Genomic DNA, 40,452 nt, shown 5'->3' on the forward strand with positions numbered 1-40,452 from the left:
TGTCGATGCTCCGGGTAGTATCTCTATTTACCGGCTCTGACGCACCCTACGAGGTGAAGGCTGACGATCGCCTCCCCGTAACCAGATAATTGATAACTATTTCAGCAGAGTTGATATGATATAACAACTTGTCCTATGGTGGCAGCTTCTGGCTAACTTCGGAACTTTAATTTCATGTTTACCATCGAAAACCTGCGAGTAGCTTATCCCAGTCAGAATAAATCACCCTCTTGGGTCGTAGATGATGTTTCCCTAACCCTCAAACCGGGGGAACGTTTGGGACTTGTCGGTGAGTCTGGCTGCGGTAAGTCTACTTTGGGACGCGCTGCTATGCGCTTACTTCCAGAGTCGAGTCTTATTCAAGGTCAAGTCACATTTGGCGGACAATCGGTTTTTGACCTTAACGACAAGGAATTGCGACAGTTTCGGGGGGAGGCGATCGCCTTAGTGTTTCAAGACCCCATGACCCGCCTTGATCCGTTGATGACTATTGGGGAACATTGTATTGAAACTTTAAAGGCTCATGAACTAGAATTGTCCCGGTCTCAGGCGAAAGAAAGGGCGATCGCTACTTTGGAAGCTGTCCAAATTCAACCCCAACGCTGGTCTCAATATCCCCATGAGTTTAGTGGCGGAATGCGTCAACGGGTGGCGATCGCATTAGCCCTATTGTTAAACCCAAAGTTAATTGTAGCTGATGAACCTACCACCAGTTTAGATGTCACAGTATCAGCACAGATTTTACAGGAACTCACCCGGTTATGTCGTGAACGCGGAACCGCTATCCTATTAATTTCCCATGATTTAGCCATGGTGGGAGAGTATTGCGATCGCATTGCGGTTATGTATCAAGGTAAAATTGTCGAAGTCGGAGATAGCCGCACCGTTCTACAATACCCCCAACATCAATATACGCGATCGCTCCTAGAATCTGCTCTCCACGTTCATGGAACTTCTCAACAGCCACCAGAACCCAATACTCCCGAACAACAGACACAGACTAACCCATCACAGCCACTTCTGCAAATTGAAAATCTCCAACAGCATTATAGTTTAGAATCCGGCATTATTGAACAAATATTCACTAAAAACAAGCAATTAATCAAAGCCGTTGATGGCGTGAGTTTCGAGTTGTCTCCTGGTGAAATTTTCGGTTTAGTTGGAGAGTCCGGCTGCGGTAAAAGTACCCTCTCGCGTACCATTTTACAGTTAGTTCGCGCCACCGCTGGTACAGTCAAATTTGAGGGTCAAGATTTAACCGCTATGTCAGTGCGACAAGTGCGCTCACAGCGTCGCGATATCCAAATGATATTTCAAGATCCTAATGCTTGTTTAAATCCCATGATGACCATTGGTCGAGCTATTGCTGACCCACTGTTAATTCATAAAATGGCAAAACCACCCCAAGCCAAACGCTGGGTATTAGAAATGCTCGATCGCGTGGGTTTGACTCCCGTAGAGGAGTTTTATAACCGCTATCCTAAACAACTGTCAGGAGGACAACAGCAACGGGTAGCCATTGCTCGTGCTTTAATTACTCGCCCGAAACTGGTAATCTGTGATGAGCCTGTTAGTATGCTTGATGCTAGTGTTCAGGCTCAAGTATTACAGTTAATGTTGGAACTCAAGCGAGACTTTAATCTCACCTATTTATTTATTACCCATGATTTATGGGTCGCTAGATTTTTGTGCGATCGCATTGCCGTTATGAACGCTGGTAAAATTGTCGAAATAGGAAACACTGAGCAGATTTTTAAACATCCTCAGCATCCCTACACCCAAACCCTTCTCAGCGCCGCTCCTTTGCTCACCAAAATGGTAATTTAGTTCTAATATTAACCATCCATCTATTTGACTATCTTCTCCGCTGCGTCTAACTCTTGCGAAATTAGCTTTAACGCCGTCATAGGGTTATTCGCCTCAGTAATAGGTCGTCCAATTACTAAATAATTAGCACCCGCTTTTAAAGCCTCAGAAGGAGTAAGCGATCGCTTTTGATCCCCCTTAGATGCCCAACTCGGACGCACCCCAGGACACACCAACAGAAAATCATCCCCACAAGTCCGCCGTAGTTGTGCCACCTCCTGCGGCGAACACACCGCCCCCGCCAAACCACACTCTTGCCCTAATAATGCCATCTGTAACGCATACTCTGGCAGTTCTAGGGGAATTTTGAGGTCTAAGGCTAATTCCCTGGCGTTAAGGCTCGTTAACAGGCTAATCGCGATTAATTTAGGCACGGGTACACCCGCCTCATTAGCTCCCATTTCCGCCGCCGACTGAGCAGCTTTTAGGGCGACTTTTCCAGCCGTCGCGTGAATCGTAATTAAGTCTACACCATAGCGAGCGGCGGCGCGACAGGCTCCGGCTACCGTATTCGGTATATCATGGAATTTCAGATCTAAAAATATCCGCTTATTGCGCTGTTTGAGTTGTTTTAAAATTTGCGGACCACAACTGACAAACAGTTCTAAACCCACTTTCCAAAAGGTTACTTGTGGCAGGGTTTCAATTAATGCGATCGCATCAGCTTGACTGGAAACATCTAGGGGAACAATAACTTTATCTATCGTCATATTGGGTATATTTTGGGGTAGTAAATTAGCAAACTTTACAGTTAATATCAGTCCGATAAAATCGGCACTTTCTTGATTAGACATTATCCCGATTTCACATCAGGATAATTAACAATTAATCAATCATGGGAAAACCCATTTACACCAGCCGGATAAATTTCTTTTTGCCTACTTGTAAAACTCGTCCTTTCACCTCTTCAGCAGAAGCCACAACTAAATTATCATCCTCAATGCGATCGCCATCTATTTTCACAGCACCTCCCGCAATTTGTCGCCTCGCCTCGCTGCCACTTTTACACAGTCCACTAGCCGAAAGAATATAGAATAACTTAGCCGGAAACTCCACCTCTGACAGAGAAAATTCCGGTACAGCCTCCGCCCTAGTTGCATCTCCTTGTACCAAATTTAAAGCCGCATTTTGAGCCGCCAAAGCCGCCGCTTCTCCGTGGTATTGAGTTACTATATCTAGGGCGAGTAACTTTTGGCGATCGCGAGGATTTTCCGGCAATTCAGCCAACGGGTAATCAGTTAGCAACTCAAAATATTGCTCAATCAAACTATCAGGAACCTTCTCCAATTTTGAGTACATAGTCAAAGCATCCTCCGACAGTCCCACATAATTACCCAGAGACTTAGACATTTTCTGCACCCCATCAGTCCCAATCAAAATAGGCATTAGTAAACCGAACTGAGGTGTCTGTCCAAAATAGCGCTGTAAATCCCTTCCCACAGCCAGATTAAACTTTTGATCCGTTCCTCCCAACTCCACGTCAGCCTGAACCGCCACCGAATCATAACCCTGCATTAACGGATAGAGAAACTCATGCAAATAAATAGGATTTTCCTGCTCAAAGCGCAGCGAAAAACCCTCCTTAGCCAACATTTGTCCCACCGTCATCCGAGACAGCAAATCCAAAGTTTTAGCCAGATCCAACTTAGATAACCATTCAGAATTACGACGAATTTCCAAACGTCCAGGCGTATCAAAATCTAAAATCGGGCGCAGTTGGTCGAGATATGTTTGGGCATTTTTTTCAACTTGCTCAGGAGTTAGCTGACGACGAACCTCAGATTTCCCAGTAGGATCACCAATGCGCGCCGTAAAATCTCCAATAATTAGAACCGCCGTATGTCCCGCGTCTTGGAAAGCCCGCAACTTCCTAAAAATGATACTATGTCCCAGGTGAATATCCGACCCAGTCGGGTCGATACCTAACTTAATCCTAAGTGGGCCGCTACTGAGAGCCAACCGCCGACCCAAATTCTCCTCTGGGTTGTCAGAATTAGCCAATTCCGGGAAAATATCAGTAACCCCCCGGCGCAGTCTAGGAAAATTTTGTAAAGAAACTCCCGCAGAAGTCTCTAGGGCTGGTTGACTCACAATCATAAAAAATCGAAACCTGAGCAGATGTTAGGTTAGCATACCTCAAACCATCCTATCATTTTCCGGTTCAGTTTCAACAGAACATCGATAATCCCCTCCGCGTGGGTTCTCCTGTCAACCCTCAATTCCCAAGCATCAGGCGATCGAAGTCCTAACTCCGTCAAATAATGAATTTCCCTCTCTTCTCAACTGCAACTGCGGTTAAGCCTGTGCCACAATGATCAACAGATACCAACCCAGGAAAACTCACCTTATGACTAATTCAACTCAGTCACCATCTTCTCAAAATCTTCCCCCAAGGAAGACCGTAGCCTCCCGTTCCAAACAGCCACAATCAACCACCACTGTTTCCCCCAGTAACTCTATTAAGGATATGGTTAAGGATGCCTTTGTCAAAAAAGCCTCCGATATTCATATTCGAGTTGGACATACTACCCGATATAGGATTCAGGGGGAAATGGTAAGAATCAAAGATCAAGTCAAAGTCACCCCAGAAATATTTGAGCAGTATCTCAGTGAGATTCTTACCCCCCACCAAAGGCAACAATTTGCCGAAATGAAAGAACTAGATACAGCTATTTTTTATCCTGGTATAGTCCGGTGTCGCGTTAACTGCTTTGACTCTCTGACCGGGGGAGCCATGGTACTGCGACTAATTAACTTAAAAATTCCTAGTATTGATGAATTGAGATTACCAGAAGTTCTCAAAAACATTATTAGCTATCCCCAGGGGTTAATTTTAGTCACAGGTCCAACGGGTTCTGGTAAATCCACCACCCTCGCTGCCATGTTACGTTATCTCAATGAAACCGCTCGCAAGCACATTGTCACCATTGAAGACCCCATTGAATTTGTCCATGCTTCCCGACAATGCTTAATCTCTCAAAGGGAAGTCGGATTACATACCCTAGAATTTCATCATGCCCTCCGTGCTGTTTTGCGGGAAGACCCAGATGTGATTCTGATTGGGGAAATGCGCGATCGCACCACAGTTAATACTGCCCTCCAAGCATCCCAAACCGGTCACCTAGTCCTGGGAACCCTCCACACTCGCAACGCCATCAACTCAGTCAACCGACTCTTAAACCTCTACAACGTAGACGAACAGCCAGCCGTCAGGATTCAGATCTGTGATTCCCTAGTCGCCATAATTGCTCAATTATTAATTCCCACAGTCGATAACAAAAGGACGGCAGTTCACGATATCCTAGTTAATACCCCCGCCATGAAAGACTATCTGCTTAAAGGGGACGAGGAAAGTGCAACTCACCTCATGGAAAATGACACCTATGAAGGAATGCAACTCATTAACCAGGCTATTTTCGAGCAAGTCACCCTAGGACGCATTACCATGGAAGAAGCCGAAAAATCCTCCCCCGATTCTGCCGATTTAGATCGCCGGTTCCGTATGGCTGGCCTTGACTCCTCTGGGGTAGCCCGGGAATTCCGTCAGGGAAAAAGTTTGTTTTAACCATCAAACAGTTTAAGGTAATCTCTGGTAAAACTTCAAGATAACTATAATCTATTGTGATTGCTATATATCCAGGCAGTTTTGACCCAGTTACCTTTGGACATATTGATATAATTGAGCGAGGTTCCCATCTGTTTGAATGGGTGATTGTCGCCGTCCTACGCAACCCCAGCAAGACTCCTCTGTTTACAGTCGAACAACGCCTGATTCAAATTCGGCAATCTATCTCCCATTTGGATAATGTCGAGGTTGCCAGTTTTGAGGGTCTCACCGTAGACTATGCCAAACAGAGAAAGGCACAGGTCCTATTGCGAGGCTTGCGGGTTCTGTCCGATTTTGAGATGGAACTGCAAATGGCTCACACTAATAAAACCCTGTCTGATACAATCGAGACAGTTTTCTTGGCAACCTCCAACGAATATAGCTTTTTATCAAGCAGTGTCGTTAAGGAGATCGCCAAGTTTGGCGGTTCAGTCGATCATCTTGTTCCCAACCACGTCGCTATAGATATTAATAGATGTTACGCCAGGAATTAACCCCCAGAATTGAATCTAATCCTAACGGACTTGTCACTAACGGCGAACCGACTCCTAGCGCTTCGCCTGGTATAGATATTCAGCGGGAACTTAACCGACTCGAAGAAATGATTCTTGACAGTCCTCGCATTCCCCTGACTCGACGCACTCTTGTGGACGAGGAACAGTTGCTCGATCAACTGGATCTGATCCGCTTAAACCTTCCGAGTGCTTTTCAGGAAGCTGATATTATTGTTCGTCATAAAGATGAAATTCTCCAGGAAGCTGAAGAATATGCAGCCTCTATCCTACAGAATGCTGAACAAAGAGCTACTCAACTTTTTAATGAAACTGGTATTGTTCAACGAGCGACCGAAGAAGCCGATCGCCTTAGACAACAAGTCCAGATAGAGTGTGAAGCCTTACAGCAACAAACTCTCGCCGAAGTTGAACAAATTCGCTATCAGGCTCAACAGGAACTTGATGCTATGCGAAATCGGATCTTAACTGAGTGTAATGATATCCAAACCGGAGCCGACGAGTACGCTGATCATGTCCTAGCTAAAATTGAGCATGAACTGAGCGACATGGTAAGGATTATCCGCAATGGTCGCGAACAGTTGCAAATTAACGAGTCTCAACGTCCCCCTCTTTACTAATGAAAAACCTTAAAGAGGCAACAACTCACACGAAAATAGCCCCTAACCCCAGAGACAAGCTACACCTTACATGAGGCCTCACTTGTCTCTACACTCTTCTTTCCGCTTCCCTACTCCTCCCCTCATTCGCTGCTTTTTTTCAACAGAGACAGTTGAGAATGTGGCATAAACCATTTTACCAACATCTGAACATCAAGCCAAACTGAACCTATCTGAACATAGGCTTTCAATCGATGATTTCAGAAAAGTTTCGTCGCCAATTACGACAGGAAGCTCGACTGTGGAAAGCAGAAGGCTTGGTTGATGATGAACTTTATCAACAGTTAGCCGATCGCTATCAGTTTAATAGCCTCGAAACCGCCGCCAGTAATCGGTTTGTGATCATTCTCATCCTAGGTGGTGGTATCCTCTTGGGATTAGGCGTGATTACCTTTGTCGCAGCTAACTGGCAACAATGGCCCCGATATATGCGGGTTTTGTTGCTCCTATCAGTCCTCATGGGATTTAATGCTGGCGGGTTTTACCTGTGGCAACATCCCACATCAGAATCTAAACAACGCCTCGGACAGGGACTCCTAATGGCTGGCGCATTGTCTTTGGGAGCAAATATAGCACTGCTGGCCCAGATGTTTCATATAGGCGGTTCCCCATACGGATTATATGTCGTTTGGGGGCTAGGTGTGCTGATTATGGCTTATAGCTTAAAATTGCGCTCTCTATCGGTTTTAGCCATAATTCTGTTGGGCTTAGGATACTTTCAGGGCATCGGTATAGCCCTATCAGCCAGGAATTTATCGGCCATTGATATTTTGCTCCAATATATGCCGATCGCATCTGCTATTTTATTTCTACCCCTAGCCTATTGGTGTCAATCCCGTGTCGTTTTTTTCATGACCCTGCTGGCGATCGCTATCCCATTATTAGTCATTACCGAAAGATTGATTTCCTACGACTCCATAACCAGAATTTGGGTTGCTATCAGCTTAATTTTAATCCCCACTTGGTTATGGTCTTATCGAGATAGTCAATGGCCCCATGTCCATGGTCAGCCTTTTCAAGCGATCGCTCATAGTTTAGCCATTTTTTACTTAGGAGTTTTATGCTTCATATTTTCATTTTTCGACGTTTGGAACAACTTTGATTTCTGGACTTATCGAGATACTCCAGAAAACTCCAATATAATGCTAATTAATATCCTGGCTTTTGTCGTCATATCCCTCTGGCAATGGTTCCAGATAATTAAGCCTCATGGTAGCCAAAGATATTGGGGTGTAAATGCCTATACCACCGCCATTAGTGCCATGATTATCATCACTGGTCTAGTCACTTTTTGGCATATATCAATAGCGCAAATTTCCACCATAGCCACCTTAATTTTCAATCTACAAATGTTTCTATTGGGGGCGGTCACAGTTCGCTTAGGACTCCTCAAAGGCAATCGGAGTGCCTTTTGGTACGGTATGGTACTATTAGTCCTCCAAATTATCAGCCGAATGTTTGAATACGAAACAGAATTACTCCTGAAAGCCTTAGTTTTAGTCCTGTGTGGAATTGCTGTAATTATCGCTGGTTTATGGTTTGAAAAAAATCTATCTCGTTCAAATTTACCTAATTCCAGATCCTAATTTTACATCAAATCTCTAATAGTCAGGTAACAGTTATGGTTAACACTAACAAAATCCCATCCGCCCAACCCTCAGTTATCGTTCCGGCTTCCGTAAATAGCCGTCAACCTCGCTTACCCCTATGGCGATTTCTGGCTCCCCTATTGTGTCAGGTAGCATTGGTAACGTCAATTCCGGCTCAGGCTTTTTACACATATATTACTGGAACAACTGTAGTTTTGCAAACAGCTCCCGTTGACCCCTATGATTTCTTGCGAGGGTATTATCAAATTCTCAGTTATGAAATTTCTCAACCTAGTACCCTCCGAGACCTCCCCGGTTCCGGTATCAATTTGGAGAGGAATTATATCCTCGATGGTGATACCGTTTATGTAATCCTAGAAAAACCCCAAGAACAACCAGAAGGCGATCGCCCCCTTCCTTGGCGACCCGTAGCAGTTAGCCACCAGCGTCCTGATAATTTACCCCAAAATCAGATCGCCATTCGAGGTACAGGTGATGGCTGGGGTGTAAAATATGGTCTGGAAACCTACTATATGCCCGAAAATCAGCGCTTAGAGGTTAACGAGAACATTAACCGCGCTCAAAGTCGCGATCCGGAGTCTTTTGTGGTTGAAGTCAAAGTAGACTCCCGGGGAAATGCAATTCCCCTGCGTTTGTGGGTGAGCGATCGCAGCTATCAATTTTAACCCGGATGAATAGTGCCATCTGGTAAAATAGCTCCAGCCAAATTAGCCCCGGTTAGTTTCACCATTAAGCGATCGCTATATCCCACTTTCGCCCCCGTTAAATTAGCCCCTCGCAAATCAGCACCACTTAAATCAGCACCAATTAGGTTAGCCTCCTGAAGGTTAGCGTAACTCAGATTCGCCTGCAAAAAATTAGCCCTGAATAAATTAGCCCGATGTAAACAAGCCCCACTCAAGTTAACTTTATGTAAAAAACAATCAGTCAGATCAGCATAACTGAGATCTGCCCCACTCAAATTCCGCCCCGACAAATCTCTTTCCTTCAGGTTCGCCCCACGAAAATCAGCGTTAGTCAAATCAGAATAGGATGGACGCTGATAAGCTGGTGATGACTGATACTCCTGTTTGGGGGGACGGTGGGGGGGAGTGGCGGCGCGGTAGGTATAATATGAGTTCGTGTTGTGGCTGGTCTGGGTCTGACGTTTAGCCCCAGCATACTCAGGTCTGGGGGTCGCTTTCGGCGTTTTCGTTTTATTAGACCTCAACAGCGATCGCAACTTATCGCGCGCCTGGTTAATTTCCTTCAGTTTATCTTCGGCTAACTGTCGCAGCCGTTGGTTATCTTCTGGAATGCGATCGGGATGCCAGATAAATGCTAAATCTTTATAAGCCCTATCCACAACCTCCAGGGAAGCACCGGGTTGCAATTCAAGGACCCTATAACAGTGGTTCAACTCACTTGGTGTCATGGTCAAGGTTTACCCCCCCCTAGAAGGTCGTACCCTAGAAATGGGCGATCGCCATTTCCGGCTTAAATTATTCTAGCTCATGCGATCGCCTAACAGATATTGAGGAAAGTTGAAGGTTTTTGAGTCCCCAAACACAAATCACCCATTTATTCTGGCGATTGGGATGAAGCCTGTTTTTTTCCTTGCAGATTCCTAAACCACCGCGATCGCTTCATATTTTGAAACACCATTGTTAACCCCGTTATCAGCATCCACAGTAAACCTAAGCCATTTAATAGCACATACACCGGCTCTAAGGTTTGCCCTAAATATTCCCCTTCATGAATCACCATTAAAAAATGTACTTGGTCTCTTGATAACCCAAACCAACTTTTCCCCAATCGGTAAGCTACCCCCGTAAATACTGTGATAAATAGCGGTAGCATCACAATCGGAGCCATCGTGCTATGCAGTTTCCTAAAGTTCCCCAGATTCACAATATTGATAACCCACTCCCTATTAATAATCTATACTAAGCCCCATTCGGCATTATTTACCCACAGATACGCACCTATCAGCCTGTTCAGAAATCATCATCTGATCACCTCTCAGAGTCCCTCTCCCTCTCTGGGAAAGGGATTTAGGGTGAGGGCAATGTATTAAGCCACTGGTGAACAAGCTGTAATGTTACCACCATATTTCTCTCCCACACTCATATACACATAATGTCGATTTTGTCAATACTCTGGTTTTCCTCTCTGGCAAGGGCTGTAATAATTAACCGTTCACAGTTCCCATGAATATGTCAAACTGTTGTGGTCTAAGATTTGATCAAAAGAACTATGCCCACTCTCGGTGTAAATATTGACCACATTGCCACAATTAGACAAGCCCGCCGGACAGTGGAACCCGACCCAGTAGCAGCGGCTGCGATCGCAGAACTAGCCGGAGCCGACGGGATTACAGTACACTTGCGCGAAGATCGCCGTCATATCCAAGATAGAGATGTGCGACTGTTACGGGAAACCGTGAGAACTCACCTAAACCTGGAAATGGCTGCCACAGACGAAATGGTAGCGATCGCCCTAGATATTAAACCCGACTACATAACCCTAGTACCCGAACGCCGGGAAGAAGTCACCACCGAAGGAGGATTAGATATCCTGGGTCAACTACAGCGGATGTCAGAAGTAGTCAGCACCCTGCAAGATGCAGGAATCCCCGTAAGTTTATTTATCGATCCTAACCCCGCCCAAATCGAAGCCTCAGCCACAGTTAAAGCCCAATTCATCGAACTACATACAGGTTGTTACTGCGAAGCCAAGGGAGTCCAACAGCAAAAGGAACTCGATATTTTAGCCCAAGGATGTAAATTAGCCCTAGAAGCCGGACTGCGAGTTAATGCCGGTCACGGCTTAACTTATTGGAATGTGCAACCTGTAGCCAGGCTAGAAGGTATGGAAGAACTCAACATTGGTCATACAATAATAAGTCGGGCAGTTCTTGTCGGTTTAGATAAAGCCGTGCGGGAAATGAAACACGCTATCCTGAGTTAACCGGGAAGTTAGAACCAGCCCAGTTGTTCTGTAGTTAATTGTAGGTAACCCAAAAATGCCAACTTATCATTACGTCCTAGCTAGTAAAGACTTTGTGATCGAGGAACCTATTGAGGAAGTCCTCAAAGAACGTCGGCGCAATTATCAAGAACAGGAAAAAGAGATCGATTTTTGGTTAGTCATTGAGCCAGGATTTTTAGAAGCGCCGGAAATGGCCGAAGTGAAAGCTAAATGCCCTAAACCAGCGGCGGCGTTGGTTTCTACCAACCCTCAGTTTATTACTTGGCTGAAATTGCGACTTGAGCACGTGATTACCGGACAATTTGAAGCGCCTTCAGCTACTATCCCTGATGCGATCGCATCTCTGGCTACTGCTGGCTAAAAATCCTGATTATCGGTGTCGCTCCATATACTACTATTTCAGGCTGTACGGGCGGGTTCTCAGATAATCTGGTGAAAATACCGATTGACCAAAGAACTCGCCCCTAGGCTCAGAAAATTGCAATTCGGGTACAATAGCTGCAAAATCGATCGCAAAAGTTGTTAAAACTATGGTTAAAGTTAGGTTGAGGCGATGGTTAACTAGGATTAGTTCTGTAGGGGTGGTTCTGCTTACCATAGGTTTCAGTGCTAAACCCAGCTTTGGTCAAGCCTCCTGTGTTCCCCCTCGACCAGGTGAGTATTTGCTATTAATCATTAGCAACACCTCCGAGACACAAGCACTAGCCCGTCAAGTCCTACCTAGTAATATAGAAAGCCAGGTGTGTCGCTATCTCAATGATATTGTCACCAGAGTTGGCGGTTTTGATGACGTGCTAATTGCCGAAGACTGGGCGGCTTATTTCAAGGAAACAGCCGGTTTATCCACCCATGTAGTTAAATCTGATGTACCTAGTCAACGACCCGAACCACGTCCCCCTGTCGGTCCTTCTGGTCCTAGCAGTGATTTGGGTAGTCAACCCCTAGGCATGGGTTATGCGATCATGGTAGACTATTTCAATCAGCCAGAAATTGCGGCTAGACTTGAGGCAACTATGGGGAGAAGAATTCCCATAGTTTCCTATAATCGGCGTTTCTATTTACTGGTAGAACATACCGCCGAGCCTAATAGTGCCATGGAAGTTTTCCGCCGCCTTAATGATCAGGGATTTTGGTCAATCATGGTGGATAGCAGTCGGGTTAAAATCGAGCGACCTAACTTAGCTATTGGAGATTAAAGCACTCCCATAGGTAAACCAGTTAATAGGTAAGTTCTGCTAAAGCTGCGATCGCTATTCCCAAACTCAAGCCAACAATCACCTGAAAAGGGGTATGTCCGAGTAATTCCTTGAGGCGGTCCTCATTAAATTGGGGATGCTCTTGGAATAACTCGTCCATAATCTGATTAAGAATGCGGGCTTGTTTACCTGCCGCCTGGCGGACACCCGCCGCATCATACATAACAATAATAGCAAATACCACAGCGATCGCAAACTCCGGGCTACCCCACCCGATCACCTGACCGACGCTGGCGGCTAAAGCACCCACAAAGGCTGAGTGAGAACTAGGCATTCCCCCAGTAGTTACCAGAACCCGCAGATTAATTTTTCCATGCTGTATCAATTCGATCGCCAGTTTAGAGGCTTGGGCGAACAGACAAGCAAACAGTGCCACTAACAGCACCCGGTTGTCCAATATGTGACCAAATTCTTGCATGGGGTTGAACACCTCGCTTTAACAGTTAGTGACTGCGATAGGTAATAAAATCAGCGATCGCCGCCAGAGCTTTCCCACCGTATCCAAAAGCCGCTAATTCAGCCTTAGCTTCCTCCACCAGTTGTTCAGCTTTCGCCCGTGACTTTTCCAAGCCCCACAAACTAGGATAGGTAGCCTTTTGAGCTTCCAGATCCTTACCTGCGGTTTTACCCAACTGCTCAGAGGGTGCGGTAATATCGAGAATATCATCCACAATTTGAAACGCCAAGCCAATATTTTTAGCATAGCGAGACAGTCTTTCGAGATCAGTTTCATTAGCACCCGCCAAAATCGCACCACAGACCACACAGGCTTCTAATAAAGCCCCCGTCTTGTGGGTGTGGATAAAAGTTAGAGTTTCCTCAGATACATCTGATAAACCCTCCGATGCTATATCTACCACCTGACCTCCCACTAATCCAGTCGCCCCCACCGCACGACCCAGGCGACCGATTACCTGTAGGACTCTTTCTGGGGGTACACCTTGAGTTTGGGTAGCCACGAACTCAAAAGCATAACTGAGCAATCCATCTCCCGCTAAAATAGCAATATCATCGCCATAGACCTTATGGTTAGTCAATTTCCCACGCCGATAATCATCATTATCCATTGCTGGTAGATCATCGTGAATTAAAGACATCGTATGAATCATCTCTAAGGCGCAGGCTGTCGGCATTGCCATTTCCACTGTACCCCCAAGCAGTTCACAGGTAGCCAAACATAAAGTAGGTCGCAGCCGTTTTCCCCCAGCCATAAGGGAATAGCGCATCGACTCATAAATTTTTTCGGGGTAGGTGACAGTAATAGCAGCATCTAGGGCCGCTTCCACTAATTCCTTTTTTTGGCTAAGATAAGTCGATAGGTCAAATGGTGTGTCTGACCCGGATAAATCCATGTTTTCTGTGACTACCATACTGTCAGTGTTGATATCTGTCATAATTAGGGGCAAACCCCACAGCCCAACCAGCCACAGTCTGATAGCGGTTTATAGGGACAAGTAGGGTAGTAATGGGTGAACATCAGTTTTTATTGTACGGGTCTTTTGACACGATGCGCGATCGCGAATCCCGTTAATCAGATCATCGAGTCGATCAGATGCGTTTCTGATAACTGTCCACTGTATTCTGTAATAGCATAGCCACAGTCATCGGACCGATGCCACCCGGTACAGGGGTAATATATCCCGCTATGGGTTCAGCCGCCTGGAAGTCTACATCTCCTACTAACCGCGATTTTCCGTTAGCATCTTCTAAGCGGTTAATTCCCACATCGATAACTACTGCCCCCGGTTTGATATAATTGGCTTTGACCATCTCAGGACGACCTACCGCCGCTATCAGAATATCAGCTTCCGATGCGATCGCTTCTAGGTTTTCCGTCCGAGAGTGGGCTACAGTTACTGTACAATTAGCCTCTAGTAACATCAAAGCCATGGGTTTCCCCACTAAGATACTCCGTCCTAGCACTACCGCTCGTTTTCCCGCTAATGGGATTTGATATTCTTCTAATAGACGCATTACCCCCGCTGGAGTACAACTGCGTAACCCCTTTTCCCCTCTTACTAATCCCCCTAAGTTCATGGGGTGCAACCCGTCTGCGTCTTTGTGCGGCGCTATCTCATACAGCAAACTCACAGCGTCTAGGTGTTCTGGTAACGGCAGTTGTACTAGAATACCATCAACCCGATCATCTTCGTTTAAATTGGCGATCGCCTCTTTAAGTTCTTCCTGGCTTGTATCAGCCGGGAAATGTTGACCAAACGATGCTATTCCTACCCGTTCACAGGATTTCTCTTTGTTGCGGACATAAACGGCGCTGGCGGGGTTATCTCCTACCATTAACACTGCTAAACCTGGAGGTCGTCCCCTTTGCGGTTCTAGGGTTTTAATTTTTTCCCTCAATTGCGATTGAATTTTTTGGGCTGTTGTCTTACCGTCTAATAAATTAGCCATCACAATATATCCAACAATTCCAAGCCAGTATATCTTCCCAGAAATTTGTCCCCTTTTTATACAAAATGACTACATTCGCCATTGTCCTACCCCCACGCTTTGCTAACCGCTTCCATATTCTCTTGATTCTACTATCCCTAACACCAGGGATGATTGGCTGTCGCCAAATTATTGAGTCTACCACTCAATTTACTCGCCAAACTACTAAAATTGAGGCGATCGCACAACAGCGCAAAGTTGGGTCTAAAATCTACATAGAGGGGACTGTCGCTAACCTGGCTCCCTTTGTCGGCGCTGGTGCGTATCAGCTTCAAGACTCCACCGCCACTATCTGGGTTTTTACTACCCAACCTCTACCTTCTGTCGGTGAACAAATGTTAATCCGGGGTCAGGTTAATTATGAACAAATTACTGTCGAAGGACTCCCCGGTTTAGATATTGGTGATTTCTATATTCAAGAATTGGAAAGAATCACCGACAATCAATAATCCACCATCAAACTCCCTTATGTTAACTTTTGTAACGAACAGTTAAGAATTGTTACAAAAATCGACCTCATTGGTGAGGGTGTAGCTTTTTTGCCCGGCTCATGATATTATTTTAAATAATGGGAATATACGCATTTTTGAAATTTGTGGATATATTTCCATTATTTAGCAATATGTCAATATAATACCATCAATTCCCGGAACTTGTCAACCCCCTCGGTTGTTCTGGGGGGACATTTTTTAAAAATTGACTAAAAAATCAACTTAGTAGAAATGGAGAACCCCCCGTCAAAGGTAGGTTATAGGTTATAGGTCAACGGGGGGGAATCAGTTAAGGAACAACTAAGACAGGACAGGGAGAGAGATTAATCACACGGTTAGTGATACTGTCAGCAACACCTTCTTCTGTAAGTCCAGTGCCGCGACTACCCATCACAATCAGATCAGCATCAATCTCATCAGCCACATCACAGATAGTAAAAGCAGGTTTACCTTCACGTTCAATGAGTTTGGCATCAATCCCTAGCTTAGAGAAGATACCATGAGCCTCCTGTAAAAGTTGGCTCACCGTATCAGGGGAAGTCATCGGTTCAGAATGGGGAGGTTCCCCGTCTGGTTCTTTTGGTTCAACAACAGCGAGAAGATAGAGGTTAGACTGATAGGTTTGGACAATATTAATGACCCTTTCAGCCGCCTCGCGGGCTTCCCGACTTTGATCTATAGCAAATAAAACGGTCTTAAACATATCTCGCATCTCCAAGACGCGGACTTAGGTAGAATGTTTACAGTGAACGATTTGATGGCTGGTAGGCCAGCGGGTTGGTAACAACCTAGGGGCCATTTAACCAATAACCCTCACCGTTCCCATTTAATTTCGATTAAACCAGAATAAACGATCAACGAGGTTAATCCTGTGGCTAAAAAAACTGTAGCAAATCTGTCAGCATCAGAACTATCCGGTAAGAAAGTGCTGGTGCGTGCTGACTTTAACGTACCCCTTGATAATGGCTCTATTAGTGATGATACCAGGATTCGGGCGGCTCTGCCTACCATTCAAGATCTGACCTCTAAAGGGGCTAAAGTGATTCTGAGCAGCCACTTTGGCCGTCCCCAAGGTCAAGTAGTTGAATCAATGCGCTTAACTCCTGTGGCGGCGCGTTTGTCGGAACTTTTGGGCAAAACCGTTAAGAAATGTGACGATTGCATTGGAGAGGAAGTCGCCGTAGCAGTGGGGGCCATGAGTGATGGCGATGTGCTGTTACTGGAAAATGTTCGCTTCCATGCAGCCGAAGAGAAAAATGATCCGGAATTTGCCAAGCAGTTGGCTTCGGTAGCGGATCTGTATGTAAATGATGCTTTTGGTACTGCACACCGCGCCCATGCTTCCACTGAAGGGGTGACTAAATATCTGAGTCCCTGTGTGGCGGGTTATTTGATTGAGAAGGAATTGCAGTTCCTCCAAGGGGCGATTGAAAGCCCTCAACGTCCCCTAGCAGCGATTATTGGTGGTTCTAAGGTATCTAGCAAAATTGGTGTCATTGAAGCGTTACTTGACAAATGCGACAAGTTGTTGCTGGGTGGCGGCATGATTTTCACATTCTACAAAGCCAGGGGGCTGAGTGTGGGTAATTCCCTGGTGGAAGAAGATAAGCTGGAGTTGGCTAAGTCCCTGGAAGCGAAGGCGAAAGAAAAAGGGGTAACTATGTTGTTACCTACAGATGTGGTTTTGGCTGATAAGTTTGCGGCTGATGCTGATTCTCAAACTGTTAGCGTTGAAGCAATTCCTGATGGTTGGATGGGATTGGATATTGGCCCTGATTCGGTTAAGGTTTTCCAAGAAGCCTTGGGAGACTGCAAAACTGTCCTCTGGAATGGTCCTATGGGAGTGTTTGAGTTTGAGAAGTTTGCGGCGGGTACTCGGGCGATCGCTCAAACTTTGGCAGAACTAACCAGCACCGGTACTACTACAATTATCGGTGGCGGCGACTCGGTGGCGGCTGTGGAACAATTGAATTTGGGTGAAAAGATGAGCCACATTTCTACAGGTGGTGGGGCTAGTCTGGAACTCCTCGAAGGGAAGCAACTTCCCGGTATTGTGGCTTTAGATGATGCCTAATTGCCGTTGGTAAAAGGATTTTGGGGTAAGTCTGTAAGTGCGATCGCTTACCCCAACAGAATCGGCGACTATACTAAAGATATCCCTAATCTTAAACGAGGTGGGAAGTCGGTCTTAGGATACTGAGGCTAATTTCTTTGAGTGTGGGGGAGAAGCAACGGAGGGGATTAAAATGCTTCAGTTCCATAACATCCTCAGATCTAAACTGGCACGCTACCTAATTATCAATATGGTTGCGCTTCTGGTTTATCTGGGGTTAATCTGGATAACCATTGAGACTTTAATGCTCAATGCCATGGAAGCCATTTTCTGGCCGGCGGCGGGATGGTCTTTAGTGGTTTTCATCTGGTGGGGGGGTAAATGTTGGCCGGGAATTATCCTCGGTGCTTTGTTTTCTAACTATTGGCTGACCGGTCACTCCGGTTATCTGGGATTAATTTGGACTCTGGGAACCCTCCTAGAAGCTGGTGCGGGTTGGTTGATGTTAAAAAGGATCGGTTTCTCTCCGGCTTTAGCGCGCCTCAAGGATGTACTGGGACTAGCTATTCTAGCTGGAGCCCTCTCGAGTCTGATTAATTCTACTATTACTCCGATCGCATTATTAATCGCTGGAGAAATCAAATCCGATACATTCGCTGATATTTGGGTAACATGGTGGCTGGGAGATACCATTGGCGTTCTGCTATTAGCCCCGGTACTTCTGACTTGGGCTAATCGATTTAATATCAAATATCAACAGACCAGAGACTTGCAGGGGTCAACCGGGAATCATTGGAGTTGGCTATTACCTGAAAGCTGGGAAATTCTCAAAAACCCCAAAAAAAAGCTATGGCTGCCTAAATTATTCAGCTATCTCGAAATAGGAAGCTGGTTGGTACTATTTTCGGCTTTGAATTGGTTTGTATTCTGTTCGAGAACCCGCGTTCTCACTATTCACTACCCCCTAGAGTACCTGCCATTTCCACTGCTAGTCTGGGCTTCCCTACGTTTTGGTCAGCGAGGAACTGCGATCGCTCACTTATTAACAGCAACATTTGCCGTCTGGGGTGTCCTACGGGGTAGTGGCCCTTTTATGGACAACCTCAACGAAAATCCCCAGGTCTTTTCTCTACAAGCCTTTATTTTAGTGATGACTATCACGGGTTTATTTTTAGCTGGTGCGGTGGAAGAACGACAAACAGTAGAAGCATCTCTACGTTCGGGGGAAGCTAGTTTGGCTACCGCTCAACGTATTGCTAAGTTAGGACACTGGGAATTAGATATCCGACGACTAAACTGTTCTTGGTCTGATCAGCTTTACCGCATTTTTGGCGTTAACCCTGACCAGGTGACTCCCAGCATTGATAGTTTTATGCAATATATCCATCCTCTCGATCGCCTCCGGGTGGAAACTGCTATTTCTCAAGCTATCTCAGAGCAAATTCCCTATTCTATAGATTATCGGATTGCACGCCCTGACGGTCAAGAACGATTTGTGGTTGAACAGGCGATCGTTACCACCACCCATATTACTAGCACTGTTCAGGATATCACTGAGCGCAAACGCGCTGAAATTGCTTTAAGAGCTAGTGAGGAAAGGTTTTCCCGAGTGTTTAAAGCTAGTCCCATTGGCATTATTATTACTACTGCTCAAGAAGGGCGATTTGTGGATGTCAATGATAGTTTTCTTCGGCAATTGGGATGGAGTCGGGAACAGGTCATTGACCGCACTTTCGAGGATTTGCAAATGTGGGATCCTGACCAGATTAACCCCATCTTTAAAAGACTTACTAATGGCGATCGCCTCAGTAATTTAACCGTGGAAGTCCGCCATAAATCAGGCGCAATTCGAGATTGGTTAATCGCCATTGAACCTATCCAATTAGAAAATACCCCCTGTTTGCTTACCCTGGCTAGTGATATCACTGAACATAAACAGGCTGAGGAACTCCGTAGAGCTAAAGAAGCTGCCGAACAGGCTAACCAAGCTAAAAGCCTATTTTTAGCTAATATGAGTCATGAACTTCGCACTCCCCTAAATGCTATTCTCGGTTACAGTGAATTACTACAAGAAGACGCTCAAGATATCGGTCAGGATGACTTTGTGGCTGACTTGAAAAATATCCACGTTGCGGGTCAACATCTCCTCACCTTAATTAGTGATATTATCGATTTTTCTAAGATTGAAGCTGGCCGCATTAATTTTCACCTAGAAAAATGTCAAATTAATACCTTGCTTTGGGAAGTGGAAACCACTATAGCACCCTTGGCTGAAAAAAATCATAATCAATTGACCCTAGAGGTTGCTCCCGGTCTGGACTTGATGTATACTGATGTAACTAAAGTCAGACAGTCCCTACTTAATTTGTTAAGTAATGCCTGCAAATTCACCGAACAAGGACAGGTAATTTTACGAGTATGGCAACAGTTAATTCCCGCTACAGATTTACCCGATTTGCCCATTTATCACTCCCCGGAATCTCCCTCAGAAACTCTCTCAGAAATCTCCTTTATCTTTTGGCAAGTTCAGGATACCGGAATTGGCATGAATGAGCGACAAATAGCCACGGTTTTTAGTCCCTTTACCCAAGCTGATGAAAGTACAACCCGTAAATATGGCGGCACGGGTTTGGGACTTTCTATAACTCATAAATTATGTCAGATGATGGGTGGTGATCTCTGGGTTGAAAGTCAGTTAAACCAGGGGTCAACTTTGACCATGCGATTACCTCAATATATGTATCAGGGAAAAGAGGCAACTTGAACCTTTCACTTAACTATTAATCTACTATTAACCAATCATGACAATTCAATGGTATCCCGGTCATATTGCTAAAGCTGAACGTACCCTCACAGAACAACTTAAACGAGTTGATGTGGTCCTAGAAGTTCGGGACGCTCGCATTCCCTTGGCGACTCACCACCCTAAAGTATCTCAATGGGTATCCCAAAAACCACGATTATTGATTATTAACCGCCAAGATATGATTCCTCCCCATATACAACAACAATGGCAACAGTGGTTTGAGGAACATCAGGAAATCCCCTATTTTACTAATGCTCAACAGGGAGATGGCGTTGATGCAGTAGTACGCGCTACTAAACAAGCCGGAGAACAGTTGAATCAAAAACGTCAGCAGCGGGGAATGTTACCCCGACCTGTCCGGGCTGGGGTGATTGGATTTCCTAATGTCGGTAAGTCGGCTTTGATTAATCGACTTTTGGGGCGACGAGTCGTAGAAAGTGCTAGACGGGCAGGGGTGACACGCAAGTTACAGTGGGTCAGGATTTCTAAGCAAATTGAATTGTTGGATGCGCCAGGGGTTATTCCTAGCCGCATTGAAAATCAACAGGATGCTCTCAAGTTGGCGATTTGTGAGGATATTGGTGAGGCGGGTTATGATAACCAACGGGTGGCGGCGGGTATGGTTGATTTGTTTCAACATCTCCAAATTCACGATAAATTGACCGATCGCTATTCTCTCGCGATCGCTTCGGAAACTGGAGAGTCCTATCTACAAGCCTTGGCTGATCAACGCTTTCAAGGAGATTTGGAACGCACCGCACGACAGCTACTCAATGATTTTCGCAAGGGCTTATTAGGGGCGATCGCTTTGGAAATTCCACCATCTTGATTTTACTCGGTTTGACTGCCAATACCATAAATATCCGTTTTTGTCAAGTCGCCGATTTTCGATCACCCCGAATTTCCCCAAAACTCGTGCATCGCTAAACTTGAAATTCCCTCGGCGATCGCCCAAGACTCACCATATAATCGGCTTTTTAAGCCGTATTTTGCTCAGTTCACAGAAACCCCAGTGGATTTTTGTTTACATAAATCTACCACAACCCCCATTCTGTCGTCAATTATTTGATAATATTTAGCAATAAAAATGTCATAAATATTTACAATCTTTTAAATATTAAAACTATTGGCGAATTTTAAATTAGTAAAACTTATCGTTGCCCGGCTTTTTCGGGAAGGGGGGTTGACAATTTGGGGAAACCTCGGATATAATTTTATTATAATGGGAATCTATCTTCAAAAAAAATATACACAAATATCTCTATTATGTTATATATGACCTAGAATATCAGAAAATAGAGGATAATGTCAACCCCTTTTGAATGGAAAAATCGGGTTATTATGGATGATAGTGTATGATGAGTACAATTTGCCCAAGTCGATAATTTGAGTGTGGTGTGATGAAACCGATTTACATTTTAGGTGCGGGTCCAGCGGGGTTAGCTGCGGCTTATACTCTCACCCGTCAGGGAATTCCTGTAGTAGTAGTAGAAAGAGATAAGCGCGTGGGGGGACTAGCGAAAAGTATCGAGTATAAAGGGTTTATTCTCGATTTCGGACCCCATCGATTTTTCACCAAATTATCGCCTGTGGTGAAACTCTGGAATCAAGTATTAGAAAAAGACCAGGTAACAGTTAATCGACTTACCCGCATTTATTACGGGGGAAAATACTTTAGTTATCCTCTCCAAGCCAAACAGGTGCTTTCTGCGTTGGGGTTATTGGAGACAGTTAAAATACTTTCGTCTTATGTGAAAGTGCGTTTATTTCCCAAACCTCAGCCAGAGAATTTTTCCGAGTGGGTGATTGGTAAATTTGGGCGACGGCTATTTGAGATTTTCTTTGAGAGTTACACCGAGAAACTTTGGGGAATTCCTTGTACAGAAATTAGCGCCGACTGGGCGGCACAAAGAATTAAGGGTTTGTCCTTATATAAAGCCGTGGTTAATGCCTTATTAGGAAATGATGGTAAAGTCAAAACCTTGATTGACCAATTCCAATTTCCTCGGTTGGGTTCTGGTCAACTTTATGATAAAATAGCCGATTATTTAAATCAGCATCAGCAACCCTTATTACTGAATACCGAAGTGATTGAGGTACATCATAATGATGGTCAGGCTACCCATGTGACTGTCCGCAACCGTGAGACTAAAGAAGTGCAAACTTTTAGCTGTGGGGGGGTGATTTCTTCTATTCCCTTAACTTTATTGGTGGAACAGTTGAAAACAGCACCGCCTCAGCCAGTGATAGAATCAGCGCGATCGCTTAAATTTCGGAATACTATTTTAGTCTATTTAATTATTGATGATGGTCATTTATTCCCCGATAACTGGCTATATATTAACGACCCCAGGGTGAAATTAGGAAGGGTGACAAATTTTGCCAATTGGTCGCCCGAAATGTTACCCAATAATTATCAAACTCCCCTCTGTTGTGAGTATTGGTGCAATTTTGATGATCAGTTATGGAATTGTCCAGAAGAAGACCTGCTACACATGGCGCAAGCCGACCTGATAAAAATTGGATTACTCCAAAAGCAGCAGGTTTCTGGGGGGTTTGTTGTGCGTTTACCTCGGACTTATCCTATATATGCCGGAAATTATAAAGCCTCTTTAGCAACCCTTGAGGAGTATTTTAAAGGTTTCCAGAATTTGCAGTTGGTGGGTCGATATGGTGCATTTAAGTATAATAACCAAGACCATAGCTTATTGATGGGAATTTTGGCGGCGGAAAATGTAATCACCCCCGGAAAACATAATCTCTGGAATGTCAATAGTGATAGTGAATATGTCGAAGAAGCCGAAGCCGAAACCCCAACCACTGTGGCGGCGGTTTCCCGAAAGTCTCGCCGTCGTCAGGCGATCGCTACCTTGCGACAGTTTGGCGGTTATTTACTCACCGGGGGAAGTGCAACCGTTGTAGATGTTTTGGTGTTTTCCCTTCTTACCCAGGCGGGAATTTGGTATGTTTACGCCTTGGGAATTAGTTACTTTTTGGGACTAAGTACCAATTTCTGGTTAAGTCGTCGGTTTGTGTTTGGTATTTACTGGCGTAACTGGTTGATGCAATATGGAGTTTTTGCGACAGTCGCCTTAAATAGTTTATTGGCGAATTTGGGGTTATTACAATTGTTGATTAATGAATTGGGGTGGTCTCCTACCCCGGCTAGACTCGTAAGCGCCGCCTGTGTAGCCTTAATTAGTTTTACCGGACATAAGCTATATTCCTTTTCGTCAGGCGATCGCATTTCCAGTTGGGAGTCTTAGGTAAAAATGAGCGATCGCAAATTTACCCCCCCACCAAGTTTAGCCGTAGTCCTGATAATTACCCTCACCAGTTGGATAATTTTAGTTCCCCTGGTCAACCCCATTGCTATCCCGATCAGAAACAATACCACCGGGGTAATTTCCCAAGCCAGCATTGAGAATATCAGTCCCTATACAGATTATCTCAAATATCTGATTTTGCTATTTACTCCCCCCCTGCTAACTCTGATAGTTTGGAAATTTCGGAAAACATCGCCGGGAGAATATCTCCACCCTGTCATTAACATTACCGCCAAAACTCTCAGCCAAAATTGGTTTTTAGCAACCGCTACCGGAATTTTACTCTTAGCCTGGGTCATTAATATTCCTTTCAACCAGTTTCAAATTACCTCCCTTTTGCGGGACTCCTTCCACGAAGGAGAATTTTTGGGATTTTGGCCGAATTTCTCCCAACTGGAAAAGCCCTTTATTAATACCGTCTTAATTCATGGCTATGGTATGGATGTTTTACCCACAGAAATAGCCATGAGTTTCATTAGCAATAATAACGGAATTGCTTTAAGTCGGCTAGTTGTTAATCTCCAAAATGCACTCACTGCTGTAGGCTATTTTTGGATTTTGTGGGAAATCACCGGGTTAGTAGGATTAAAAAAGTCAAAATTACCCATTTTTTTACTACTCTGTTTATTCTGGTGTATTTTTGATAGCATTTTCTTCAAGTTTGACGGGAGGCGAGGGACTTGGTTTGTCTTTCAAATCGCCATAACTCTCCGTTATTTTCGCCTATTTCTACCCTGGGAAACACCACAACAATTACAATCTAATCATGTCGGGGATAGCCACCATTTTCCTAGACGACAAGCCATAATTTTATCCCTGTTGGTGGGGTTGTCTATTCCTGGGGGTTTTTTATATGTGTATGACCGCGCCATATATTTCTTAGCCGTTTATTTGATTACCTGTATCATCAGCCTATTTTTACCTTCCCAAACTAGCAAAACTTGGTTAACTGCAACCTTCACCGGGGTAGTCATTTCCTTGAGTGCGATCGCCATTTTTTTAGGACTAGATCAAGTAAATGCGATCGCCTCTCAAATCGCCTACTGGGGAAAATATGGTCGCTACATTTCCTTCATTCCCCTTCCCCCCTTCCAAATGACCTTTATCTCCCAAAAATTCTGGCTATCTATTCTCATTCAAGCCGGAGTTTTAACCTATCTCACCTGGGATTTAATCAGCCATAACTTCCAACTAAAACCCTTTGTCCGCAAACATTTATTTACCCTAATTCTCCTATCCGCCGCCGGCGTTTATATGAGAATCACCCTAGACCGCAGTGATTTAGGTCATGCTTATCACGGCGCAATTATGACAGCATTTTTAACTGTATATTTATTGCTGTTAGCTTATCGGCGATATCTGGAAAATCCCCTACATCAATTAACCCTAACATTGCCGCAAAAGCTGAGTATAGGCGTGTTATTGATATTTATTCTAACCTCAGAATCTGGTTTTAATGTCCTGGAAGCATCCCAGAAACTATCGCAACTCCCAGCCGCTATCTCTGTCCCTGATACTGAATTACTCAAACCCGATTATTTAGAAGCCAAAAATGTCATGTCACCAGAAATAGCCAATCAATCCTGTTTTTTTAATGTCACATCAGAAGGATTGTGGTATTATCTATATAATAAGCCATCCTGTTCAAAATATAGCTATGTTCTCTATGCTAAACCTACCGTCGCCCAAAACCAGGTAATCCAAGACCTAGAAAGGACTCAACCCCCCATAATTCTCTTAACTAATGATGTCTGGTTTCAAAACCCCTGGGATGAAGTCTTAAAAGCCGATTCAGCCTCTCTAATTTATCAATACATTTTACAACAATATCGCCCTCACAAATTCGTCCAATCCCATTGGTTTTGGCGACGGAGTGATATGCCCCCAACTTTCGCCACTACCGACCAATTTAATGGCGCAATTGATGTCATTCCAGAATCACCAATTCGGGTAGGTCAACCCTCAGTTTTAACCGGGTGGGGAGTAATTCCCGAAACCCGAAAACCTGCTGATGCTGTTTATCTCAGTGTCGGGGAGAATAACCAGTTAATTGCTGTGGGAGAGGTAAATATTCCTCGCTGGGATGTTGCTAGTGTTTTAGGAATTCGTGAATATGCACAATCTGGTTGGAGGCTAAGGATTCCCACCGCTAGTTTACCCTCTGGCGAAATATCTTTAAAGGTTTGGGCTTATAATTCCGAAAACCACCAGCTAACCCAAATTGGAGAAGCCATTGATATCATTAAACTGAGTCAGGATGGGGCTAGGACCTGATGAGTCCGGTCAATTACCCCATATCTATGGAAGATTCAGCCAATCAATTGACAACAACTCCACATCTGGGGTTATAGTATAAATCCCCTAAATCCCAATTGATTGTATAGGCAGTGTGGGGTGTGCCTAATTTCCTGGAGATATCGTGAATCATCTGATAGAATGGAACGCAAGCTGCGTTGACCCAGAGCTAACTCAATTAAATGTTATTCCCCTAGAAGGCGATCGCCCTTTAGATTATCTGCTGTATGCCGACAACCTACCCAGACGCAATGGTGGTCGAGTATGCGATCGCATTCTTAAACGCTATAGTCATGTTAACCAAGGGGGCTGGTGGTGTTCAGGTGTCGATATCTTAACCGGAAACGAGGATCTGTGGGGATGCTTCAAACCCGCCAAACCTCGCCTTAGCAGTCACAGCAATAAACCCATAAAATACGAACATCCTCCCCAAACCGCCACCGGAATTTTTGCCTTGCGAGTCTCCCAATCAATTTGGGAAGCGATCGCCCATCGTCACAGTTTAACCATTTCCCCCGAAGCCATACAACCAGACCGCGCCGATTTAGGATTTTGGGAGTGGGTCATTGATCATCACGAAATTCCCATCTGTATCACCGAAGGCGCAAAAAAAGCCGGATCACTACTTACTGCTGGATACCCAGCCATAGCCCTTCCCGGTATTAACGGCGGCTATCGAGTCCCGCGAGACCAATGGGGAAACCGCATCGGAAAATCTCAGTTAATTCCAGAATTACAAAAACTAGCCAGCCAAGGTCGCCAAATCTATATTGTCTTTGATAGCGATACCAAACCTAACACCATCAAAGCCGTAGACGCAGCTATCCGCCAAATGGGATATCTTCTCAGCCGCAGAGGTTGCCATACTAAAGTCATTACCTGGAAACCCCAATTAGGGAAAGGTGTTGATGATCTCATTGCGACCCAAGGAGTAGAAGCCCTACATCAAGCCTATCAAGCCGCTACACCCCTGGAAACCTGGCGCGCCATCTCCCACTCACGCTTGACCTATTCCGCCGATTTAAACCTCAATTGTCCCTATCTCCCAGAGGATTTAGCTATCCCTCAAGCCTGCCAATTGGTGGCGATTAAATCCCCCAAAGGTAGCGGGAAAACTAGACTCCTAGAAAATCTCGTTAAACAAGCCAGTGATAAAGGTCAGTCTGTCCTGGTTATCGGTCATCGTATCCGCTTAGTAGAATCTCTCTGTCAGCGGTTTGGTTTAAACTATATGAAAGCCGGAATGGGGACGGTTATCAGTCGTCCTGGGGAGGGTTATGGATTATGTATTGATTCCCTGCATCCCTCTTCCTCCCTGGGTTTTAACCCCAATAATTGGTCTAATACTTTGGTGATTTTTGATGAAGTTGAACAGATAATTTGGCATGGTCTAAATTCCGACACCTGTCGCCAATATCGAGTCGCTATATTGCGATCGCTAAAAGTTTTATTGCAAAATGTCTTCATGTCCAATGGTCGGGTAGTTATCGCTGATGCTGACCTCAGTGATACTACTATTGATTATCTCAAAGCCTTATCGGGAATTCCCCTAACTCCCTTTATTATCGAAAACCATTTTCGACCTGCTGCTGATCAGGCTTGGAATGTTTATCACTATGGCGGTCATACTCCTAAACAATTAGTTAAAGACCTAGAAAATCATCTCGCTAATGGCGGTCGTCCCTTTGTGTGTTTGTCCGCCCAAAAGTTAGCTAGTAAGTGGGGGACTTCCACCTTAGAAGCCTATTTTAAAGCGCAATTTCCTCAACTGAAAATCCTCCGTATTGATTCCCAGTCTTTGGCTGACCCTCATCATCCCGCCTACGGTTGCATCAACCGACTTAATCATATTTTAGCAGATTATGATCTGGTTTTGGCTTCCCCTGCTATTGAAACTGGGGTGAGTATTGATTTAAAAGGTCATTTTACCTCCGTATGGGGTATCGCCCAAGGGGTTCAATCTGAAAATTCTGTGCGTCAGGCTTTGGCTAGAATTCGCGAAAATATACCTCGACATCTGTGGATAGCTTCCCACGGTTTAAATAGGTTGGGAAATGGCGCTTTATCTATGGCTTCCCTGCTGAGTTGTAGCCATCGCTTAACTCAGTTAAACATTCGTTTATTACAACAGTCAGATTTTGATGATTTTGATGATTTGGAAATGGGGTTTCAAGCTGAGTCTTTAATGTGTTGGGCTAAAATTGCCGTCCGGTTTAATGCTACTATGACCCGCTATCGGGAATCTGTATTGGCTGGCTTGGAAGCTGAAGGTCATCAATTATCACCCGTTTCTCCCCCTTGCGAAACTTCTGATTCTGATTTGGTGGCTGACCATCACCTTAAACCTAGTTTAACTGATTTGATTGACGCTGTGCGCGATCGCAATTATCAGACCGAATGCTGGGCTATATCTAACGCTACAGATTTAAGTGATTTGGCATATCATGTTTTGCAAAAAAAAGTGTTTAAAACTCCTGCTGAAAGTCAATCTTTACGCAAACATCAGTTAAAATTGCGCTATGGTATTCCCGTTAATCCTGAATTGATAACTAAGGATGACCAGGGATGGTATGAAAAATTAAAATTGCATTATTTCTTAACTGTGGGTCGCCCTTTCCTGTCCGCGAGAGATGCGCGAATAGCACAGGATTTGGGACAACGAGGAAAAGGTAGTTTATTTGGTCCTGATTTTAACCGATCGCAATTAGGCGCGGTCGTCGCTACTCTGGAATTATTACGCTTTCCTACTTTATTACAACAGGAAAATCGGGAGTTTAAAAATACTGATCCTGATTTACAGCAAATGGCGAAGCTGGCTTTAGGCGATCGCACTGCTATTAAGTCTATTATCGGAATAGGGTTAGCACCACGATCTACCCCCATTATGGTATTAAGTCGCTTTCTTGATCAAATTGGCTATGGCTTAAAATGCGATCGTCTCGAAACTTATGCCAAAAAACGACATCGGGTCTATCAATTACTTATCCCTGATGATGACAGAAATCTTGTCTTTCAACAATGGTTGAATCATTCTGGGGGTTGACAACTGTTGTCGAGTCGTGATAGGCTATTGACATATAGTTTATAGCATAATGGATAATTGACCCAAAAAATAAAATTGCTAATATTCCCATTATGTAACATAGTACCACGAGCCACCTACAAAATCAACCCCCCCAGTGCCAAAAAGCCGTTTTTTCTAACACTTCTTAATTTTTTGTTACATAAATTAACACAATAGCCGATATAGAGACAGGGGGTGGTTTGTGTATGGGGTGAGATCAACCGCCAATTCCCAAGCGACTGGCTAAGGTAGGGGTAAGGGGAAAGAGGGTAATAATCATCATAAAGATAGCCAGGAGTCCCAAAGCGGCGCGGGTGTCGTCGGGTTCAGTGAGTTCATTAAGGCTAGGACGTTCGAGGTTACGCTGTAAAATCAGGATAACCGCCGCCCAATACAAAGCCAGGGGATTGACCAAAGAAGCGATCGCCAAAACAATAAAAGTAGCAAAAGTAGACCTTCCAGCGACTTTGCGCCCAAAGATAGACTGGATAATGCGACCACCATCTAACTGTCCGGCTGGCATTAAATTAATAGCAGTAATCACCAAGCCTAGCCAACCAATAATAGTCAAGGGATGAACATCGACAATACTTTGTTTGAGGGCGTTTCCGAGAATCAATTTGGAAAGTAGCCCGACCAAAACAGAACCCTGGAAAAAGCTAGTGGGAACTTGAAACAAACTACCTTGGTGGGAAAGTATCAATCCAGCCAATAGCATAAGTAGTGATAACAAACCCCCGGCGGCGGGTCCAGCTAGGGCGACATCAAATAAAACCTTCCGGTTGGGAAGTAGAGACTCAAATCGGTTAAAAGCGCCAAAGGTGCCGATTTGTACAGTAGGAATGAAAAAGGGGAGACTAAATTTAACCTGGTGGCGGTTGGCGATAACTTGATGGGCGATTTCATGGGCGGCGAGAACCGATCCTATACCGATCGCAATAGGTAAGACTTCCCCATAACGATTATGTTCACCAAAGAAGTCGAAGCCCAAAAGTAGACCCCCGGCTTGAAAAATAGTGGCGACTGTAATCACCAGTAAAACCAGGGCGAGGATTTTTTGTCCATCTGTAGCGGGTTGGGGGTCTTTGCTACTGGGAAGGACAATGACAACGGGTTTACCGTCAGGATTTTCGATTAAAAATAAACGGAAGCGATCGCCCATTTTTTCTTGAAGGCTGCGGCTGAGACGACCATGGACCTCTTCCGGGTCACTGCGAAGGTTCCCCTTAAAAATCACTCCCTCTTGATAGGGGAAAGTTTCCGTGGCGAAAAAGGTATCAATGCCAAAAATACCTTGGATAACTTTTAGGTCTTCTGGGTTGATAGCTGTAGTTTCAGTTTGGGGAGTCCCTGGTGTTTCCCGGCTGGTGTCGCTGAGGTTAACAGCTTCTGGGGTAGGAGTTTCCCCCTCTTGAGGAATCTGTGGGTTGTTGTCATCTAATTCTTCAGCCAGCGATCGCAGTTTTCGCCCCAAGTAAATGTAAATACCCGTGGCGGCGACGAATAACAGCAGAATGCTGACAAAGTTAATATAGATGCCAAAGGCAGTTAGCCCAAAAAATAATAGCCAGGGTCCCATCAGAGATACTGACTGTAGCCATGAGAGAATGCCAGCTTTTCCATAAGGTCTAGCGCGGTAGTACCCCCAAGTCAGAATCCCTAGGGAAATTAGTAAGATAAAAATTGTAGTGTTGTCCGATGCAATAAACATTCTCTTCCTTTTTGTCGAGTCCCAAAAATCAGGCGATCGCGTCTTTTAGTTCCTTTTAATACAATAACCGTTCTGAGAAACAAGACGAGAACCCACAACAGTCTAATTTGCTTCCGAGTCAGCCTCCGGCGAAGGTTCACCAGCATTTTTTTCGGTAAGTTCCCTCCCTTGTACCATATCGCGCCGGGTGGCTTCCCGTAGTTGTTCCCGCAGGGCTGGCATTACCGCTAACGCCCTAGTCCAGTCAGGAATTTGCGCCCCCGCTGGGTTGCGGAAATATTCGTCCCCGGCTTCTGCGATCACCTGTTCAAAGATTTCTACAGTCATTTCTTCCTGGTGGCGATCGTAGTGTAGGTTATTAAATCGGGCATCAAGAAAATATTGTCTCGTGTAGTCTTGTGCTTCTCGCCGAAATTTTACCCGCAAAGTATGGATTTGTTCCCGGCTAATGGTAACTCTTTCCATTTCTACTAGGGTTCTGAGAATTGAACGGAAAATATCCCGGCACATCTTCCGCAGGCCTTCATTGCTGGATCTTCCTAGGCTTTGATGTTTATGGTCGAAAATCCCTAAGTCGATTTGGGCGATACGTTTATCGGCAACATTGCGGTAGACTTCTGCTAATAACCCGATTTCTAACCCCCAGTTACCCGGAATGCGAGTATTCAGGGCCAGGTCATCGGTCAGGGCAAATTCTCCCGACAGGGGGTAACGATAGGCGCTAAGATACCGGAGGTAATTGTTATAGCCAAATACATCCATCATTGCTGTCAGTAACGGTGTCACAAACAGACGCACTACCCGACCATGAAAACCTAGGGGTTCCCCTCCTATGCGCGCGTAGTAGGCTTTATTGAAGGCCAAGCCTAAGTCCTTCTCCACTAGGGGAAATAACAATTTGAGCGGATAGGATTTATCATAGGTGGTAATATCTGCATCATGGAGAGCGATCGCTTCCGCTTGCAGGGATGCTAAACCTAGTCCTAACCATACCGCTTGACCTTTACCTTTAAAACTCAATAGATCTAGCCCCTTTTCCCTTAATTTGTTCAAAAGTTGAGTCACGCGGGGTCCGTTTTCCCAAATTACTAGGGTCGGTTGGGGCATGATTTCAAAAAATTGAACCGTGCTGGCATATTGTTCTAAGGTGGTTGCTCGCACACATATTACAACAGTTCTGACAAATTCACAGTCTTTTAAGCAATCGCGAATTTGAGTCAGCGCCGGTCTTTCTAGTTCTTCATACAACGCCGGAATTAGGACGGCTGTTGGGGAAATTTCACTGAGTTGGGTTAAGCGACCTTCTAATAATTCTAGGTCACAGCCAAAATCGTGGATTGTGGTAATTAATTCTTGTTTATAATCCATAAAAAAAGCCCAACTCTCAAACCATTAGATGCTACAATTGTAGAATAGATGGTAACATTTTTATCTCGATATGGCTAGAATTGAACGAGACATTTTGCCGATCGCATAATCATTAAATATTGTTTAAGTTGACACTGCAAATTCTTCCGGGTCAATCCCCCAGTTCACCCACTTAATCGCCGCCCTAGCTGAGGTCATATCTGGGGGAACCCGCAGGACATGAATTGATTTGGTACTCCCACAGGTCATTTTTAATAATAAAATTGGCTCGTTTTCCTGATAGTTATCAATTTTTAATAAATTATATTCCCGCCAATTATCTAATTCTACCGAATCGAGTTCTTGGCAAATTCTGCCATAACCTATCCCCTCAATTAACACCCTTATTCGTTCCGCATTTGGTTCCGTTAATAACCATTGTGATTGCCATGGATTTGGGTGCAGTTTGCCGTATTTTTCCGGTAACCTTACCCCCTGGACGTGACAGCAAAATCCATCGGAAAATTCGATGGCGGCTTCCCCTTCGGCGTGGAGGCGATCGCTTTCATCCACACTATGACGGATTAACTCAACCCCCCATAGATAATCTTCTCGGAAAATCCAGCCATGATGGGCGTAGACCTGATAACCGTCCTCAAATACCATAGCGGGTTTGGCGATCGCGTGCAAGCGAGACCTGTTATCTGTTAACCTCGTGAAATCATGAGGCTGATTAGCTTTTTCCTTGGCTGATTTAATCAGACATCTCATCACTTCCATGTCCCATTGATTTAATTGGTTTCATATTCCCAGCTATCAGGTCAGCCATAGCGCATAACCACTACAAAAACTGTAATCAATTTTACCAAATTTGAGGATAGTTGCTAAGTGATCAACCAGAAATCGCAGATTTTGTTCAAATCAGACTTGCCAAAAAATTCGATTTGTAGTATGGCTTGGTGGAATGGCATAATCGTCCATTATATCAGTTTTCGGGAAAAATACAAATAAATAGTTAAGAATTATTGACCGGGAAAATCATCTGGAAAAAAAATATAAAAATGTCATTTTTATCTTACAATTTTAGGCTAGAAGAAATATGATAATGAATCAAATGGTGTGATCGATTGGTGGTTCAACGTCGCCATAGCTTGTCATTTATACCAAAAAGGTTTGATAATTTTTGATGGTAGAAATAACCGGATAGTTGAGGGAATCAGGCGAGGAATCAGCCAATTGATCCAAAAAAGGGAAATAGTCAATACAGATGCTACCAACAACGGAGGGAAACCGTTAGCCAGCTAAAGCGATCGCATCTGTGTGGGACCAGAGAAGCCGTCAACACTCATCAAATAACTTTGGAGGTATAAAGCCATGATTGCTGTTAGTCGCACCAAAAGCAAAGGATCTAGACTAAGCCTAACGACTACAGAAGAGACATTTCCCGTCAGTTACTCAACCCTAGCCTGTGATGCTTTACTTTCCAAGGTACTGCCTAAGTATAGACTCGAAGCAGTCCAGAGTTGTGAATTTTGGCATCGAGGCTTGAGTGATATATATGTAATCGAAACATCGATCAGATCCTACATTCTCAGAGTGTCCCATCATCATTGGCGGTCCAGGTCAGAAACCCAATTCGAGTTAGACCTGTTGGACTTTCTGCGGAAACGAGATATTCCCGTTTCGCACCCGTTAAGGACTTGGGAGAATCAACTGTTAGTAGAAATTAATGCACCGGAGGGGAAACGATATGCAGCCCTGTTCACCTACGCATCAGGACAAATCCCCCTAGGAGACTTAAACTCTAGCCAAAGTCGCCAACTAGGTCAAACTGTCGCCCGTCTTCATCAGGTTTCTCGTCACTTCCATACAGACCATTACCGATCGCCACTAACCCTAGAATACCTCTTAGATCGTTCCGTAGAAGCGATCGCCCCCTTCCTACAATTGCGATCGTCTGACCTATCAGACTTACATAATACAGCAGAGAGAATCCGGGCTCAACTAGCTGATTTCCCCAAAAACGCTGACCTATGGGGAATTTGTTGGGGAGACCCCCACAGTGGAAACGCCCATTTTACCAATTCAGGAGATATCACCCTATTCGACTTTGATCAATGTGGCTATGGTTGGCGCATTTTTGACATCGCCAAATTTTTACAAGTTTCCCTACAAGCCGGGTTAGGACGTAGTAGCCGAGACGCTTTTATACAAGGATATCAAGATATTTACCCCCTCACTGATTGGGAAAAATATACCTTACCCGCCTTCACCCAAGTTGCCCAAATTTGGTCCTGGGCGATTAGCTTACAAAGCGCCAAAATGTACGACTACAGCCGCTTAAATCATGGTTATTTTTCTCGTTACCTACAACAGCTCAAACGCTTAGAATCCAAAGATTGGCAGCCTGGTTTTTAATTAGCTAGTTCATCCAGAACACTCAGCAGTTTAGGGACTGTCGCATTGGGTTCAAGAAACGAAAATAAATGGCGATATTGTAAGATTCCCTCACGGTCTAAAACAAATTGAGCCGGAAGAGGTGCGCCCAAGGCTTGACCTACATGATAAAGTCGGAAAATACCACAGCTAGAATCACTTAACAACGGCATTTTTAGACCTAAATCTTTAACCACGGTCTGGCTTTGTGCTGTGTCTGTACTGGTAATCATCAATATTTCAGCGCCACGCTCCACAAAAGCTGCATAATTTTCATTGAGAGCTTTTATGTGGGGGTAGCATAGGGGACAATACTGCTTTTCCGTAAAAATTCGCGTAAACGCCAGAATAACAGGCGTATTACCTCGGTATTCAGACAGACGCACTTTCCCATTATTCGTGATGTCTGGTAATTCAAAGTCTGGGGTCTTTTTCCCTAAGTGTAAAGTCCCAGTCGCCGGAATGGGTAAAAAGTTTCGGAAAAATCTTTGATTCAGTAACCCACTAAAGTCATTGGAAGTTAGCATCATCTCAATCTCATATCTACTCTGCTTGATTAGCTATCAATGTAATTCATAATTATGTTAACTTATGTAAAGAAATGTAAAGAAATGTTACGAAAATTTTTTTTCTGGGGGGGTTCCTTGCTTTTTTGGGAAACCTGGGCTATACTTTTAGATAATGGGAATATTGCTAATTTTTTTTAAAGGATACATATCTCAATTGTGAAACTGTACATAGATATAGTATCATGGCTTGGCAGCACCTGTCAAGCCTAGCGGCACAAGAATTCCCAGACAGCAGCAGAAGGTTAATCCGGTGGAATCAAAAATCCCAGAAAACCATGACCCCAGACATCAGATTTCTAGGCGGTTTCTGGTAGAATCAGTCCATGAGTTAGACGGAGCAGGATATGGCGGTCAAAAAGACCCTCTATCGGCTGGGAGTATTTGGAGCCTGCTATGTTGCAACCTGCACATTCCCCCCAGCCTTGGGTGTCGTGGGGTTACTCTCGAACCCAGAGGCTCAAGAGTTTTTGGGAGAAACTTGCAAGGCTATTGGCTCAGTTATAGCCGGAAATGTGGCGAATGAGTTAGGGGATGCCACCACCGGACATCCTGGGGTTTCTTTGAAAAACCACGATTTAATACAAGCCGTTGGCAAAGCGATCGCCGCCGTTATTACCCATAAAGCCGTCCCTGAGTTTAAGCAAGACAGCAAAACCTGCAAGAATCTCCTAAAAATTGCCGAAATAACCCCTCAAAAATGGGTGAGTTTATGGAGTAGTTGGCTAAATGAAGAGACAGGAGAATCGGAAAGATATCCAGAAATCAGTGAGGGAAAAATGCCAGATATCCTGATTCCAAAGGGTGATAAAATCCTGGAACTGGAAGATTGGCAAGATATTTTTGCTAGACTGAATATGGCAGCCTGTCCCGGTGGAGGATTTAAATTTCCTGATGGAGTTTTTGCCACAGTTTCCCAACTGCTTTATGATGAATTTCCCCAAGCCTTCCGTCAGACTCTCAAGGAAGACTTTGCAGAAGATGGTAAGGCTTTCGCGGGGTTAATGTTGGATTTATTGACCGGGTTGCGGATTGATTTAGCCCGGTTAAGTAAGCATCAAGACAGTCATTTTCAAAGTGTTTTAAGTCAATTACTGAAACTCAAAAATGACGGCGAAGCGAGTCAAGCCTATCAGATTCAAGAGTTTTCCAAAATCCCAAAATATTTTGATGACTTACAGCGTAAACTTGAGGGAAACCAAGAACAACAAAGCCAGACCCTGCGAGAGATTTCTGCAAGGCTTGAGTCAAGTTATCGCAGTATTCGAGACATTTTACAAACCATTCCCTTGCAGCTTGAAGAACTTCAAGCAGGCGTTGACCAAGCCAATCAAGGGATTGAAGAAATCAAAACCCTCTTAAAATCATCGACAATCCTACCCATTCCGGGGATGTTTGGGGATGGAAAACATGTTGATTTTGAAGCAATATTACAACAAATTTTTGAGATATTGCAGGAGAGTGGTTATGGGAAAGATGTCGTAGAATTTGCCCAGACCGCATTACCATCCGATGCTATTGTAGGGGATAATTTTTATCCCTCTGAACTCAGCAGTTTGACCCAAATTTTACGGTATCAATGCTTAGATAAATTCTTAAACCTATTAGAAAATAAGACATCCCAGAGAGAACCTGATAATTTACCGCAGCCATTAGAGTCTTATGTGCTGGTTACTGTGGAGTCCCAAAAGAAGTCTGAGCAAGTCATCGTCAACGCTTGGCTAGTTGAGGATAATTTTTTAATTCAAAATGACCCCAATGCCGCATTTAAACCGCTGTTAGATGAAGTTGGGGAAGATGGGTTAACTTGTACGCAGGCGGAGATTCAGATATGGTTAAATAAATCCCTGAGAAAAGCCTTAAAGTTGCTGAGAGGAAAGCGGTATCATTTAACCATTGAAGTGTTTTTGCCCAAAGAGTTTCTCAGTAGTGAAGTTGACCAGTGGCAATTAGAATTTGACCCCGTTGATAGTGAAACTTGTTGGGGAATGAGGTATGGACTGAGAGTGCGATCGCTCGAACGATTAAACCTCAATTATCTTGACAATTACCTCAATCAGTGGTATGAAAACTGGGGGAAAGTCAGCCAGATTTTAGACCAACATCCCCTTTTAGAAAGTTTTGAGAGCCTAGAAGACCTCCACAGCTTAAACTCTAGGCAACTGCCCCACCAATTAAACCAGAAAATTGGCTTAAAGCTGACTTGTCCCACCGCCTCTGAGCATTTCCAGGTTTTAGTCAAAGCCATTTTGCAAGCAGCCACACCGATCGCCCTTTGGCCCCGATGCCCTAATCCCAATGCCAACTATGCTGAGAGTATCAATCAACTCCTCACCTGTCGCCCTTTGCGTCAGTTAAGCGAGTCAGTCCGAGAACTCCGATCCGCCTCCCAAGGAAATAGCCCCGACCATCTCGGATGTCACTTGGGGTTTCTCTGGGAAGATCCTTATCGTCTCACCCCTGAGATGATGATTGAACTGATGCAACCGGGAGAATAACCCGCCTAACCCTATGAACACCTGGAAAATCTTTCAAGGAAATCGTGACCCCCATGATGGGATTGAGAAATTGCCACCACCTCCGAGTTGGCGACAGTTTACTGGAGTCGAAAAGAGTCTGGTGGAAGAAATTGCCACCCGATGGAACAATTTTTTGCAGACCTTAGACGCGGAAACTCGCGACCAGAAACGGGGGAAAAGTTTTCGGATTCATAGCCCTGAGAACCGAGAGCAAAACCGGGTTGTTAATATGGTCAATGCCGCCTTATATCTGAGGCGACCCCTGTTAGTAACCGGGAAACCGGGAACGGGTAAAACTTCCTTAGCCTATGCTGTGGCTTACGAATTGAAACTCGGCCCGGTGTTACCGTGGTATATTACCGCTCGTTCCAGCTTGCAAGATGGACTCTATCGTTATGATGCGATCGCCCGTCTCCAGGACGTTCAAATGGGCGATAAAAGTAAAGATATCGGTCGTTACATCACCCTGGGTCCATTAGGAACTGCCCTCTTACCCGCTCATCGTCCCAGAGTCTTACTCATCGACGAAATTGATAAAAGTGATATCAACCTCCCCAACGACCTGCTAAACCTGTTTGAAGAAGGAGAATTTGCCATTCCCGAACTCGCCCGAATTAGTCCAGAGCAGAATCAAGTCGAAGTCACCACCGCCGATGGTATCTCAGTTCCCGTCCAAGATGGAAAAATTCGCTGTTGTAACTTTCCCTTGATTATCCTTACCGACAATGGAGAGCGAGAGTTTCCCCCAGCCTTTCTCCGGCGTTGTTTAAGACTACCCATGCCCGATCAAACCAATCCTACCACCTTAAAAGAGATTGTCGAAGCGCATTTAGAGGAAGATAGCCTCACCCAAGACCCCGCCAAAATCAATCAACTTATCGAGCAGTTTATCAACCGTCGCAGCCAGGGCGACCTCGCCACCGACCAACTCTTAAACGCCATTTATATGGTGACGCGAGAGTTAAAACCGGAAGTCAGCGACGAGAAAGACCTGATAGAAATCTTGATGAGATACCTTAACAGTTGAGAAGACTAATGAATCCCAACTTGGTTCAAGCCTTACAACAGGAATTTCAACTCTCCGCCAAAGACATTGCGGATATCTTTTGGCTGGCTTCCCACATTGACCAATATTCTGAATCTGTAACTCCAGCTAACGAACCCAGCCCTTCACCCTCCGCTGAACCCAGTTCGGACAGCAGTAGTTCATCTCAAACCCCTCCAGAATCACCCCCTCAACCCGTTTCCCAAGCAGATAACCCAAAAAATCCCCCAGAAAATTCCCCAGAAGATAAATCCGCTTCCTCAGTAAGCCCCCAACCGCCCCAATCCGAAATTGTCCCCAAACCGGAACCGAGTCAAACCGCCCCTGGTGGAGGGGGTTTACCCATTCGACTTTCCGATGCCCCCTCACTTCGGGGACCTCTGACCTTAGCCAGAGCTTTAAAACCCCTGATGCGTCGAGTTTCTGGGGGACGAGATTGGGTTATTGATGAAGTTGCCACCAGCGAACAAATTGCCAGCCAAGGGATTTGGATTCCGGTGTTAAGACCTCGCCTAGAACCTTGGTTAGACTTAGATTTAGTGATTGAGGATTGCGTCTCGATGTTGCTTTGGCGGCATACCCTCCGAGACTTAGAAAAACTCCTCAAGAACTATGGAATTTTCCGAGATGTGCGAGTTTGGAGTCTACTCACCGATAACCCCGAAGCGGTGAAAATTCGCCGGGGGATAGGGGCAACGGCGAAACATCAAGCCCCTCGCAGTCCCAGGGAATTAATCGACCCCACTGGGCGACGATTAGTGATTGTGGTGAGTGATTGTGTGTCGAAAGTGTGGCGAGAGGGGAAAATGATTCCCATTTTAGACCTTTGGGCGAAACGGGGGTCGATGGCAATTTTGCAGATGCTACCTGAATGGATGTGGAAAAGAAGCGGTTTAGGTTGGGAAGCGTTGGTGAGGTTACAGGGACTCAATCCCGGAGATTGGAATCAGAACTTAAAAGTTGATGAATTCCCTTTGTGGTGGGATGAGGAAGTCACTCATCAGGTGGTGAAGGTTCCGATTTTTACCTTAGAACCGGAATCAGTAGGGAGTTGGGCGCGATTAGTTGCGGGGAAAGGTAACGTTTGGGCAGCCGGATATCTATTTAAGTATGCAGAACATCAAAGACGGAGGCAGCGGCCCAATTCTGGTGGCGAATTGACGGCGGAAAAGCGGGTAAACGGGTTTCGGGCGACGGCTTCTCGGGTAGCGCGAAAATTAGCGGGATTGTTGGCGGCGGCTCCTGTGATTACTTTACCTGTGGTGCGTTTGATTCAGGCAACTTTGTTGAAAGAGTCTTTGCCAGTCAATGTGGCGGAAGTGTTTTTGGGTGGGTTATTGAAGCCGATATCCGAGATTGATATGGAGACTGACCCGGAGTTGGTTCAATATGATTTTATGCCGGGAGTCCGGGAGTTATTACTAGAGTCGGTGCCGGTGGATGAGACGGTGAGGGTGATTGATGAGGTTTCTGGTTATGTGGCGAGGAATTTGGGCTTTGCGGTAGAAGATTTTGGGGCGATTCTGAAAAATCCGCGACAGTTAGGGGAAGGGGAAGTTCAGGGGAATGCGATCGCTTTTGCGCGGGTAACGGCTCAGATTTTAAGGTCATTGGGAGGAGTTTATGTAGAGTATGCGGAACAGTTGGAATCTCCCTCTGTGGTTGAGGCGCAGCAAACGCAAACCGAAGAGCCGGAGCGTCTGTTTCAGCAATCTTTGGAATTGAGAACCGAATTGGGCGATTCTCCAGAGGAGAGGCTTCGCCAACGCTCGGGCATGGCAGAATCTTGGGGACAGTTGGGAGATATCGAGCGAAATCGCGGCAACTGGGATGAGGCGGAGCGTCTGTATCGGCAATCTTTGGAG

32 protein-coding genes are annotated in these 40,452 nt (G+C 44.9%); 20 read left to right on the top strand and 12 right to left on the bottom strand.

What is annotated here, in order from left to right:
* Positions 1 to 174: 174 nt before the first annotated feature.
* Positions 175 to 1,827, top strand: a complete 1,653-nt coding sequence (locus P5674_RS08960) for an ABC transporter ATP-binding protein (RefSeq protein WP_014275743.1) — start codon at positions 175 to 177, stop codon at positions 1,825 to 1,827.
* A 20-nt stretch (positions 1,828 to 1,847) separates the two neighbouring features.
* Here the strand turns inward: P5674_RS08960 and pyrF are convergent, their stop codons facing one another.
* Positions 1,848 to 2,576 carry an orotidine-5'-phosphate decarboxylase gene (gene pyrF / locus P5674_RS08965; protein ID WP_014275744.1) on the bottom strand — a complete coding sequence of 243 codons (729 nt, stop codon included), beginning with the start codon at positions 2,574 to 2,576 and terminating at the stop codon, positions 1,848 to 1,850.
* A gap of 139 nt (positions 2,577 to 2,715) precedes the next feature.
* A complete protein-coding gene (gene tyrS, locus P5674_RS08970; protein ID WP_014275745.1) occupies positions 2,716 to 3,963 on the bottom strand; it encodes a tyrosine--tRNA ligase in 1,248 nt (415 codons plus the stop codon).
* A 250-nt stretch (positions 3,964 to 4,213) separates the two neighbouring features.
* On the opposite strand from tyrS, the gene P5674_RS08975 reads away from it, so the two are divergent.
* From P5674_RS08975 to P5674_RS08995, 5 genes are all read left to right on the top strand, one after another.
* Positions 4,214 to 5,431 (top strand): type IV pilus twitching motility protein PilT, encoded by a 1,218-nt coding sequence (locus P5674_RS08975; protein ID WP_014275746.1) that lies wholly within the window; start codon positions 4,214 to 4,216, stop codon positions 5,429 to 5,431.
* Between the two features lie 56 nt (positions 5,432 to 5,487).
* Positions 5,488 to 5,967: a pantetheine-phosphate adenylyltransferase gene (gene coaD, locus P5674_RS08980; protein WP_006619989.1), complete on the top strand. Its 480-nt coding sequence runs from the start codon at positions 5,488 to 5,490 to the stop codon at positions 5,965 to 5,967.
* The gene (locus P5674_RS08985) at positions 5,949 to 6,605 is read left to right on the top strand and encodes a hypothetical protein (RefSeq protein WP_006619990.1); all 657 of its coding nucleotides are present in this window, start codon (positions 5,949 to 5,951) and stop codon (positions 6,603 to 6,605) included. The genes coaD and P5674_RS08985 overlap by 19 nt, the downstream gene beginning before the upstream one ends.
* Positions 6,606 to 6,838: 233 nt before the next feature.
* Entirely contained in the window at positions 6,839 to 8,230 is a 1,392-nt protein-coding gene (locus P5674_RS08990) for a DUF2157 domain-containing protein (protein WP_062945800.1), read from the top strand.
* 35 nt (positions 8,231 to 8,265) lie between these two features.
* Entirely contained in the window at positions 8,266 to 8,919 is a 654-nt protein-coding gene (locus P5674_RS08995; protein ID WP_062945801.1) for a GDYXXLXY domain-containing protein, read from the top strand.
* Here the strand turns inward: P5674_RS08995 and P5674_RS09000 are convergent.
* Together P5674_RS09000 and P5674_RS09005 are read right to left on the bottom strand one after the other, a co-directional pair.
* Complete coding sequence (locus tag P5674_RS09000; protein WP_006619993.1) at positions 8,916 to 9,668, bottom strand: pentapeptide repeat-containing protein; 753 nt, start codon at positions 9,666 to 9,668, stop codon at positions 8,916 to 8,918. The two genes, P5674_RS08995 and P5674_RS09000, sit on opposite strands and share 4 nt — an antisense overlap.
* Positions 9,669 to 9,814: 146 nt before the next feature.
* On the bottom strand, positions 9,815 to 10,108 hold the full coding sequence (locus tag P5674_RS09005) for a hypothetical protein (RefSeq protein WP_006619994.1): 294 nt from the start codon (positions 10,106 to 10,108) through the stop codon (positions 9,815 to 9,817).
* Between the two features lie 381 nt (positions 10,109 to 10,489).
* On the opposite strand from P5674_RS09005, the gene P5674_RS09010 reads away from it, so the two are divergent.
* From P5674_RS09010 to P5674_RS09020, 3 genes are all read left to right on the top strand, one after another.
* Complete coding sequence (locus P5674_RS09010; RefSeq protein ID WP_006619995.1) at positions 10,490 to 11,203, top strand: pyridoxine 5'-phosphate synthase; 714 nt, start codon at positions 10,490 to 10,492, stop codon at positions 11,201 to 11,203.
* Between the two features lie 55 nt (positions 11,204 to 11,258).
* The gene (locus P5674_RS09015) at positions 11,259 to 11,585 is read left to right on the top strand and encodes an MgPME-cyclase complex family protein (RefSeq protein ID WP_014275751.1); all 327 of its coding nucleotides are present in this window, start codon (positions 11,259 to 11,261) and stop codon (positions 11,583 to 11,585) included.
* Between the two features lie 169 nt (positions 11,586 to 11,754).
* Positions 11,755 to 12,420 (top strand): hypothetical protein, encoded by a 666-nt coding sequence (locus P5674_RS09020; protein WP_014275752.1) that lies wholly within the window; start codon positions 11,755 to 11,757, stop codon positions 12,418 to 12,420.
* A 22-nt stretch (positions 12,421 to 12,442) separates the two neighbouring features.
* Here the strand turns inward: P5674_RS09020 and P5674_RS09025 are convergent, their stop codons facing one another.
* The 3 genes from P5674_RS09025 to folD form a co-directional block, all read right to left on the bottom strand.
* Entirely contained in the window at positions 12,443 to 12,898 is a 456-nt protein-coding gene (locus P5674_RS09025) for a divergent PAP2 family protein (protein WP_006619999.1), read from the bottom strand.
* Between the two features lie 25 nt (positions 12,899 to 12,923).
* Positions 12,924 to 13,874, bottom strand: coding sequence for a geranylgeranyl diphosphate synthase CrtE (crtE, locus tag P5674_RS09030; protein WP_006620000.1), 951 nt, complete (start codon positions 13,872 to 13,874; stop codon positions 12,924 to 12,926).
* Positions 13,875 to 14,028: 154 nt separating this feature from the next.
* Positions 14,029 to 14,889, bottom strand: coding sequence for a bifunctional methylenetetrahydrofolate dehydrogenase/methenyltetrahydrofolate cyclohydrolase FolD (folD, locus tag P5674_RS09035; protein WP_315669938.1), 861 nt, complete (start codon positions 14,887 to 14,889; stop codon positions 14,029 to 14,031).
* Between the two features lie 65 nt (positions 14,890 to 14,954).
* Between folD and P5674_RS09040 the strand changes: the two genes are divergently transcribed.
* Positions 14,955 to 15,377 (top strand): hypothetical protein, encoded by a 423-nt coding sequence (locus P5674_RS09040; protein ID WP_006626246.1) that lies wholly within the window; start codon positions 14,955 to 14,957, stop codon positions 15,375 to 15,377.
* A 331-nt stretch (positions 15,378 to 15,708) separates the two neighbouring features.
* Here the strand turns inward: P5674_RS09040 and P5674_RS09045 are convergent, their stop codons facing one another.
* Complete coding sequence (locus P5674_RS09045; RefSeq protein WP_006626245.1) at positions 15,709 to 16,122, bottom strand: universal stress protein; 414 nt, start codon at positions 16,120 to 16,122, stop codon at positions 15,709 to 15,711.
* A gap of 168 nt (positions 16,123 to 16,290) precedes the next feature.
* On the opposite strand from P5674_RS09045, the gene P5674_RS09050 reads away from it, so the two are divergent.
* From P5674_RS09050 to P5674_RS09075, 6 genes are all read left to right on the top strand, one after another.
* Positions 16,291 to 17,493 carry a phosphoglycerate kinase gene (locus P5674_RS09050; RefSeq protein ID WP_006626244.1) on the top strand — a complete coding sequence of 401 codons (1,203 nt, stop codon included), beginning with the start codon at positions 16,291 to 16,293 and terminating at the stop codon, positions 17,491 to 17,493.
* Positions 17,494 to 17,722: 229 nt separating this feature from the next.
* Positions 17,723 to 20,236 carry an MASE1 domain-containing protein gene (locus P5674_RS09055; RefSeq protein ID WP_315669939.1) on the top strand — a complete coding sequence of 838 codons (2,514 nt, stop codon included), beginning with the start codon at positions 17,723 to 17,725 and terminating at the stop codon, positions 20,234 to 20,236.
* 37 nt (positions 20,237 to 20,273) lie between these two features.
* Positions 20,274 to 21,107 carry a ribosome biogenesis GTPase YlqF gene (ylqF, locus tag P5674_RS09060; RefSeq protein ID WP_006620006.1) on the top strand — a complete coding sequence of 278 codons (834 nt, stop codon included), beginning with the start codon at positions 20,274 to 20,276 and terminating at the stop codon, positions 21,105 to 21,107.
* Positions 21,108 to 21,678: 571 nt separating this feature from the next.
* On the top strand, positions 21,679 to 23,544 hold the full coding sequence (locus tag P5674_RS09065) for a GtrA family protein (RefSeq protein WP_006620007.1): 1,866 nt from the start codon (positions 21,679 to 21,681) through the stop codon (positions 23,542 to 23,544).
* Positions 23,545 to 23,550: 6 nt separating this feature from the next.
* A complete protein-coding gene (locus P5674_RS09070) occupies positions 23,551 to 25,878 on the top strand; it encodes a hypothetical protein (RefSeq protein ID WP_315669941.1) in 2,328 nt (775 codons plus the stop codon).
* 145 nt (positions 25,879 to 26,023) lie between these two features.
* On the top strand, positions 26,024 to 28,942 hold the full coding sequence (locus P5674_RS09075; protein WP_006626237.1) for a plasmid replication protein, CyRepA1 family: 2,919 nt from the start codon (positions 26,024 to 26,026) through the stop codon (positions 28,940 to 28,942).
* A 238-nt stretch (positions 28,943 to 29,180) separates the two neighbouring features.
* Here the strand turns inward: P5674_RS09075 and P5674_RS09080 are convergent, their stop codons facing one another.
* From P5674_RS09080 to P5674_RS09090, 3 genes are all read right to left on the bottom strand, one after another.
* Positions 29,181 to 30,674, bottom strand: a complete 1,494-nt coding sequence (locus P5674_RS09080) for a site-2 protease family protein (protein WP_006670066.1) — start codon at positions 30,672 to 30,674, stop codon at positions 29,181 to 29,183.
* A 102-nt stretch (positions 30,675 to 30,776) separates the two neighbouring features.
* On the bottom strand, positions 30,777 to 32,042 hold the full coding sequence (locus P5674_RS09085; protein ID WP_006626235.1) for a hypothetical protein: 1,266 nt from the start codon (positions 32,040 to 32,042) through the stop codon (positions 30,777 to 30,779).
* Positions 32,043 to 32,165: 123 nt separating this feature from the next.
* Positions 32,166 to 32,792 carry a DUF6745 domain-containing protein gene (locus P5674_RS09090; RefSeq protein ID WP_006626234.1) on the bottom strand — a complete coding sequence of 209 codons (627 nt, stop codon included), beginning with the start codon at positions 32,790 to 32,792 and terminating at the stop codon, positions 32,166 to 32,168.
* Between the two features lie 603 nt (positions 32,793 to 33,395).
* Between P5674_RS09090 and P5674_RS09095 the strand changes: the two genes are divergently transcribed.
* Positions 33,396 to 34,439 carry a phosphotransferase gene (locus P5674_RS09095; RefSeq protein WP_187757986.1) on the top strand — a complete coding sequence of 348 codons (1,044 nt, stop codon included), beginning with the start codon at positions 33,396 to 33,398 and terminating at the stop codon, positions 34,437 to 34,439.
* Here P5674_RS09095 and P5674_RS09100 read toward each other — a convergent pair.
* Positions 34,436 to 34,987, bottom strand: a complete 552-nt coding sequence (locus P5674_RS09100; RefSeq protein WP_006626231.1) for a peroxiredoxin family protein — start codon at positions 34,985 to 34,987, stop codon at positions 34,436 to 34,438. The two genes, P5674_RS09095 and P5674_RS09100, sit on opposite strands and share 4 nt — an antisense overlap.
* 383 nt (positions 34,988 to 35,370) lie before the next feature.
* Here P5674_RS09100 and P5674_RS09105 point away from each other — a divergent pair, with 383 nt between their 5' ends.
* From P5674_RS09105 to P5674_RS09115, 3 genes are all read left to right on the top strand, one after another.
* Positions 35,371 to 37,521, top strand: coding sequence for a VMAP-C domain-containing protein (locus P5674_RS09105; RefSeq protein ID WP_315669942.1), 2,151 nt, complete (start codon positions 35,371 to 35,373; stop codon positions 37,519 to 37,521).
* A gap of 13 nt (positions 37,522 to 37,534) precedes the next feature.
* Entirely contained in the window at positions 37,535 to 38,569 is a 1,035-nt protein-coding gene (locus P5674_RS09110) for an AAA family ATPase (protein ID WP_006620017.1), read from the top strand.
* A gap of 8 nt (positions 38,570 to 38,577) precedes the next feature.
* Positions 38,578 to 40,452, top strand: a 1,875-nt coding sequence (locus P5674_RS09115) for a tetratricopeptide repeat protein (protein WP_315669943.1), incomplete at its 3' end; no start/stop codon positions are given.

This window comes from Limnospira sp. PMC 289.06 (genome assembly GCF_032350395.1).
GTDB classification, from domain to species: Bacteria; Cyanobacteriota; Cyanobacteriia; order Cyanobacteriales; family Microcoleaceae; genus Limnospira; species Limnospira platensis.

Bases quoted from the DNA above. Each gene is read 5' to 3' on its own strand.
- P5674_RS09040 (WP_006626246.1), top strand. From the start codon at position 14,955: ATGACTACATTCGCCATTGTCCTACCCCCACGCTTTGCTAACCGCTTC.
- P5674_RS09105 (WP_315669942.1), top strand. From the start codon at position 35,371: ATGGCGGTCAAAAAGACCCTCTATCGGCTGGGAGTATTTGGAGCCTGC.
- P5674_RS09100 (WP_006626231.1), bottom strand. From the start codon at position 34,987: ATGATGCTAACTTCCAATGACTTTAGTGGGTTACTGAATCAAAGATTT.
- P5674_RS09080 (WP_006670066.1), bottom strand. From the start codon at position 30,674: ATGTTTATTGCATCGGACAACACTACAATTTTTATCTTACTAATTTCC.
- ylqF (WP_006620006.1), top strand. From the start codon at position 20,274: ATGACAATTCAATGGTATCCCGGTCATATTGCTAAAGCTGAACGTACC.
- P5674_RS08975 (WP_014275746.1), top strand. From the start codon at position 4,214: ATGACTAATTCAACTCAGTCACCATCTTCTCAAAATCTTCCCCCAAGG.
- P5674_RS09095 (WP_187757986.1), top strand. From the start codon at position 33,396: ATGATTGCTGTTAGTCGCACCAAAAGCAAAGGATCTAGACTAAGCCTA.
- P5674_RS09025 (WP_006619999.1), bottom strand. From the start codon at position 12,898: ATGCAAGAATTTGGTCACATATTGGACAACCGGGTGCTGTTAGTGGCA.
- P5674_RS09020 (WP_014275752.1), top strand. From the start codon at position 11,755: ATGGTTAAAGTTAGGTTGAGGCGATGGTTAACTAGGATTAGTTCTGTA.
- P5674_RS09065 (WP_006620007.1), top strand. From the start codon at position 21,679: ATGAAACCGATTTACATTTTAGGTGCGGGTCCAGCGGGGTTAGCTGCG.
- P5674_RS09045 (WP_006626245.1), bottom strand. From the start codon at position 16,122: ATGTTTAAGACCGTTTTATTTGCTATAGATCAAAGTCGGGAAGCCCGC.
- P5674_RS08985 (WP_006619990.1), top strand. From the start codon at position 5,949: ATGTTACGCCAGGAATTAACCCCCAGAATTGAATCTAATCCTAACGGA.
- P5674_RS09015 (WP_014275751.1), top strand. From the start codon at position 11,259: ATGCCAACTTATCATTACGTCCTAGCTAGTAAAGACTTTGTGATCGAG.
- pyrF (WP_014275744.1), bottom strand. From the start codon at position 2,576: ATGACGATAGATAAAGTTATTGTTCCCCTAGATGTTTCCAGTCAAGCT.
- P5674_RS09085 (WP_006626235.1), bottom strand. From the start codon at position 32,042: ATGGATTATAAACAAGAATTAATTACCACAATCCACGATTTTGGCTGT.
- P5674_RS08995 (WP_062945801.1), top strand. From the start codon at position 8,266: ATGGTTAACACTAACAAAATCCCATCCGCCCAACCCTCAGTTATCGTT.
- P5674_RS09005 (WP_006619994.1), bottom strand. From the start codon at position 10,108: ATGGCTCCGATTGTGATGCTACCGCTATTTATCACAGTATTTACGGGG.
- tyrS (WP_014275745.1), bottom strand. From the start codon at position 3,963: ATGATTGTGAGTCAACCAGCCCTAGAGACTTCTGCGGGAGTTTCTTTA.
- P5674_RS09110 (WP_006620017.1), top strand. From the start codon at position 37,535: ATGAACACCTGGAAAATCTTTCAAGGAAATCGTGACCCCCATGATGGG.
- P5674_RS08990 (WP_062945800.1), top strand. From the start codon at position 6,839: ATGATTTCAGAAAAGTTTCGTCGCCAATTACGACAGGAAGCTCGACTG.
- P5674_RS09090 (WP_006626234.1), bottom strand. From the start codon at position 32,792: ATGAGATGTCTGATTAAATCAGCCAAGGAAAAAGCTAATCAGCCTCAT.
- P5674_RS08960 (WP_014275743.1), top strand. From the start codon at position 175: ATGTTTACCATCGAAAACCTGCGAGTAGCTTATCCCAGTCAGAATAAA.
- P5674_RS09070 (WP_315669941.1), top strand. From the start codon at position 23,551: ATGAGCGATCGCAAATTTACCCCCCCACCAAGTTTAGCCGTAGTCCTG.
- P5674_RS09010 (WP_006619995.1), top strand. From the start codon at position 10,490: ATGCCCACTCTCGGTGTAAATATTGACCACATTGCCACAATTAGACAA.
- P5674_RS09055 (WP_315669939.1), top strand. From the start codon at position 17,723: ATGGTTGCGCTTCTGGTTTATCTGGGGTTAATCTGGATAACCATTGAG.
- crtE (WP_006620000.1), bottom strand. From the start codon at position 13,874: ATGACAGATATCAACACTGACAGTATGGTAGTCACAGAAAACATGGAT.
- P5674_RS09000 (WP_006619993.1), bottom strand. From the start codon at position 9,668: ATGACACCAAGTGAGTTGAACCACTGTTATAGGGTCCTTGAATTGCAA.
- folD (WP_315669938.1), bottom strand. From the start codon at position 14,889: ATGGCTAATTTATTAGACGGTAAGACAACAGCCCAAAAAATTCAATCG.